Source organism: Massilia terrae (genome assembly GCF_024753145.1).
Classification (GTDB): domain Bacteria; phylum Pseudomonadota; class Gammaproteobacteria; order Burkholderiales; family Burkholderiaceae_D; genus Telluria; species Telluria terrae.
Genome location: NZ_JANUGU010000007.1, coordinates 57672 through 112739 on the forward strand (window position 1 = coordinate 57672; position 55068 = coordinate 112739).

The following is a 55068-nucleotide window of genomic DNA, read 5'->3' on the forward strand; positions in this document are numbered from 1 at the left end:
CGCGCAGTTCAGCGCGGTCTGGCCGCCCATGGTCGGCAGGATCGCGTCGGGACGCTCCTTGTCGATGATCTTCTCGACCACCTTCCACGTGATCGGCTCGATGTAGGTCACATCGGCCATCTCCGGGTCGGTCATGATGGTCGCCGGGTTCGAGTTCACCAGGATGACCTTGTAGCCCTCTTCGCGCAGCGCCTTGCAGGCTTGCGCGCCGGAGTAATCGAATTCGCAGGCCTGGCCGATGATGATCGGGCCGGCGCCGATGATCAGGATGCTTTTGATATCACTACGTTTTGGCATTACTTTTTCTCCGCGGCGGCTTGCATCAGGTTGATGAAGCGGTCAAACAGGTAGGCGACGTCGGTCGGACCGGGCGAGGCTTCCGGGTGGCCCTGGAAGCAGAACGCCGGCTTGTCGGTGCGGGCGAAGCCCTGCAGCGAACCGTCGAACAGCGACACGTGGGTCACGCGGCAGTTGGCCGGCAGCGTGGCCGGGTCCACCGCGAAGCCGTGGTTCTGCGAGGTGATCATCACCTGCTTGCTGTCGAGGTCCTGCACCGGGTGGTTGGCGCCGTGGTGGCCGAACTTCATCTTGACGGTCTTGGCGCCGGCGGCGAGGCCCATCAGCTGGTGGCCCAGGCAGATGCCGAATACCGGGATGCCCGATTCGACCAGTTCGCGGGTCGATTCGATCGCGTAGTCGCAGGCGGCCGGGTCGCCCGGGCCGTTGGCCAGGAAGATGCCGTCCGGGTTGTACGCCATCGCGTCGGCGGCGGTGCTCTGCGCCGGCAGCACGGTGATGCGGCAGCCGCGTTCGGCCAGCATGCGCAGGATGTTGTACTTCACGCCGTAGTCGAAGGCGACCACGTGGAACTTCGGCTTGTCCTGCTTGCCGTAGCCCTGGCCGAGCTTCCACTCGGTCTGGGTGAATTCATAAGGCGCCTTGGTCGAGACGACCTTGGCCAGGTCCATGCCGTCCAGGCCCGGGAACGAGCGCGCCAGTTCCAGCGCCAGTGCCGGCTGCGGCTCGGCGCCCTGGGTGCCGACCAGGATCGCGCCGCTCTGGGCGCCTTTTTCACGCAGGATGCGGGTCAGCTTGCGGGTGTCGATGCCGGCGATGGCGACCACGTTCTCGGCCTTCAGGTAGTCCGACAGCGATTGCGTGGAGCGGAAATTGGAGGCCAGCAGCGGCAGGTCGCGGATGATCAGGCCGGCGGCGTGGACCTTGGCGGCCTCGACGTCTTCCGGATTGACACCGGTGTTGCCGATGTGGGGATAGGTCAGGGTGACGATCTGGCGCGTGTAGCTGGGATCGGTCAGGATTTCCTGATAGCCGGTCATGGCGGTGTTGAACACCACTTCACCGGTCGTGTGGCCGGCGGCGCCAATGGAATAACCTTTGAAGATCGTACCGTCGGCGAGGGCCAGGATGGCGGGAACGGCTGAGCCAGAGAAAAACGGCGGCAAGGGTAACTCCCGTTAAAGTTACCGCAGCGGCGCCAGAGACCGACATTCGCAGAGATATCCGCTTTTCTTATCGCGGCTCGGAATGTCATTCAGATTTAGGCAGTGATGTCGTCGCTACGGCAGGTGGTTTGTAATGGCTAAACCCCCAAATTATAGCGTAACGGCACATGCCCGGCAATTGGGTCGCGTATAAATCACGCGGCGCGACCTATCAAAACATATAACTCTTAAGTTATCGATTCATAAAATAAATAACTGTTGAGTGATCACCTTCAAAAACGTCGTCCCGGCGAAGGTCGGGACCCATGCTGAGGATCCGAAGCCGCAAACGCAAGCTTGACGCAAACTCAGTATGGGTCCCGGCCTGCGCCGGGACGACGGGTATAAGGTAGCTAAATTTGGACGCAGCGTGGAATCAGGCAGCCAGCCCCAGTGCCGCGATACCCGCCTTGGCAATCTGCGCATCCTCCGCCGACTTCACGCCCGACACGCCCACCGCGCCCACGACATGGCCATCGGCCACGATCGGCACGCCGCCTTCCAGCATGCCATCCAGCTCCGGCGCGCGCATGAAGGACACGCGGCCGTTGTTGATCATGTCTTCATAGATCTTCGACTCGCGCTTGCCCAGCGCCGCGGTGCGGGCCTTGGCCGGCGCGATGTAGGACGAGACCGGCGCCACGCCATCCAGGCGCTGCAGCCACAACAGGTGGCCGCCGTCGTCCACGATCGAGATCACGACCTTCCAGTTATTGCGGTTCGCTTCGGCCTCGGCCGCGGCGGCGATCTTCTTGGCGTCTTCCAGCGTCAGTACAGGTTTCATTTGCATGATGTTGTCCTCTTCGAGTGATTATGCTTGTTGTTTGGCCTTGAGCTTGGCCTTTATCTGCGGCATCGCCGCCGCGGCCGCCTGCTCGCCGGCGAGGATCGCCAGGTTGCGGCCGTTGAAATCGCTGCTGCCCATCGTTCCCAGCGGCGGCGTGATGACCACGTCCGCGTCCTTCAGTTCGAACTGGTTCAGGCGCTGCCCCATGATCGTGAAGGTCTGCATCAACACATCCAGCGAGCTGGCCACCTTCTGCCCCTCGGTCGCGCTGGAGATATTGACCGCGATGATGAAGTCCGCCCCCATTTCCTTGGCAAAGCGCACCGGCACCGGGGCCACCAGGCCGCCGTCCACGTAGGTGTGGCCGTTGATGGTCACCGGCTGGAACACGCTCGGCACCGAGGACGAGGCGCGCACCGCCAGGCCCGTGTTGCCGCGCCTGAACAGGATCGGCTCGCCGTTCTTGAGGTCGGTTGCGACGCAGCCGAACGGGATCTTCAGCTTTTCCAGCGGCGTATTGTGGACCGCCTTGTTCACGTAGCTCTGCAGCGCCTCGCCCTTGAGCACGCCGGTCGACTTGCCGAAGAAGGGCATCGCCCAGTCGGAAATCGTCGCCTCGTCCATGTCCAGCGCAATCTTCTGCAGCTGGAAGCCATTGTAGCCATAGGCATACAGCGAGCCCACCACCGAGCCTGCGCTGGTGCCGACCACGATGTCCGGCACGATACCCTGCGCCTCCAGCGCCTTGATCACCCCGATATGGGCGAAGCCGCGCGCCGCACCGCCGCCCAGCGCGAGCGCGATGCGCAGCTTGCGCGGTGGTAGGACAGGAGCAGGAGTGGGAGCGGCAGCAATAACCGGCGGGACTTTCGGTTCGCTGCCGCAGCCGGCCAGCACCAGGCCGGACAGGGCAACAAGGGCTTTACGTCGTGAGAACATAACTGTGGGAATTAAGTGCAAGCGGGCATTGTACTCCGTTCACACCGCTGGATTATTTCCCGGAACTTAAAGGTGCTGGGACTCAAGCATACCTAATTGAACGCTGCGCCGCCGAGCAACCGCTCTTGGGTCCCGGCCTGCGCCGGGACGACGGTTTCAAAGATAACAATACAATTAACACGTCGTCCCGGCGGAGGCCGGGGCCATGCCGAGTTTGAAGGCCGGCGGCTTAACCCGGCAGCGAGGTATTCGGCAAGCTGGCGATGAAAGTGCTGCCCTTGCCCGGCTCCGACTCGATCTTGAGCCGGCCGCCGTGCCGCGCCAGCACGTGCTTGACGATCGCCAGCCCCAGGCCGGTGCCCTGGGTCTCGCGCGAGCGGCTCTTGTCGACCCGGTAGAAGCGCTCGGTCAGGCGCGCAAGGTGCTGGGGGTCGATGCCGATGCCGCTGTCCTTCACCGAGAAGCGCAGGTCGTCCGGCCCGCGCTCCCATGACAGCACGATGCTGCCGCCGTTCGGCGAATAGCGCACCGCGTTCGAGGCCAGGTTGGCGAAGGCGCTGCGCAATTCCTCGGGGCTGCCCATCACGTCCGGTCCATCCACATGCACGCTGATCTGGTGGCGGCCGCCGGACAGCGCCCTCGCCTCCTGCGCCACCGATTCCATCATCCGCGCCACGTCCACGTGCTCGCGCTTGAGCGGGTACTCGTCCGACTCCAGCCGCGACAGGGTCAGCATGTCCTCGATCAGGCGCTGCATGCGCGTCGCCTGCTCGGTCATCAGGTTCAGGTGGGCGGTCCGGGTGGCCGCGTCCAGGTCCGGATCGGCCAGCGCGATTTCGAGGAAGCCGACGATCACCGTCAGCGGCGTGCGCAGCTCGTGCGAGGCATTGGCGATGAAGTCGCGGCGCATCGCTTCGACTCGCTCGCCTTCGGTGGCGTCGTGCGAGACCAGGATCTGGCGCCGGTTCTCGAAGGGGATGATCTGCACCTGCAGCTTGCGGCCACGGAAGTGCAGCGTCAGCGGCTGGTCGAAGCGGCCGAGGATGATGTAGTCGATGAATTCGGGCTGGCGCACCAGGTTGGTGACGCGGCGGCCCTGGTCGCGTTCCAGCGTCAGGCCGAGGTGCTTGCCGGCGGCCGGATTGCACCATTCGAGCTGCAGCACGTCGTCCATGATGGCGACGCCTTCCGGCAGCATCTGCATCGCCTGGCGGAAGCGCGCCAGCCATTCGGCCAGGTCGGCCTGGTTGCGCTCGTCGTCGCGGCGGATGCGGTACAGGCGGGCGAAGACCTCGGTCCACGAGCCCCAGCCATCGGGCAGCTTGCCGCTCTGCGGATCGGCCAGCCATTCGTCGAGCTTGGACAGGTAGAACAGCTGGGCCACCAGCATGCCCAGCACGATCAGCAGCGCCAGCAGCAGCGCCTGGATCGGACCGGCCATCCACCAGACCACGCTGGCCGCAAGGAACACCAGGACCAGGCGCAGGAGCGCTGGAACCCAGAACAGCAGTTTTGGATTCATCGAGATTATTGTTATCGTCCCCCGTCGTCCCCGCGCAGGCGGGGACGACGGCTTATAGGCTAGTTTCGTTTTTCCGACAGCATATACCCAACGCTGCGCACCGTCCGGATCAGCCGGTCCGCCGGCCCCAGCGCCTTGCGCAGGCGGCCGACGTGCACGTCCACCGTGCGCTCTTCGATGACGGCGTGGTCGCCCCACACCTTGTCGAGCAGCTGGGCGCGCGAGAACACGCGCTCCTGGTGCGCCATCAGGTACTTGAGCAGCTTGTACTCGGCATTGCCGATGTCGATCTCCTTGCCGTCCACTTGCACCGTGCAGCTGCCCGGATCGAGCACGATCGGCCCGGCCTGCAGCGGCGCGTCGCCCACGTGCGGGCTCTTGCGGCGCAGCAGCGCACGCGAGCGCGCCAGCAGCTCGCGCGGCGAGAACGGTTTGGTGACGTAGTCGTCGGCGCCGGTCTCCAGCCCCGCGACCTTGTCTTCTTCCATGCTCTTCGCCGTCAGCATGATGACCGGGATGTCCTTGAAGTCGCGGTCGGCGCGGATCTTGCCCAGCAGGCGCAGGCCGCTCTGGTCCGGCAGCATCCAGTCGAGCAGCAGCAGGTCCGGGCGGCCGCGCGTGATCGTGTCCCAGGCGCTGGCGACGTCGCCCGCGTGGACCACTTCCCAGCCGGCTTCACGCAGCGAATACTTCACCAGCTCGACGATGGCCGGCTCGTCTTCGACGATCAGGACCCGGGTCGGGTTAGCCATTTGCGGTCTCGCTGCCGGCGCCCGGCTTGGCCATGTGGCGGATGTCCCTGCCCTCGACCACGTAGATCACGTACTCGGCGATGTTCTTGGCGTGGTCGCCGATGCGCTCGATGGCCTTGGCCACCCACAGCGTGTCCAGCGCCGACGAGATCGTGCGCGGGTCTTCCATCATGAAGGTGATCAGGTTGCGCAGCACCGAGCGGAACTCGTGGTCCACCACTTCGTCGGCCGCGATCAGTTGCAGCGCCTGGGCGCCGTCGAGGCGGGCGAAGGCGTCGAGCGCGTCGTGCAGCTGGTCCGAGGCGGCGCGCGCGATGGTGCGCACCATGTCGTAGTGGGCGAAGCCGATGCTGCCGCGCGCGTGCAGGCTCTTGGAGGTGCGCGCGATCTTGGTCGCCTCGTCGCCGATGCGTTCGAGGTCGGTGATCACCTTGATGGTCGCCATCACGGTGCGCAGGTCGTTGGCGGCCGGCTGGCGGCGCACGATCAGGTGGCTGCAGGCGTCGTCCAGCTGCACTTCCAGCTGGTTGACCGCGTGGTCGTCGGCCATCACCTTGTCGGCCTTGGCCGCATCGCCCACCTTGAAGCAGTTGATCGCTTCCTCGTACTGGGTCTCGACCATGCCGCCCATCAGCAGGACCTTGGAGCGGATCGCTTCCAGCTCCTGGTCGTACTGTTTGGATGAGTGGTGCTCGCCTATCATCTCTTTCTCCGTTCTGTTCTTATTCAGCCGAAACGGCCGGTAATGTAGTCCTGCGTCTGCTTGCGGGCCGGGTTCATGAACAGCTGGTCGGTCTCGCCGAATTCCACCAGTTCGCCCAGGTACATGTAGGCAGTGTAGTCCGAACACCGCGCCGCCTGTTGCATATTGTGGGTGACGATGGTGATCGTGTAGTCCTGTTTCAGCTCGCTGATCAGTTCCTCGATCTTGGCCGTGGAGATCGGGTCCAGCGCCGAGGTCGGCTCGTCGAGCAGCAGCACGTCCGGCTTGACCGCCACGCCGCGCGCGATGCACAGGCGCTGCTGCTGGCCACCCGACAGCGACAGGCCGCTCTTGTTCAGCTTGTCCTTGGCCTCTTCCCACAGCGCCGCCTTCTTCAAGGCCCATTCGACGCGCTCGTCCATCTCGCCCTTGGACAGGTTCTCGTACAGGCGCACGCCGAACGCGATATTGTCGTAGATCGACATCGGGAACGGGGTCGGCTTCTGGAACACCATGCCGACCTTGGCGCGCAGCATGTTCACGTCCAGGCCCGGGTCGAGGATGTTGCGGCCGCGGTAGATGATGCTGCCCTCGGCGCGCTGGCCCGGGTACAGGTCGTACATGCGGTTCAGGGTGCGCAGCAGGGTCGACTTGCCGCAGCCGGACGGGCCGATGAAGGCCGTCACCTGCTTGTCGTGGATGTCGAGGCTGACGTTCTTCAGGCTCTGCGTCTTCCCGTAGAAGAAGTTCAGGCCGGAGATCTCGATCGTCTTCATCTTCTCTTCCGCGAGGATCGGGGGGGACATGGTCTGGTTCATCAAATCGTTCTTCATGGTTTAGCGCGGCGCCTTCTGGCTGAAGACGGTGCGGGAGAGGATATTCAGCAGCAGCACGCTGAAGGTCAGCAGCAAGGCGCCGCCCCAGGCCAGCGCGCGCCAGTCGTCGTACGGGCTCATCGCGAAGTGGTAGATCACGTCCGGCAGGCTCGACATCGGCGCATTCATATTGGTGCTGTAGAACTGGTTGCCCAGCGCGGTGAACAGCAGCGGCGCGGTTTCGCCGGACACCCGGGCCACCGCCAGCAGCACGCCGGTGATCACGCCCGCCTTCACGGCGCGCAGGCGCACCAGCATCGCCACCTTCCAGCGCGGGGCGCCGAGGGCGAAGGCGGCTTCCAGCAGGCTGCTCGGCACCAGGCGCAGCATATTGTCGGTGGTGCGCACCACCACCGGGATCGCGATCAGCGACAGCGCGATCGAGCCCGCATAGCCGGCGTAGTGCTTGACGTTGGCGACATAGATCGCGTACACGAACAGGCCGATCACGATCGAAGGCGCCGACAGCATGATGTCGGTCACGAAGCGGGTCACCTGGCCGAATTTGTTGCGGTCGCCATACTCGGCGAGATAGATGCCGGCCAGCACGCCGATCGGGGTGCTGACCAGGGTCGACAGGCCGACCATCAGCAGCGTGCCGACGATCGCGTTGCGCAGGCCGCCCGCCTCGCCCGGCGGCGGGATGTCGTGGGTGAACAGCGCCGGGCTCAGGGCTGACACGCCATTGATCAGCAGCGTGGCCAGGATCCACAGCAGGAAGCCGAGGCCGACCGCCATCGCCAGCACCGACAGGCCGATGCCGATGCGGTGCGCCAGCAGGCGGCGCCGGTAGACGGGGTTCTTGGCGGCGTCGATCATTTCACGCCTTCCTTGCGGGACATGCCCAGCAACATCAGTTTTGCGGCAGACAGCACGATGAAGGTAATTGCGAACAGGATAAGGGCCAGCGCGAACAGCGAGGCCGTGTGCAGGCCGACCGCTTCGCCGAATTCATTGGCCAGGGTCGAGGAAATCGACGAGCCCGGGCCCAGCAGCGACCACGACAGCTCGTTGGCGTTGCCGATCACGAAGGTCACGGCCATGGTCTCGCCCAGGGCGCGGCCCAGGCCCAGCATCACGCCGCCGACCACGCCGTTGCGGGTGTAGGGCAGCACGATCTTGCGCACCACTTCCCAGCGGGTGCAGCCGAGGCCGTAGGCCGATTCCTTGAGCACGGCCGGCACGATCTCGAACACGTCCCGCATCACCGAGGAGATGAAGGGGATGATCATCACGGCCAGGATCACGCCGGCGGTGAGGATGCCGACGCCCATGATCGGGCCCTGGAACAGCGGCCCGACGAAGGGCAGCTGGCCCAGCGTGCCCTTGAGGACGGGCTCGATGTGGTCGGCGAACAGGGGCGCGAACACGAACAGGCCCCACATGCCGTAGATGATCGACGGCACGCCGGCCAGCAGTTCGACCGCGGTCCCCAGCGGGCGGCGCAGCCACACCGGGCAGATCTCGGTCAGGAACAGGGCGATGCCGAAGCTGACCGGGAAGGCGATCAGCAAGGCGATGACCGAGGTCGACAGCGTGCCCCAGATCGCGATGCGGGCGCCGAACAGCTCGTTGGTCGGGTCCCACTCGCTGGAGGTGATGAAGCCGGGGCCGAACTGCTTGAAGGCCGGCCAGGCATCCATCGCCAGCGAGACGATGATGCCGACCAGCGCCGCCAGCACGACGGCGGCGAACAGCAGGGTCAGCTTGTGGAACAGGAAATCCTGGATGCGCTGCTTGCGCATGGTATTGCGGAGTGCGGCCTCTTCGGCGTGGGCGAGCCCGGAGGCGGCCTGCTGGGACATCGCGACTGGCGGTCGTGCGCTCATATTGTATGGTGACTCGTTACTAGTGAAGCGCGGTCGGCACGAAGCCCGCCACGCGCCGTGAGGCCGCATGGCGGGCACACCTGCTGCCCGCGCCCGTGCGCCATTACCAGATGGCCTTGCCCGATGCGTCCTTCAGGTTGGCCTTCCAGCCGTCCTCGACCAGCTTGGTGACGTTGGCCGGCATCGGCACATAGTCCAGCTCGCCGGCGGAAGCGCCGCCGTTCTTGTAGGCCCAGTCAAAGAATTTCAGCACTTCCTTGGTGCGGGCGGCGTCGCCCACCTTGTGCAGCAGGATATACGATGCGCCGGTGATCGGCCAGGCGGCCTTGCCCGGCTGGTCGGTCAGCACCACGGCCATGCCGGGGGCCTTGGCCCAGTCGGCGTTGGCGGCGGCGGCCTTGAAGGCGTCGTCGCCCGGCTGCAGGAACACGCCGTCCTTGTTCTTCAGCTGGGTGTGGGTCATGCGGTTTTTCTTGGCGTAGGCCCATTCGACGTAGCCGATGCCGCCCTTGATGCGCTGCACGTTGGCGGCCACGCCCTCGTTGCCCTTGCCGCCCACGCCGGTGGCCCACTTGACCGCGGTGCCGGCGCCGATCTTGCTCTTGAACTCGGGGCTTTCCTTGGACAGGTAGTCGGTGAACAGGAAGGAGGTGCCCGAGCCGTCCGCGCGGTGCACGACGGTGATGTCCTCGGCCGGCAGCTTGACGCCCGGGTTCAGGGCGGCGATTTCCTGCGCGTTCCACTTGGTGATCTTGCCGAGGAAGATGTCGGCCAGCACCGGGCCGGACAGCTTGAGCTGGCCGGCGGCCACGCCCGGCAGGTTGACGATCGTGACCACGCCGCCCATGATGGCCGGGAACTGGTACAGGCCTTCCTTGGCCAGCTCATCGGCCGGCAGCGGCATGTCGGAAGCGCCGAAATCGACGGTCTTGGCCTTGATCTGCTTGATGCCGGCGCCGGAGCCGACCGAAGCGTAATTCAGGCCGGTGCCGGTGGCTTTCTTGTACAGCTCGGCCCATTTGGCGTAGATCGGGTACGGGAAGGTCGCGCCGGCCCCAGTGATGTCGGCGGCAAGGACGTTGGCGGCGGCCATGGTGGTGGCGGCGGCGGCGATCGAAACGAACAGCTGCTTCATGCGCATGGAATTCCCCTTATGTGGCACGATTTTGATGGCTGGAAGTCTACTGGCGAAATATGACAGGTTTATGACACGAACCCGGCGATGCGTCATCTTGGACCTGTCCAGCCACGCTTGCCGCACGTTTGCCCCAACGCAGGAGAACAATATGGAACTGATCTTGTGGCGCCACGCCGATGCCGAGGAAGGATCGCCGGACCGCCTGCGCGAACTGACCGCGCTCGGTCACAAACAGGCCGGGCAGCTGGCGGACTGGCTGAACGTGCGGCTGCCCGAGCATTGCCGCATCCTGGCCAGCCCGGCGACCCGGGCCCAGCAGACGGTGGACAAGCTGGAGCGCGATTATGACGTGCTGGAAACGATCGGCCCCGCCGCCGATCCGTTGGCGGTCCTGAAGGCGGCCGCTTGGCCCGACGCCGGCCAGGCCGTTTTGGTGGTCGGGCACCAGCCGACCCTGGGGCGGCTGGCCTCGCTTTTACTGCTGGGCCGCCAGGTGGACCTGGACTTCGCGCGCGGCGCGGTCTGGTGGTTCGAACAGCGCGATCCAGCTGATGCATACACCCTGCGTCTCAAGGCGGTCATGACGCCGGAAATGACCCTCAAATAAGTTGCACGGCAGGGCTTGCAAAACCGTAATTTTCGTCCTAGTCTGTAACTGTAAGGCGGACGGAAGAAAGGAGCGGTTCATTCATCCACCCAACAAGCGAGGGAATGCTGAAGAGCGTTTTATTGTTATGAACGTAGTCGGACTAGCAATGCTTGGCGGCATGGTCGCCATGCTATTTTATGAGCTGTACAGGGACTATCGGGAACGCGCCGAAGGTCTCCATGATCACTACCACGAGTAGTGACTTCTTCCGGGTCGCCCGGGATACACGAAAAACGGCGGGGTCCTCGCTAGACACTCGCCGTTTTCGCATCTGCAGCGTCCGTCAGCGCAGGTAGCGCGAAATCACCACCGAGGCGGACTGGTCGAGGTCCATGAACTGCAGGCCGACCTTGAATTCACCCTGGCTGAAGATGCAGTACTGTGTCTTGACGCGCGCCGTCACCACGCTCGGCTGGCCTTCCATCAGCACGGTGAAGCGGACGTAGCCGGGGCGGCCGGCGTCGACTGGATCGGGGAAGTTAATGCCCAGGCCGTCCATGCCAACGTCGGTGGTACGGCCGGAATCGGTGCCCCTGCCATCAAGGGCCAGCAGGGCCTTGGTCTTGATGACCCTGCGAAGCGAATTCCGTTGCTCTACTGTCACGATGTGTTACTCTTCTTACAACAACCATCAAACCGCTAATTATATTGCCCTGTGCGATATTTTTGAAGTCGACGTGGGTTGGGTGTTCAGTCCAGCTCGCGCAGCCGGTTGAAGGCTTCGTCGATTCGCTCGACCGGCACGATCCGCATCCCCTCCACCGCCTGCTTGGGCGCGTTCGCCTTCGGTATCACCGCAATCGAGAACCCCAGCTTGGCCGCTTCCCGCAAACGCTCCTGCCCGCGCGGCGCCGGCCGGATCTCGCCGGCCAGGCCGACTTCCCCGAACACCACCAGCCCGCGCGGCAGTGGCTTGTTGCGCATCGAGGACTGGATCGCCAGCAGCACCGCCAGGTCGGCGGCCGGTTCGGCAATCTTGACCCCGCCGACCGCGTTGATGAACACATCCTGGTCGAACGCCGCCACCCCGGCATGCCGGTGCAGCACCGCCAGCAGCATCGCCAGCCGGTTCTGCTCCAGCCCCACCGACAGCCTGCGCGCATTCGGCAAATGGCTGGCGTCGACCAGCGCCTGGATCTCGACCAGCAGCGGCCGCGTGCCCTCCTGCGTCACCATCACGCACGATCCCGGCACCTGGTTGTCATGCTGCGACAGGAACAGCGCCGACGGATTCGACACGCCCTTCAGGCCTTTTTCGGTCATGGCGAACACGCCCAACTCATTCACCGCGCCGAAGCGGTTCTTGATCGCGCGGACCAGCCGGAAGCTGGATTGCGTGTCGCCTTCAAAATAGAGCACCGTGTCGACGATGTGTTCGAGCACGCGCGGCCCCGCCAGCGCGCCCTCCTTCGTCACGTGGCCGACCAGGATGATCGTGATGCCGCTCTGCTTCGCGACCCGGGTCAGCTGGGCCGCGCACTCGCGCACCTGCGCCACCGAGCCGGGCGCGGAGCTGAGCGCGTCCGAATACAGGGTCTGGATCGAGTCGATCACCGCCACTTCCGGCTTGTGCTCGGCCAGCGTGCCGAGGATTTTCTCGAGCTGGATCTCGGCCTGCAGCTTCAGTTCGCGCGCATCCACCGCCAGCCGCTTGGCGCGCAGCGCGATCTGGGCGCCGGATTCCTCGCCGCTGACGTACAGCGTCTTGCGCACCTGCGAAATGCTCGATAGCGCCTGCAGCAGCAGGGTCGATTTGCCGATCCCCGGGTCGCCGCCGATCAGCACCACGCCGCCGGCCACCAGGCCGCCGCCCAGCACGCGGTCGAATTCCTCGATGCCGGTGCCAAAGCGCGGCACGTCGATCGCCTCGATGTCGGCCAGCGACAGCACCGGCGCGGTCTGCGCCAGGCTCTTGAACTGCGACTGCGACATGCGGTTGGCGCCGGGCGCCTCGACCACCGTCTCGGCCATCGTGTTCCAGGCCTTGCAGTCGCCGCATTGGCCGGTCCAGCGCGTGGCGGTCCCGCCGCACTCGCTGCAGACGAAGCTGGTGCGCGCCTTAGCCATGCGTCCCCACCCGGCCTTCGCGCACGCGCACCCGCGGCGCCAGCGCGCACATCAGCTCATAGCCGATGGTGCCGGCCGCATGCGCCACTTCGTCGATCGGCAGGCCGTCGCCCCACAGCGTGACCTTGCTGCCCACGCGCGCATTGGCCACCGGGGTCAGGTCGACCGCCATCATGTCCATCGACACCCGGCCCACCAGTGCGGTGCGCACGCCGTCCACCACCACCGGGGTGCCGTGCGGCGCGTGGCGGGGGTAGCCGTCGGCATAACCGCAGGCCACCACGCCGACCGTCATCGGGCCGGTGGCCTCGAAACGGCTACCGTAGCCGACCGTGTCGCCGGCATCGATGTGCTGGATGCCGATGATCGCGGAAGTCAGCGTCATGGTCGGCAGCAGGCCGAATGCGGCCGCGCTCTTGCCGCCCGGGGTGCCGCCATACAGCATGATGCCGGGACGGACCCAGTCCGACTGCAGTTCGAGGTCGGAAGAATGCAGCACGCCGCCGGAATTGGACAGGCTGCGCTGCCCGGCCAGCCCTTCAGATCCCGACTTGAAGCGCCGCACCTGCTCGTGCATCGGCAGGCGCGGGTGCTCCAGTTCATCGGCGTTGGCGAAGTGGGTCATCATCGTGATCGAGCGGATGCCGGGGATCGCGGCCAGGCGCTGGTGCGCGGCAGCGTATTCGGCGGGCATGAAGCCCAGGCGGTTCATCCCGGTATTCATCTTCAGGTGGACATCGATCGGTCGATACAGCTTGGTATATTCAAGCATCTTGATCTGCTCGATGCAGTGGATGGCCGGGTTCAGCGCATGTTCGGCCAGCAGCGGGATGTCCGAGTCGTCAAAAAAGCCCTCCAGCAGCAGGATCGGCTTGGTCCAGCCCAGTTCGCGCAAGCGGACCGCGTATTCCGTTTCGACCAGCGCCAGCCCGTCGGCCTGGGCAAAGCCGCGCATCCCGCGCTCCAGTCCGTGGCCATATGCATTAGCCTTGACCACGGCCCACACCTTCGACTGAGGGGAACAGGCGCGGGCGACGGACAGGTTGTGCTGCATGGCATCCAGGTGGATCGTGGCGCAAAGCGGGCGAGGCATGACGGACTTTTTGAAGAGATAACGAGAATGTATATTTTACCGGACGCAGCACTTTCGGATGCCCGAATTCTTTGGGCATGGGGCCTTTCATGGTATAAAGCAACCCAGTCCAGTTTTTAGAACCTCCCGAATGAACCGTGGTTTTTATACCATCATGGCGGCGCAGTTTTTTTCGTCGCTGGCAGATAACGCGCTTTTATTTGTTGCGATCGATCTGCTAACGTCGATGAAAGCCCCGGCTTCGCTGACTCCGCTCCTGAAGCTGTCCTTCGTGTTGTTCTACGTGCTGTTCGCCGCATTCCTGGGCGCCTTCGCCGACTCGCTGCCCAAGGGGCGCGTCATGTTCATCGCGAACCTGATCAAGGTCGTCGGTTGCTCGATGATCTTCCTGCACGTCCATCCCCTGGTCGCCAACGCGGTGGTCGGTTTTGGCGCAGCCGTGTACTCGCCCGCCAAGTACGGCATCCTGACCGAGCTGCTGCCGGCCGAAAAACTGGTGCTTGCCAATGGCTGGATCGAGGGCCTGACCGTGATGTCGATCATTCTCGGCACCGTAATGGGCGGCGTGCTGGTCGGCCCCGACGGCGGCACCTGGCTGGTCAACAACGTCGACGTGCCGATGATCGACACCGGCATCACTTCGCCGTACGAAGCCTCGCTGCTGGTGATCGTGGCCGTGTACGCGCTGGCGGCACTATTCAACCTGCGCATCCCGGACACCGGCGCGCGCTACCCGCACCAGGAAAAGAACCCGGCGCGCCTGATCGTCGATTTCGCCAACTGCTCGGCCACCCTGTGGAAGGACAAGCTGGGCCAGATCTCGCTGGCCGTGACTACCCTGTTCTGGGGCGCCGGCGCGACCCTGCAGTTCATCGTGCTGAAATGGGCCGAGCGCTCGCTGCACATGAAGCTCGACAAAGCCAGTGGCCTGATCGGCGTGGTCGCCATCGGCGTGGCAGTCGGCGCGGCGATGTCGGCCAAGATGATCCCGCTGAAGAAATCGCTGTCGGTGATCCCGCTCGGGATCATCATGGGCCTGGTGGTCGCCAGCATGGCCCTGGTGCACTCGGTCGGCGTGGCCTACGTGCTGCTGTCGATCATCGGCTTCCTGTCGGGCTTCTTCGTGGTGCCGATGAATGCGATGCTGCAGCACCGTGGCTACGTGCTGATGAGCGCCGGTCACTCGATCGCGGTGCAGAACTTCAACGAGAACCTGTCGGTGCTGACCATGCTGGCGCTATACGCGATCATGATCACGCTGAATCTGAACCTCGACTTCATCATTGTGCTGTTCGGGCTCTCGCTGGCCGGCACCATGTACTTCATCATGCGCCGCCACAATGCGAACCAGGCGCAGCATGATTCGCTGGCCTTGATTGGCGAGCATAAGCACTAGGCCCGCCACCTCGCGTTAGATTCCGTCATTCCCGCGAACGCGGGAATCCCATTTCCCCAGCGGGTGGCTACGTCAACCGTGGTTGTCACGCAAGCAAAATGGGGTTCCCGCTTTCGCGGGAACAACGGTTTTAATTGAGCTTCGGAGCATGCCCGCGCTTCGTCAGCTCCTCCATGATCAGGTCGCAGTGGTCGCCCTGCACTTCCAGCACGCCATCCTTAACCGTTCCGCCGGACCCGCACGCCGTGCGCAATTGCTTGCCCAGCAAAGCCAGAGCAAGTGGATCGAGCGCCAATCCCTTCACCAGCGTCACCGTCTTGCCGCCCCGGCCCTTCGTCTGGCGCGACACCTTGACGATGCCGTCCCCCACGGGCACCGTCCTGGCCTGGCACGCACACGCCGCAATGGGACGCCGGCATGCGGGACACATACGCCCGCCATCAGTGGAATACACAAGGCCGCTACTGCTATTTTTCATGCTCACATCCAATAAGGCGAACGCCTGACGCAAAAATCGCCCAGCTTTAAGTTCCAGAAATTTGCGGCGCCCTGCGTGCCGCCGCCCTGTCCCGCCAATCGTTCGGCACGATAAACCCACGTTCCATTTCCTCGAACAGCCCTGGCTCCTCGCGCACCATCGACACCAGCACCGGCGAGGGATTGGTGTCGAACTGCGCTTCGAGTTCGGCGTGCAGCTCAGCGCGATTGAGGATCCAGCTCGCCGAGCGCGCGCGGAACGGCGGCAGCCATTGCAGCTTCGGCAGCATCAGGAAGGCATCCCCGCTGAGCTGCTCGATCTCGTCCAGCGAACACCAGAAGCCGCGGCAGTGCTGCGCCGAGATGCCTGAAATCGACGGCCACGTCCCCAGCGGATAGAAGAGCCAGCCCTTGACCAGCGCGTGCGCGGCTGTCACCGGCCGTGGCAGCACCGCCTGCGCCGCGGGATGCGATCCCAGCGCCAGCTGCTGCTCGACGATCTTGCGCATCTTCTTGCCAAGGCTGTCGGCCAGGTTCGGCCCGACCAGCTCATCGAAGCGGTTCGCCGCCTGGCCTTCCAGCAGATAGAACTTGGTCGCGAACTCGATGTGTTCGAGGCCGCCGTCGCCCGTATCGAGCAGGAAGTCGAACTCGCCGACCGTGTCGTTGCGCGCGGCGCGCACCTGCAGGCCATGCGCAACCAGCTGGCCGCGCTCCTGAAAATAGAAGGCCATCAGCTTTTCCGCATACAGCCCAAGCCGCGTGTACATGCGGTTGCCCAGCGCCGCATCGAGCGCCGTCGGATCGTAGTCGACGTCGGCCAGCCATTGCGCCACTGCGGGCGTCATGGGCCCCAGCGTGCCGACCTTGCCGTGCCAACCGGGGTCGTTCGGATCGAGCAGGTCCGGTGCATCGAGCAGCCAGGCCAGCGCACGCACCCGCGCGCGCCGCAGATGGCCCCAGCGGCGATGGAATTGCGCCTGGTAGGTGTCAGCCGGATCGCGCACGGGCCGCCCTCGCCCTGCACAGATCGGCCCAGGCCAGCGCCTTGTCGGCGCCGCGGCGCAGCAGTTCGCCGGGGTGCAGCGTGGCGACCAGCGGCACGCCCGCGAACTCGTGGACGCTGCCGCGGCTGCCCGCCAGCGGCTCGGACAGCGGCTGCCCGAGCAGGCCGTTGGCCGCGATCTGTCCCAGCGTGAGCACGGTGCCCGCACCACTCAGAACCAGTTCGCGTTCGAGATACGGACGGCAGGCCGCCGCTTCTTCCGCGGTGGGCGCGCGGTCGCCGCCCTTGGCGCTCAGCGGGCGGCACTTGACCAGGTTGGCGACGTAGACGTCGGCCGCGCGCGAGGCGCCGATCGCGGCGAGCATATTGTCGAGCAGCTTGCCGTTGTCACCGGCCAGCGGGGCGCCGGCTTCCTCGTCGGCTGCCGTGCTGGCGCCGGCGGCGACGAACCAGACCGCACGCTGCGCGCCCGCGCCGAACACCGGCTTGCGGCCATCCTTGGAGCAGGCGCCGCAGCGGGTGCAGCTGGCGACAGCGGCGCGCAGCTGATCCCAGTCCATGCTGGCGACGTCGGCGGCTTCCGGTTCGGCGGGTGCCGCTTCCGCCCGCGGCGCCGGCGCGGCCAATGCCGATGCGGACTGCGCCACGCGCGATTCCAAGCGCGCCGCCGGCTCGGCGATTGGGGCATCGGCCGGCGCCGCCTCCGTCGCCTCCACCGGCACCTCCCGCAAGGTCCACAGCGGCCCGATGCCCATCTCGGCCAGGAAGGCCGCGTCGCGCGCGTTCATAGTTCCAGCCTCATCACGATGGCATCCTCGCGCTGGCCTTCATGCGCGGGATAGTAGCCCTTGCGGCGCCCGATTTCGATGAATCCGTACTGCCGGTAGACCTGCAGCGCGCGCTCATTGGTGGGGCGCACTTCGAGCAGGATCGAACGCATGCCGTGCTCGCGCGCGCGCAGCGACGCCTTGTCGAGCAGCCAGCGGCCCAGGCCCTCGCCCTGCCGCTCGCCCGCCACCGCCACGTCCAGCAAATGCGCCTCGTCGATCGCGTACAGCAGCAGGAAGTAGCCGGCCAGGTCGCCCAGCGGGTCGCGCACGACCCAGGCGTCGTAGCCGCTGGCGATCGAGTCCATGAAGTTCGCGCGCGACCACGGGTGGGGGAACACGCTGTCTTCGAGCGCGCTCACCTCGTCGACGTCGGCGAGCGTCATCGGCGCGAAATCGAGGAGGTCGTGGACGCTGCTCATCACGCTTCGCCCTTGGCCGCGTTGATGGCCTGCCGCTCGGCGTAGGTGTAGGCCACCTTGTTCCGCAAGTACAGCGGCTGCGCCTGGTCCGCCGGCACGGCCTGCCCGGCCGCGAGCGCGGCCACGGCCAGCACGGCGAGTTCGCGCGCGTGCGGCACGATGCCGGCGTCGGCGCCAGCCGCGAAAGCCTTCCCTGCGAACTGTTCGGCGTAGGCCGCGAAGCCGTTGCCACAGGCCGCCAGGCCGTCAACCAGCTGCGGCGCGACGGCGTCCGGGCTGCCCAGCGCCGGCGGGCACACCACCTGCCAGCCATCGTCGAACCGGTACTGCGCCCAGTAGACCTCGCCCATGCGCGCGTCCAGCACGGCCAGCACGTCGGATGCGCCGGTGCGCTCGCGACAGGCTTGGGCCATCGCTTCCAGCGTCACCAGCGGCAGCACGGGAAGGTCGGCCCCGAAAGCCAGACCCTGCGCCACGCCGCAGGCGGTGCGCACGCCGGTGAACGAACCCGGCCCGGCGCCGAACGCGACGGCGTCGCAGTCGGCCAGTGCGATGCCGGCTTCCTTCAGTAATTCCTGCACCATCGGCAGCACGGATTGCGAATGGGTGCGCACGCCGGAGGACTCGCGAAAAGCCAGGCGCGCGCCGGCCAGTAGCGCGCAGGACGCCAACTCGGACGACGTTTCGATAGCAAGAATGATAGGCATCCCTTATTTTAACCCGGCGCCGGGCCGACGATCCATGCTCGGCCGTGCCGGCAAATGCGCGCCGATGTAGAATGCGGCCCATGCACAGCATCACTCTCGAGCTTGATAACCGCGACAAGGTCGCCGCCGCCCTGGCTGGCGAGCGGCTGATCGTGGCCTGCCTGTGTGCCGCCTGGTGCGGCACCTGCGGCTCCTACCGCGCCGCCTTCGAAGCGCTGGCCGCGCGCCATCCGGAACATGCCTTCGTCTGGATCGACATCGAGGACCAGGCCGATGTGGTGGGCGACCTCGATGTCGAGAACTTCCCCACCCTGCTGCTGCAGCGCGGCGAGACCGTGGCCTTTTTCGGCACCGTGCTGCCCGATCCGCACGTGGCCGAGCGCATGATCCAGGCCCAGGCCGACCACAGCGAAGCCGAACTGGCGCGGCTGGCGCAGTCGAGCGAGGAGCGGCGCCAATGGCAACGCGAGGCCAACCTGCGCGCGCTGCTGCGCGACGCCGGCTGAAGCTGCCGCAAAGGCGTGCAATTCCGGTATCATCCGGCAGGTCAGCCTACCCAACAATAACGTGACAAACTCCACCGAGACCGACTCGCCACTGGCGTCGCGCGCCCTGAACCTCCTCGACTGCGGGGTCATCGTGGTGGACGCGAACCACGAGATCATGGTCTGGAACGCCTGGCTGGCGCCGCGTTCCGGCCGCTCCGCGGCGCGCGTGCGCAAGCAATCGCTGTTCGATGTCTTCCCCACGCTGCGCGGTTCGCGGGTCGAGGCCGCGGTGCTGGCGGCGCTGGCCGACAATACCGCCACCGCCATCCCGCTGTCCGACAACCGTACGCCCTTCCCGCTGCGCCAGGCCGGCAGCTTCGACGGCGCGCCAATCGACCAGTCGGTCGCGGTCACGCCCTTCGACGAGGACGGCGAACGTTACTGCCTGATCGAGATCCGCGACATCAGCGGCGCCATGGACCGCGAGCGCCGCCTGCTGGACCATGCGGAATCGCTGCGCGCCCGCTCCTACGTGGATGGCCTGACCGGTATCGCCAACCGCCGCTATTTCGACGTCGCCATCGACCGCGAGCTGCGGCGCGCCCAGCGCCACGACCGCGAGCTGTCGCTGCTCCTCATCGATATCGATTCCTTCAAGGCCTACAACGACCACTTCGGCCACCAGCAGGGCGACACCTGCCTGACCGCGGTGGCGCAGGCACTGGCCGGGCAGCTCAAGCGCCCGGCGGACGTGGCGGCGCGCTATGGCGGCGAGGAGTTCGCGGCGATCCTGCCCGACACCACCGCGGAACAGGCGCGCGGCGTGGCCAACGCCATCCGCGAACATGTCGCCTCACTCGGCATTCCCCACGCCCCGGCTGCCGGCCGGCCATGCGTCACGCTCAGCATCGGCGTGGCCAGCTTCAGCAAGGAGCGGCTGAACGAGACGGCGGTATTGATCGAAGCGGCGGACAAGGCGCTGTACGCAGCCAAGCACAATGGCCGCAACCTGGTGGTGGTCGACGGCGAGGGCTAGCAGGCTACAAGCGCGCAGTCCACAGTCAGGCGCAGCCGCTGCATCGTCAGGGCCGAGCTTGCAGGGCTGAGCTTGCTTCCGATGTCGCTTGGCGATCCGGCCTAGCGGCGTGTAGATGGGCCAGGTCTTCGACATCCCTGCCGTATTTCGTCTCAAATCCCTGCGCGCACTGTCTAATCCTGTCGATTTCTGTCGATTCCTGCGATCTACCATGTGCTCGTTCGAAAATAGACAGGAACCGACAAAAACAGACAAGATGCGCCACCGAGTGCAAGCAAGGCGCTGCATCGGAGTTTTTGAGAAGGTCATGCATACCGCCCCGCGCCGGGGATGAATTGACGGCATGTAGCAAGCGGCCCGCAAGACGGCAGGCGATGTCGCCGCCCTCAATGTCGCCGCCCTCAATGTCGCCGCCCTCGATGTCGCCGCCCTCAACTAGAAGCGGGCCGTCGCGCGCTGCAGCAGCACGGCCAGGCCGTAGCAGATGGCCAGCACCGGCAGGTAGATCGCGAACGTCCAGGTTTGCAGCGTCCCGAACGCGGCGCGGTACAGGGCGACCGCCGCCAGCACGATGAACATGTGCGACAGGTACAGTTCGTAGCTGAGGGCGCCCGCGCGCGCCAGCCAGCCAAGCCCGCGCCGCGCGACCGTCGGACGCGCTGGCGCGCCAAGCAGGACCAGGCTGGCGCCGAAGCACAAGCAGTACAGCCCGGACTTGTGCAGGTAGCGATGCGCGAGATCGCCCCAGCCCAGCACCAGCAGGATGCAGAACACACCGAACAGGGTCAGCGCCCGCGCGTCGCGCGCCGACGGTCTCCAGCGCCGCGCCAGCAGCGCCGTGAGCACGCCCCAGGCGATCGCCGACATGCCCGGCAGGTAGGCCTTCTCCCACCACACCTCATCGGCCGAAGGCACCAGGTCGCGCAGTGGGACCAGGCTCGCGGCAAGCAGCACCAGCGCGCCAATCAGCAGCCGGCGCGGCAGCCACAGGCACAGCAAGGGAAAGCCGAGGTAGAACACCTCTTCGATCGACAGTGACCACAGCACGTCCCAACCCGCCGGCGCCCAGCCGGTGCGGCCCTCGTACCAGTTGAAAGTGAAGCTCAGCGCGGACCCGAGGAGTCCCGACAGCGACTGGCGCGCGCCGTCCGGAGCGAAGCCCTTCACACCGAACCATGCCAGCCCGGAGAGCGCCGCCAGCGTCGCCAGCAGCAGCGGCACGATGCGCCGTGCGCGGGCACGGTAGAAGCGTGCGAGGTCGACCCGTTCGAGGGCGCCGTGGCGATCGAGGATGCGGGTGGTGATCAGGCAGCCGGAGATGACGAAGAAAATGAATACGGCTTCGTAGCCGTTGAAACTGACCGCATCGAGCAGGCGCCTGGGCAGCCACGCGCCGAGCAGGCTGGGTCTGAGCGGCGCGCGGAACGGCAGCGCCAGGTGGTGCACGACCACCAGCAGGATCGCGCAGCCGCGCAGGCAGTCGATGCCGAAGTTACGGGCCGGCGCGGCGACGGTCGCCTTGGCGGCCAGCGGCGCCGCAACCGGTGCCTGTGCGAGCTGCGCCGTCATCAGGCCAGCCGCAGCGGCAGCTTGCGCAGGCGCTGGCCGGTCAGCCTGAACACGGCGGCGGCGACGGCCGGAGCGACCGGCGGCAGGCCCACCTCGCCTACGCCGGTCGGCAGTTCGGCGCTCGGCATCACGAAGGTCTCGACCACCGGCGCCTGGTGCATGCGCAGCACCGGGTAGTCGCCGAAATTGGACTGCTGCACGCGCCCGTCCTTGATCGTGATCTCGCCCATCAGCGCCGCCGACAGGCCGAACACCACCGCCGACTCCATCTGCTGGGCGACGATGTTCGGGTTGACCACCATGCCGCAGTCGACCACGCAGACCACGCGATGCACGCGGATCTCCTTGCCCTCGACCGACACTTCGGCCACCTGCGCGACCGTGCTGCCGAAGGACTGGTGCAGGGCCACGCCATGCGCCCTGCCCGCGGCCGGCTGGCCGGCCAGCGCCAGCGCCTTGTCGAGCAGCGCCAGATGGCGCGGATGCCGCGCCAGCAGCGCCCGCCGCAGCGCGACCGGATCCTTGCCGGCGGCGTGCGCGACCTCGTCGAAGAAGGCCTCTTTGAAGAAGGCGTTGTGCGAATGCCCGACCGCGCGCCAGTACCCGACCGGCACGCCGGCATCCACGATCACGTGCGCCACGCGCTGGTTCGGTATCTCATACTGCATGTCGAACTCGCCCTCGGCCGTGGTCTTGTCCGGCCCCACGCCCGGCAGGCCGAGGTTGCGCGGATAGTACTGGTGACCGATCGAGGCGCTGGCGGACTTGCTTTCCCACGCCAGCACATTGCCGGCCGCGTCCAGCCTGGCCTTGAAGCGCGCCAGCGCGGCCGGGCGATAGACGTCGTGCGTGACGTCTTCCTCGCGGGTCCAGATCACCTGCACCGGCTTGCCGCCGGCCTGCATGGCCACCGCCACTGCCTGCGCGACCATGTCGGCCTCCAGCCGCCGGCCGAAGCCGCCGCCGATGAAGGGCAGCTCGATCGCCACGTCCTCGCGCGCGACGCCGGCCACGCGCGCCGCCACGTCGACCGCGATGCTCGGCACCTGGGTGCCGACCCACAGCCGGACCTTGCCGCCCGCGACTTGCGCGGTGCAGTTCACCGGTTCCATCGTGGCATGCGCGAGGTAGGGCGCGCGGTATTCGGCGGTCACGGTTTTGGCCGCGGCCACGTCGATGCTGCCGATGTTGTGATAGGCGAAGCCGGATTCCTCGTCCAGCGCCTGCGCGAACTGGGCGAACACCGCCTCGCTCGACAGCTGCTGGTGCTTGCCCTCGTTCCAGTTCACCTGCAGCGCGGCCACGGCCTGCTTCGCGCGCCACCAGTGCGAGGCGATCACGGCGAGACCCGCGCCGGCGCCCGTCAGCGGCTCCAGCGCGGCCGAGATATCCACCACCTTGACCACGCCCGGCATCGCCTCGGCCTTGCCGGCGTCATACGACGCGAGCGTGCCGCCTGCGACCGGCGACATGCGCACCGCCGCGTACAGCATGCCGGGAATCCGCGCGTCGATGCCGAAGGCGGCGCTGCCATCGGCCTTGGCCGCCGAGTCTCGGCGCGGCGCAGGACGGCCGATCAGCTTGAAGTCGCGCGGCTGCTTGAGCGTAACGTCGCCGGCGTCGATGTCCGCGCCCAGCTCCGCCGCGCGCGCCGCCAGCGCCGTGTAGGCCAACTTGCGGCCATCCTTGTGGACCACGTGGCCGCCCTCGGTGCGGCAGTCGGCCGGATTGGCCTGCCACTCCGCGGCCGCGGCCTTGAGCAGCATCGCGCGCGCAACCGCGCCGGCCTCGCGCATCGGCTGCCATGCATCGCGCACGCTGGTCGAGCCGCCCGTGAACATGATGCCCAGCTCGCGCCCGACCTTGGCCAGCAGCCACTGCGCGCCTTGTTTGGCCGAGCCGCGATCGTCAGGATGAAAGGGCAGGTTGTCTTCGATGACGGCGAGGTTGGCGTAGATCTTGTCGATCGGCGGCTGCATCACGCGCACCCGGTCGAGCGGCACGTCGAGCTCCTCGGCCACCAGCATCGGCAGCGCGCTGTGCACGCCCTGCCCCATTTCGCTGCGCGGCACCACCACCGACACGCTGCCGTCCGGGTTCAGCACCACCCAGCCGTTGAGGGCGACCGCGCCATCCCGCACCGGCAGCGGCAGGCGGGAACGCAGGCGCTGGCGCGGCGGCGCCACGCCCCAGCCGACCACCAGCGCGCCGCCCAGCGCCAGCCCCGCCAGCAGGAAGCGGCGCCGCTTGCGGCGCGCCGGCGCCTCAGCCTTCAATGATTGCAACGTCTCGCTCATGGCGGCGTCCCCAGTGCGCCAGCAGCTCGTCGGCGCCGACCGGCTGGCTGTAGTAGAAGCCCTGCGCCCGGTTGCAGCCGTGGCGCAGCAGGAAGGCCGCCTGCTCGGCGGTCTCGACGCCCTCGGCGATCACCGACAGGTTCAGGCTCTTGCCAAGCTGGATGATGGCGACCGTGATCGCCTCGTCGTTGGCGTCCGAGGAGATGTCCTTGATGAAGCTGCGGTCGATCTTCAGGGTCTGCACCGGCAGCTGCTTGAGATAGGCCAGCGAGGAATAGCCGGTGCCGAAGTCGTCGATCGCCAGGCCCACGCCCACCGCGCGCAGGTCGTTGATGCAGGCCAGCGTGTCGCCGGTATTCATGATGACCGATTCGGTCACTTCCAGTTGCAGGCGCTGCGGTTCCAGCCCGGTCTCGCGCAGCACCTGGTCGACCATCAGCGTCACGCTGCCGCGCTCGAACTGGCGCACCGACAGGTTGACCGCCAGCTTGGGCACCTGCAGGCCGTCCTCCTGCCAGCTCACCATCTGGCGGCAGGCCTCGGCCAGCACCCACTTGCCCAGCTGGCTGATGAAGCCGATGTCCTCGGCCAGCGGGATGAAGCGCGCCGGCGGCACCAGTCCCAGCTCGGGATTCTGCCAGCGCACCAGCGCCTCCACGCCGATCAGGCGGCCGGTGTCGATTTCCACCTGTGGCTGGTACTGCAGGTAGATCTCGTTCTTCTCGATCGAGCGGCGCAGCATGGCTTCGATGAGCAGGCGCTCGACGCCTTCGCCGGTCATCGACGGTGCATAGAACTGGAAGTTGTTGCGGCCGCGCGCCTTGGCCTGGTACATGGCCACGTCGGCGTTCCGGATCAGCATGTGCACGTCGGTGGCGTCGTGCGGATACATGCTCACGCCGACGCTGCAGGTCACGAACAGTTCGTAGTCCGAGACGGTGAAGGGCTGGTCGAACATCGCCACCAGCTTGTTGGCCACGTGGCTGGCGCTGCGCTCGCCGTCGACGTTCTCCAGCAGGACGATGAACTCGTCGCCGCCGAGTCGCGCCAGCGTGTCGCCTTCGCGCAGCTGGCCGGACAGGGCCTGCGCGACCTGCTTGAGCAGCTCGTCGCCGACCTGGTGGCCGAGCGTGTCGTTGACGTTCTTGAAGCGGTCCAGGTCGATGAACAGCACCGCCAGCTGGCTCTTGTTGCGGGCCGCCTGTGCCAGCGCGTGCTGCAGGCGGTCGTGGAACAGCAGCCGGTTCGGCAGCGCGGTCAGGGCGTCGTGGTGGGCCAGGTGATCGAGCTTGGCCTGCGCTTCCTTGGCGCGCGTGATGTCGCTGAACACCGCCACGTAGTGCGCCACCTCGCCCTCGTCGTCGCGCACCGCGGACACCGTCAGCCACTCGAGGTAGATCTCGCCGTTCTTGCGGGTGTTCCAGATTTCGCCGCGCCAGAAGCCGGTCTCCGCCAGGTCGCGCCACAGCGCCTCGTAGAAGCCCGGTTCGTGCAGCTTGGAGCGCGTCAGGCTCGAATGCTGGCCGACCGCCTCGGCCTGGGTGTAGCCGGTGATCTGGGTGAAGGCCGGGTTGATGGCGATGATCTTGCCGGTCAGGTCGATCACCATCACGCCGTCGGCGATGTGTTCGAGCGCGGTGGCCCACAGCCGCAGCTCCTCGTCGGCCTGCTTGCGGTCGGTGATGTCGGCGTACACCCAGATGCTGCCTTCGTGCGGATGCAGCGGGTCGAGCGCGCGGCCGGTCACCTGGCACCAGACCAGCGAACCGTCGCGCCGGCGCAGCTGCAGCTCTTCCTCGACCTTGCCGCCTTCGCCGAGGATGCGATAGGAGCGCCGGACCGCCCCTTCATAGGCTTCGTTCGAGGTGAACAGCTGCGCGGTGGGCACGCCCACCATCTGCCCGTTGGCGTAGCCGAACAGCTCCTCGAAATGGCGGTTGGCGGCGGCCACCCGGCGCTCGCGCACGAACAGCACGCCCAGCATCACGTTGTCGAGGATGATGCCCTGCTCGGTCAGCAGTTCCTCGATCTGCACCTCGTGGTGCTTGCGCTCGCTGATGTCGTAGATGATGCCGTCGATGTGGAAGTCGGGGCTGCCCGGGCTGCCGTGCGGCTGGCCGCTTTCCAGCACCCAGCGCTCGATGCCCCAGGCGTCGATCAGGCGGTATTCGACCTCGTAGGCGCGGCCGGCCTGCACCGCTTCCTTCACGGTGCGCAGCTGCATGCGGCGGTCTTCCGGGCAGATGATGTCGGACCAGCAGGCGGCCGGGGCGCCGATGAAGTGGCGTGCCGGGAAGCCGGTGATCTCTTCGGCGGCGTCGCTGACGAATTCGATGGCGCCGCCGGGGCGCGCGCGGAACACCACGCCGGGGATCTGCGACACGATCGAGCGGAAGCGCGCCTCGCGCTTGCCGATGTCCTCGAACAGGCCGCGGATGGCGATCCGCATGCGGTCCATCTGGGCGCCCAGCCGGCCCAGTTCATCGTGGCCGGCCAGCGCCAGCGGGGTATCGAACTCGCCGCGCGACAGGCGGTCGGAAAAACTGGTCAGGGTGCGCAGCGGCAGCAGCAGCCGGTGCTTGAGGAACAGGACGATCAGCAGCAGCGACACGCCCAGCTGCCCGGCCAGCACCAGCGCGTAGTTGGACTGCTTGGCGCGCAGGTCCTGCAGGCTGCGCTCGTCGTCCATGTCGACCGTGATCGAGCCGATCGGCTGGCCGCGCACGAACACCAGCCGGTGCGCGTGGTAGACCTGGCCGCCCGCCACCCGCGCCGAGCGCAGGTCGACGAAATCGCTGTCGGCCTGGCCGCGCACGCGCACGCGCAGCACGGCCGGGTCGCGCATCACGGATTCGGCCAGCAGGCGCGCCGGCTCCGCATTCATGTTCCACAGCGACTCCTGCACGCCGAGCGCGAGGATGTCGGCATTCCGCTGCAGCGACTCGTTGAGCGCGGTGGCGGCGGCATGGCGCTCCTGCACGCCGACCAGCAGGTAGCTTCCCACGAGCGCCGGAATCGCCAGGCCGCCGATCACGACCAGCAGCAGCGCGCCATAGATCGACCTTCCGTAGAGCTTGCGCAGCCGGGTCGGGAATCGCAGGAAAGTCCTCGCCATCGAAATGCCGGAATCGTGTCAATGATCGGGCGATTATGCCCCAGAATGTCGATTCGAAGTCATTACGATTGCGCGGAAGCAACAATTTTTTCCGTGGAGCCAAGCAAGCAAGCTGCGCGGGGAATTGTTATGATTTGCACCACTTTCAAGGAGGAGCCCATGAGTATTTCGATGTACGAAGCCGCGGTGCCGGTGTTCCGGCAAATGCTGGAGAGCCTGTCGGCGGTGCTGGACAAGGCCGAGGCGCACGCCGCCGCCCGCAAGATCGACACCGCCGCCCTGCTGCAGGCGCGCCTGTACCCGGACATGTTCCCGCTGACGCGCCAGGTCCAGATCGCGGCCGACTTTGCCAAAGGCGCGAGCGCGCGCCTGGCCGGCGTGGAAGTGCCGCGCTATGACGACACCGAGCAGACCTTTGGCGAGCTGAAGCAGCGGATCGCGAAAACCCTGGCCTTCATCGACACCCTGCCGCGCGAGGCGATCGAGCACAGCGAGGAACGCGAGATCAACCTGACCGTGGGCGGGAACCCGATGCAGTTCAAGGGGCAGCAATACCTGCTGCGTTATGCGCTGCCTAATTTCTACTTCCACACGACCACGGCGTACGCGATCCTGCGGCACAACGGCGTCGAGATCGGCAAGCGGGACTTCATCGGGAAGTTCTAATTAGTACTAACCCGTACTAATCGCCAATACAATACCGTCGTTCCCGCGTGCGCGGGAACGACGTTCTCTATTTATCTAGCTCTCGCTTGCGCCGCGCTCAGGCATTGCGCTTCGGATACCCTTGCGCCAGGATTCGCTCCCACACGCTTTCCTTCTGCTGCGCGCTCATCGACACCCAGTGCGCGACCTCGACCACCGTCCGGCCGCAGCCGCGGCAGACATCGTCGAAGGTCGTCGAGCAGACCGCGACACAGGGCGTGTCCGGCCGCGGCGGCAGCTTGGGATCAGCGGGCTGGTCCGACATCGAGCTTGTCCCAGCCTTCGTGGCCGAGCTGTTCCATGGTGTCGATATTCTTCTCGAAAATCGCCGCGGCGTCCGGGAAGGCCGCGGTCGCGCGTGCGATGCTGTCCTCGCGCAGCAGGTGCAGCGTCGGGTACGGCGCGCGATTGGTGTAGTTCGAGATGTCGTTCTGGTCGGTATCGGCGAACTGGTAATCCGGGTGGAAACTGGCCACCTGCAACTCCCCCTCCAGCTCCATGTCTTCCAGCGCGGCATCGGCCACGTCCAGGAAGTCATTGAAATCCAGGAAATCCGTCAGCACGCCCGGGTGGATCAGCAGCGTGGTGTCGACCTGTTCCGGGTCGGTGTCCGACAACAGCTGCAGCTCGTTCATCAGCTCTTCCAGCAGCGCTTCCGGCGTGGTCGCGTGCGACACGACATAGCGCACCTGCTCCTTCACGTACACGGCCTTGGCAAACGGACACAGGTTCAGGCCGATGACGGCGCGGTCCAGCCAGCGGCGGGTGGCCTCGACAATGGCGTCGTCGGCGGGCAGCGAATCGGGAGTGCTCATGGTGATGCTTTCAAAAACGTGCAGCGAAACCGCGATTGTACCGACTCTTTGCGTGCGCTCAAAGGTTGACGGGAGGCAGCCTGTACCTTTTGAAACGGCCCGGAAAGGCTTATTTTGGTTGTAATTTTACTTACCCATCCTATACTTCAGCCCAGTTAGCCCGACTAATCTCTTGGGTAAATTGCCTAGTAGAATCAAGCACTTACTTAATGATATCGAACCGCAGAAAATTGTAACGTGGCCGACATATTTCTTGACTGCCCTGCGGCCTGATCCTTACACTCCCAGACTTCGCCGGTCCAAGTTGTTCCTGGACGCAACACTGGATAGCTATGCTGAAAACGACCCGAATTTCCCAGTCAGTGGCCGCTTTGGCGTTCCTGCTCCCGCCCGTGCTGGGCCATGCCGAATCTGCCGCCGCCCCGGCGCCGCAGGCTGCCGTCCCGCTCATGCGCCCGGCGCCGGCCCAGCCCGCCACGACCGGCAAGGCCGACGATTTCAAGGAAGCCGACCTGTGGGGCCGCATCCGCAGCGGCTACGCCATCCCCGACCTCGACAACTCGCTGGTCGGCAAGAACACCCAGTGGTACGTGGCCCGTCCGGACTACCTCGCGCGCACCGCCAGCCGCGCCTCGCTCTACCTGTACCACGTCGTATCCGAGCTGGAGAAGCGCGGCATGCCGACCGAACTGGCCCTGCTGCCCGTCATCGAATCGGCGTTCAACCCGCAAGCCCTGTCCACCGCCAACGCGGCCGGCATCTGGCAATTTGTCCCCGGCACCGGCAAGACCTTCAACCTGCAGCAGAACATGTTCAAGGACGAGCGCCGCGGCGTGCTGGCCTCGACCGACGCCGCCCTCACCTACCTGCAGCAGCTGTACACCATGTTCGGCGACTGGCAGCTCGCGCTGGCGGCCTACAACTGGGGCGAAGGCAACGTTCAGAAAGCAATCAAGCGCAACCAGGCGCTGGGCAAGCCGACCGATTTCGAGAGCCTGTCCGAGCAGATGCCCACCGAGACCCGCAACTACGTGCCCAAGCTGCAGGCGGTCAAGAACATCATCGCCAACCCGGCCCAGTACGGCGTCACCCTGCCGCCGATCGACAACACGCCCTATTTCACCCAGGTCGACAAGACCAGCGACATCGACGTCACCATCGCCGCCCAGCTGGCCGAAATGTCGGTCGACGAGTTCAAGGCGCTCAACCCGCAGTTCAAGAAGCCGGTCATCACCGGCGACGACACCAAGATCCTGCTGCCGAAAGAGAACGCGGAAAAGTTCCACATCAACCTCGCGCAGTGGGGCCGCGCCCTGTCCACCTGGACCACGCACAAGATCACGGGCGCCAAGGAATCGCTGGCCACGCTGGCCTCCAAGTTCCACACCACGCCCGAGGTGATCCGCCAGGCCAACAACATCCCGGCCCAGAGCCGCCTCAAGTCCGGCTCCACCATCCTGGTGCCCAAGGTCTCCACCAGCACCGGCGACATCGCCGAAAATGTGATCGAGACCGCGCAGCTGTCGTTCGAGGCCGACCACCGCAGCCGCGCCCATACCACCCAGCGCTACAAGCCCCGCGCCAGCCGCCACAAACGCTGAGCAGCGCCGCAAAAAAACCGGAACGGACTATGCAGGCAGTGCGAAACTGCGGTATAGTGCGATTTGTGCGCTGCAAAACGTATCGCGAATTCCATCGCGGCGACAGTTCTTCACAGTAGTATCACTAGCAGCTTCGCAAGCCCGAGGTATCCACGGGATACCCTTCCAAAAAGCCCTCCGCCCTGTGTGCCGTCCCTTGGCACCGTCCCGGCGCAAAGCTTTTGTGCCGAAATTTCTTTCCGTTTTAAGTCATTTCGTTGTTGGTTCGCGTCGCTATTTTGCGCCCGTTGCAATGCCGGGTGCCCATATCAAGGAAACGAGAAAAGTACACAATGAGTTTTGAAGCACTAGGCTTACACGCCGCTATCGTCAAAGCAGTTGCCGAAGCCGGCTACGAAAACCCGACCCCGGTCCAGGCGCAGGCAATCCCGGCCGGCATCGCCGGGCGCGACTTGCTGGTCTCGTCGCAGACCGGCTCGGGCAAGACCGCGGCCTTCATGCTGCCGGCCCTGCACCAGCTGGCCAGCGCCGAACAGGCGCCGCTGGGCCGCTCCCCCGCGCAAGAAGCGCAGTCGGCCCGTGCCCGCGGCGAGCGCGTGCGCTTCCGCCCGGCCCAGCCGAAGATGCTGGTGCTGACCCCGACGCGCGAACTGGCGCTGCAAGTCACCACCGCCACCGAACAATATGGCAAGCACATGCGCCGCATCCGCGCCGTGTCGATCCTGGGCGGCATGCCCTACCCTAAACAGATGCAGCTGCTGGCGAAGAATCCGGAAATCCTGGTTGCCACGCCGGGCCGCCTGATCGACCATATGGATTCCGGCAAGATCGACTTCTCCCAGCTCGAGATGCTGGTGCTGGACGAAGCCGACCGCATGCTGGACATGGGCTTCATCGAAGACATCGAGAAGATCGTCGCCGCCACCCCTGCGTCGCGCCAGACCATGCTGTTCTCGGCGACCCTGGACGGCGTGGTCGGCAACATGGCGCGCCGCATCACCAAGGATCCGCTGGTGATCCAGATCGCCAGCGCCACCAACCGTCACGAGAACATCGAGCAGCGCGTGCACTACGCCGACGACCTGTCGCACAAGAACCGCCTGCTGGACCACGTGCTGCGCGACGAAGGGCTGGACCAGGCCGTGGTGTTCACCGCCACCAAGCGCGACGCCGACATGATCGCCGACCGCCTGAACATCGCCGGCTTCTCGGCCGCCGCGCTGCACGGCGACATGCACCAGGGCGCGCGCAACCGCACCCTGAACGGCCTGCGCCGCGGCCAGGTGAAGGTGCTGGTCGCCACCGACGTCGCCGCGCGCGGCATCGACGTGCCGAACATCACCCACGTGGTGAATTACGACCTGCCGAAGTTCCCGGAAGACTACGTGCACCGCATCGGCCGCACCGGCCGCGCCGGCCGCAACGGCTTGGCGATTTCGCTGGTGAACCACGCCGAGAGCATGAACGTGCGCCGTATCGAGCGCTTCACCAAGCAATCGATTCCGGTCGACGTGGTCGCCGGCCTGGAGCCGAAGCGCGCCCCGGCGCCGCGTTCGAACACCCGTCCGGGCTGGAAGCCGGGCGAAGGCCGCTTCAACAAGAAGCCGGGCCAGCGTTCCTTCGGTGACGGCCAGCGCAGCTACGGCAATGGCGAAGGCCAGCGTAGCTACGGCAACAACGAAGGCCAGCGCAGCTATGGCAATCGCGACAGCCAGCGCTCGTTCGGCCAGGGTGGCGAAGGCCAGCGCTCCGGCGAAGGCTACCGCGGCGGCGACCGGCCGCAGCGCGAAGGCGTCAACAACCGCTCCGGCGGCGGCTACAAGGGCAATAATGCCTCGCACCCGCGTTCGACCGACAGCGCGCGCCGCAACTTCCGCGATTTCTGATCGCGGTCTGGCGCAATGAAAAACGGCTGCTTCGGCAGCCTTTTTTTTCACCTTTCACCGCCAGCTTGTGCTTTCAAAAAAATGAACAATAATGCCAGCTAGATCCTTTTGCGGGTCCAACATTCGACAAGCAGACCGACCCGAAGAGGACATGCCGCCCGAGTTCGAAAAGCTGAAGCGAAGAATCGAGGCCCGGCCGGAAAAATACGATATCGAGCGCCTGCAAAAGGAGGCCGACCGGCTGCCCTGAAGCGCTCAGGCGCGAGTTCGGCGATAATCATGCGTTGCGAAACCTGATACACGGATCCAGACCATGAGCACCGAACAAGCGATCAAACTCACCTCCTTCTCGCACGGCGGCGGCTGCGGCTGCAAGATCGCGCCCGGCGTGCTGTCGGAGATCCTGAAAAAGTCGAGCGGCTTCCCGGTGCCGCCGCAACTCATGGTCGGCATCGAGACCGCCGACGATGCCGCCGTCTACAAGCTCAACGACGAGCAGGCGCTGATCGCCACTACCGACTTCTTCATGCCGATCGTCGACGATCCCTTCGATTTCGGCCGCATCGCCGCCACCAATGCCATCTCCGACGTGTACGCGATGGGCGGCACGCCGATCATGGCGCTCGCGCTGGTAGGCATGCCGATCAACAAGCTGCCGCTGGACACCATCGGCCAGATCATCCGCGGCGGCGAGTCCGTGTGCGCCGAGGCCGGCATCCCGATCGCGGGCGGCCACACCATCGACTCGGTCGAGCCGATCTACGGCCTGGTGGTGATGGGCCTGGTGCACCCATCCAAGGTCAAGCGCAATGCCGACGCGCGCGCGGGCGACGTGCTGGTGCTGGGCAAGCCGCTCGGCGTGGGCGTCCTGTCGGCGGCGCTGAAGAAGGACGCGCTGGGCGCGGACGGCTATGCGGCGATGATCGCCAACACCACCAAGCTGAACAAGCCGGGCAAGGCGCTGGCCGACATGGCCGGCGTGCATGCGCTGACCGACGTCACCGGCTTCGGCCTGCTCGGCCACCTGCTGGAGCTGGCGCGCGGCGCCGGGCTGTCGGCGCGGCTGGACATGACGAATATCCCCCTGCTGCCTGGCGTCGAGCAGCTGGCGCATGATGGTTTCTTCACCGGCGCATCGGGCCGCAACTGGGATGCGTACGGGCATGAGGTGGCGCTGGCCACCGCAATCACCCCGGCCCAGCGCGCCCTGCTGACCGATCCGCAGACTTCCGGCGGCCTGCTGGTGTCCTGCGATCCGGGCAGCGTGGACGAGGTGCTGGCGCTGTTCGCGCGCGAAGGCTTTGGCGAGGCGGCCGTGATCGGCCGCATGGAAGACGGCAAGCCCGGCGTGACCGTCAGCGCCTGAGCTGCGACGGTCCGTGACAAGCAAGGCTGCCGCGCGCAGCCTTTTTGTTGTCAGGCGCGGCGCGTGTCGCTGGCGTGGATGGTGCCGGAGCGCAGCCGGCCCGCGGGGAAATCCTCGAAACGCACCACCCCGCCTTCCGGGGCGCAGGCATCCAGGAAAGTCAGTTGCAGCCCTGATTCGCCGACGGCGATGCGCCGGCCCGGGCGCACCAGCCAGAAGCGGCGCAGCGCCAGCAGCACCAGCGCGGAAACCACCAGCACGGCCAGCACCAGCGGCCAGATTCCTGCAAATTCCGGGTTCATCATTCCCTCCGTCAAATCCTCGTGAGACATTGATCTGTCGAAGGCTACTGTGCCAGTTGAGGATGACAGGAATTTGACAAGGCGCAAATCGGATCGGGCTGTGGCGCTGGCGCGACGAACTTTTTAGAATCAGGGACGGGTGGTGAGCGGCTTCGCCTTGCGATCCCCATCCGGCCGCCCGACGCGCTCGTATTCGGCGATCACCTGCGCGCCGAACAGCAGCAGCGTGGCGCCAATTTCCAGGCTGAACATGACCACGATCGCGGTCGTCATCGAGCCATACACGACGTTCACCTGCGACAGCGTCGAGAAATACCAGACCAGCAGGTGCCGCGCGACTTCCCACAGCAGCGCCGCGGTCACGCCGCCCACCAGCGCATGCGATGTCGACAGCCGCCCGACCGGCATCACGAGGTAGATCGAGGTCAGCACGAGAATCTCGCCGCCCAGCCCGAGCAGGTACAGCAGCGCCCCCGAGACGCCATGCAGCGACCACAGGTGGCCGAACAGGCTCACGCTCTCCTGCCCCATCACCTGCAGCGCGCCCGCGACCAGGGTCACCAGAGTCACCCCGATGCCGAGCGCCAGCACGTAGCAGTACGGCAGCACTGCCGACACCAGGAAATGCCGCCGCCGGATCGCGACCCGGTGCACGAAGATCACGCTCATCGCGTTCTCCAGCACGGTGAAGGCGAGCGAGCTGAAGAACACCATGGTCACGGCCAGCACCCAGGTGATCAGGTCGCGGTTGTCGAGGAAATGCGCGACCTCGGCCACGAAGGGCCGCGACTGGCCCGGCACCACCAGTTCGAGGTAGCGGCGCAGCGTCTCCAGCAGTTCGGCCTGCTCGAAGAAGTGCGACAGCACCACCACCGCCAGCATCACGAAGGGCACGATCGACAGCAAGGCGTAGTAAGCGACGGCGCCGGCCAGCAGCAGGCCCTGGTTGGCGCGGAAGCACCTGATCACCCGCAGCGTAAATTCGAGCGGGTGCGACATGATGTAGGCGTTGGCGCGCCGGTTGAGGATGCGGACCCTCCGCCGTCCGATGCCGGTCATCGCGCCAGCCGGATCCCGGTGAATTGCCAGCGCGCGCCGGCCGGGAAGAAGTTGCGGTAGCTGGCGCGGGCGTGGCCGGGCGGCGTGGCGCAGGAGGAGCCGCGCAGCACGTACTGGTTGATCATGAACTTGCCGTTGTATTCGCCGATCGCGCCGGGCGCGGGGGCGAAGCCGGGATAAGGGCTGTAGCTGCTGCTGGTCCATTGCCAGCAATCGCCGAAGAGCTGGCACAGGCCGCCGGATGCGGCCGCGTCCGGATGCAGCGCGCCGGCCGGGACGGGCTGGCCGCGCGCGGCGACTTCCCATTCGGCCTCGGTCGGCAGGCGCGTGCCGCACCAGCGCGCGTAGGCGTCCGCTTCGTACAGCGAGACATGGGTGAGCGGCCGTGCCGGATCGAGCGGGGCCAGGCCATGCAGCGTGAACTCCTGCCAGCCGCCCTTGTCATCGCGCTGCCAATACAGCGGATGGGCCAGCTCGCCAGACATCACCCGGTCCCAGCCGTCGGACAGCCACAGCGCCGGGTCGCGGTAGCCACCCGCCTCGATGAAGCGCAGGAATTCGCCGTTGCTGACCAGCCGGGTGGCCAGCTCGAATGGTTCCAGATGGACCCGATGGCGCGGCAACTCGTTGTCGAAGCAAAAGCCATCGCCCCGATAGCCGATCTCGGCCGCTCCGCCATCGAAGCGCTGCCAGGCCAGGGGCGCGGGCGCGGCGGCGGCAGGCAGCGGCTGGTCGAGATAGGCCGGCGCGCTGCTGTTCTGGGCCAGCAGGTGCTTGACGTCGGTGAGGATCAGTTCCTGGTGCTGCTGCTCGTGCTGCACGCCGAGCGTGACCAGCGACGCCAGCGCCGCATCGCCGGCGCGGGACGCGAGGAGCCGCGCCAGCCGGGCGTCGACGTTGCGCCGCCACACCAGCACGCGTTCCAGCGCGGGACGCGTCAGCAGGCCGCGCTGCGGGCGCGGGTGGCGTGCGCCGATGCCGTTGTAGTAGGAGTTGAACAGGTAGCGGAACGACGGATCGAAGGGCGCGAAGCCCGGCTCGTGCGGTTCCAGCACGAAGGTCTCGAAGAACCAGGTGGTATGCGCGAGATGCCACTTGACCGGGCTGGAGTCCGGCATCGACTGCGCGCAGCAGTCCTCGGCCGACAGGGGCTCGGCCAGCCGCAGCGAGCGCTGGCGGGTGGCGTCCAGGTCGCGCTGCAGCTTCATCAGTGGATCGCCTGTGCGTGGATCACCGCGAACCAGCGCTCCGGATCGGTCCAGATGCGGGTCGCCTCGAAGCCGCCCCGTTCCAGCAGCGCGATGGCGCCGGCCGGCCGGTACTTGTAGCTGTTCTCGGTGTGGATGTCTTCGCCATCGCCGAATGCGCGGCCGCCGCCGGGCCAGTGCACCTGCTGCTCGCCGCACGCCGCCAGGTGCATCTCGACCCGGCCGGCGTCGGCATTGTAGAAGCCCTGGTGGCGCCAGCGGCGGATGTCGAAATCGGCGCCCAGCAGCTGGTTGGCGTGGCGCAGCACGTTGCGGTTGAAGGCGGCGGTGACGCCGAGCGCGTCGTCATAGGCGGCGTCCAGCACCGCCTTGTCCTTTTCCAGGTCGATGCCGATCAGCAGGCCGCCATCGTCGCCGCATTGGGCGCGCACGCGGCGCAAAAATTCCACCGCCTCGCCCGGGGTGAAATTGCCGATCGACGAGCCCGGGTAGAAATATAGGCGGCGTTCCTCGCGCACCTCGGGAGGCAAGGTGAACGGCCGCGAAAAATCGAGCCCGCAGGCGCGCATATCGATCTGGCCGAAACGCTGGCGCAGGCTGTCGATGGCCCCGGTGACAAATTCGGTGGAGATGTCGACCGCCACGTACTGGCGCGGCCGCAGCAGCGGGAACAGGCTGGCCGCCTTGGCGCAGTTGCCGGCGCCGAGGTCGATCAGCGTGGCGCCGGCCCCGACCGCGCGGGCGATGTCGGCGCCGTTGCGTTCGAAGATGGCGGCCTCGGTGCGGGTCGGGTAATACTCGGGCAGCTCGCAGATCGCCTCGAACAGGCGCGAGCCCAGTTCATCGTAGAGGAATTTGGGGCTGATCCAGGCGTGCTCCGCCATCAGCCCAGCCTGCAGTTCGGCAGGTTCGTGGGCACTGGCGCTGGTCTGGCGAGTTTCGGTCGTGCATGACGTCAGCATAAGGTTTATCATTCGTGCCGCCACACCGCACCATGCGAAATGGCTAGGGTTGTGTTGCTGTGCAGGCATCATAGCCGATCCGCTCCTTCACCGCCGCAAACTTGGATGCAAGCGTGCGTCCGACATTGGAAATGCACTGAAAGAATACATGACGATCCACCACCGCCGCAGCGCCGCCTGACCCGACATGCTGGAACTGGTCAAGCTCAGCAAATCCTATGGCGGCCGGCAAGTGCTCGGTGGCCTGTCGTATCGCTTCGAGCCGGGCGAATTCGTCGCCATCATGGGGGAATCGGGCGTCGGCAAGTCGACGCTATTGAATATCATCGCCGGACTGGATGCCCCCGACAGCGGCCAGGTGCTGGTGGACGGCACGCCGATGTCGGCGCTCGACGACGATGCCGCCACCCGCCTGCGCCGCTCGCGCATGGGCTTTATCTTCCAGGCCTTCCACGTGCTGCCGCACCTGACGCTGCTGCAGAACGTGGCGCTGCCGCTGCTGCTGAACGGCGGTTCGCCGGAGCGCGCCAGCGACATGCTCGCTGCCGTCGGCCTGGGCGGGCGCGACCACGATTTCCCGCGCCAGCTGTCCGGCGGCGAGCTGCAGCGGGTCGCGATCGCCCGCGCACTGGTGCACCGCCCAGCCCTGCTGCTGGCGGACGAGCCCACCGGCAACCTCGACCCCGACACCGCCGACGCCATCCTGCGCCTGCTGCGCGAGGAAACCCGCGCCAGCGGCGCCGGCGCCATCATGGTCACCCATTCCCACGCGGCCGCCGCCATGGCGGACCGTATCCTCGTGCTCACCCGCGCCGGCCTCCAGCAAGCCTGAGTTCACGCGGCAGGGCATGCCGAACTGTCATCTACAGTGCGTCGAGTTCGGGGCCACCGTAGTAATATCACCACAACACTAGCAATCACAACAACACTCAGCCGCGCGGCGCTTCCAGAACTGACGATCTGTCCTTAACCAGAGTTTCAGAACAATGGAGAAGTACATGAGCGTAAGGCAAAAGAAACAGGAAATGCTGGAGGCGATGCACCGAGCGCGCGCGATGGAACCGTCGAGCTTCGTGCCCAACAAACTGCTCGACACGCTGATCGAGCGCATGCACCTGAAGAATGATGCCGAGCTGTGCCGGGTACTGGAGGTGCAGCCGCCGATCATCAGCAAGATCCGTCACCGCAAGCTGAACGTCGGCCCGACGATCCTGTTGCGGATGCACGAAAAATCCAATATTCCGATCGGCGAGCTGAAGGAGCTGACGAGCGCGTCGATGAGCATGCACTGAGGCATTCATTTGAACGTCAGCTAAAAAAAGAACGTCGTTCCAGCGGAAGCCGAAACGACGTGCGTAGTGAGGGCGGCGCAGCGCTCGGTTCGGCTACGTCCGCTGGATCGCCACTCAGCGGCTACGCGGACGCCCGGTCTTGAGCTGCGGCAGGCTCTCGAGCACGCTTTGCAGCGTCGCCAGGTCGATCTGGCTGATCAGCGCGACGCCGATGCGTAGCAGTTCGCTCTTCTTGATTTCGAATCCGGCCTTCAGGCAAGCCTGCTTGACCTCGGCGAGCACGGCGTACTCGCGCTCCGGCATCGTGAAACTGTCGCGCACCAGGCGCGGCTTGTCGTCGCCGTCCGCATGCGCTCCGGCGAGACGCCCTGCCTTGCCGCCACGGGCCGGCTTGCCGCCCGCACGCGCCGCAGTTTTGCCGGCGGCCTTGACCGCGGCGCTGACTGCCTTGGCGGCCGGGCCGCCCTTGGCGTCCTTGTTTTTGCCCTGCTTGGCTGCCGTGTCGGATTTGCCCGCAGGCTTGGCGTCCTTCGCGGCCGCCTTGCCAGCCGCCTTCGCAGTCTTGGCGCCGGCCGCTGCGACCGGCTTGGCGCTGGCCTCCCTGGACGGCGCGGATTTGGTGGATGCCGCCTTGGTGGCCGCAGCTTTGCCCACTGCGCCTGTGGCGGCAGATTTGCTCGCTTCGACTTTGGCCGCTGCCGCTTTGCTCGCTGCGCCCGTGGCTGCTGCACCCTTGCTGCTTGCCTTGGCGGCCGGCTTGGCAGCCGCCTTCTTTGCCGCCGGTTTTGCCGCCGGTTTTGCCGCTGCCGCCGGCGTCGCTGCCACTGCCTTTACGTTCGTGCTGTCCGCAGCGCGCTTTGCGCCCGCGGTGCCTGCTGCCTTTGCGCGTTTGGCCGGCGCTTTTGCGAGCGCCTCGTCCGCCGTTGCAACTTTTGCCGTGGATTTCTTGACCGCGGCCTTGGCGGTTGCTGATTTGGCCATGTAGTACTCCATCGTTTAACAATTTAAACAATATATACTATTTGGCCATTCTCCGGAAGGCTCGCGCGCCCTGCGTTCGCGCTGGATCAATGCAAGATCACGCGCCGAGTCCGGCTGCGGCGCGGCGCGCGAGCAGCTGGCGCGCCTCCTCGAATTCATAGCGCGATAAATACGCCTGCAGCCTGGCCATCGACGCCGCGTCGAGCACGGTGGCCAGCTGCGCGCGCACGCTGTCGAAATAATCGGTGGCCTCGCCCGAGAACTCTTCCAGCAGCGCGGCCAGCCGCGCCAGCGCTTCCTGCGCGCTGTCCTGTGCGGCGGACGGCGGCGCCGGCGTGTCGGGCGCGTTGTCGAAATAGCGGTCAAGGTGCCGTACCAGGTCGGCCACCGCCGCGTCCAGCGCGACAACACCGCGCGCCAGCACGCGCTGGTCGGCGCCGGCCAGCGCCATGCCCTCCTCCACCGCCTGCGCCAGCGTCTGCAGTTCGCGCGCGCCGACCGCGCCGGCCACGCCGCGCAGCGTGTGCGCGCGCCGCCCGGCCTCCTCGCGGTCGCCGGCCTCATAAGCGGAGCGGATCGCGCCCCCCGCATCGCGCTGGGTTTCGCGCAGACGCTGCAGCAGCTGCAGGTACAGGGTGCGGTTGCCACCGACCGTGCGCAGTCCGGCGGCCGAATCGAGCCCGCCCAGCCCCGGCAGCGGCGCCGGCGCGGGCGACGGTTGCACCTGGACCGGCGCCAGCGCGCGGCCCAGCCAGCGCGCCAGCGTGGCGTACAGTTTCTCCGGCTCCGCCGGCTTGGTGATGTAGTCCTGCATGCCCTCGGCCAGGCAGCGCTCGCGGATCTCGGCCAGCGCATGCGCCGTCATCGCGATCACCGGCACGCGGTCGAAGCGCGGGTCGCGGCGCAAGGCGGCGGTGGCGGCATGGCCGTCCAGCTGCGGCATCTCCAGGTCCATCAGCACCAGGTCGAAGCCGTCCGGGCCGGCGCGCTCCAGCATGTCGAGCGCCTGCTGGCCGGTGGCCGCGATCGCGACCTCGATGCCTTGCGCGCGCATCAACTCGGCCGCGATCTGCTGGTTGACCAGGTTGTCCTCGACCAGCAACACGCGCGCGGTCTTGCACGCCGCCAGCGGCTGCGCGGATTCCGCGCGCCGCGCCACCGGCGCCGGCAGCGGCGCAATCGCGAACGCCAGTTCGAACGAGAAGATCGAACCCTTGCCGGGACTGCTGTCGACCGCGATCGCGCCGCCCATCAGGCCGACCAGCTGCTGCGAAATCGACAGCCCCAGTCCGGTGCCGCCGTATTCGCGCGTGGTCGATCCGTTGGCCTGGCTGAAGGCGCGGAACAGCTTGGCCTGCTGCTGCGCGCTCATGCCGATGCCCGAATCGCGCACCGCGAAGCGCAGCCGCGCATGCCCGGCCGCGGCGCCCGCCAACAGCGCGCACGACAGCTCGATCTGGCCGCCGGGCGTGAACTTGACGGCGTTGTTGACGAGGTTGATCAGCACCTGGCCCAGGCGCAGCGGATCGCCCACCAGTCCGCGCGGCACCTGGTCCGGCACCTGCACCAGGTAGGCGAGCTGCTTTTCGGCCGCCTTCTGGCTGGTCACGCTGGTCACGTTGGCCAGCACTTCATCGAGCGAGAACGGGATCTCCTCGACATCCAGCTTGCCCGCCTCGATCTTGGAAAAATCGAGGATGTCGTTGATGATCCCCAGCAGCGACAGCGCCGCGCGATGGATCTTGCTGACGTAATCGTGCTGCTTGGGATTGAGGTCGGTGCGCAGTGCCAGGTAGGCCATGCCGAGGATCGCGCTCATCGGGGTGCGGATCTCGTGGCTCATATTGGCCAGGAACTCGCCCTTGGCCACGTTGGCCGCCTCGGCGCGCACGTTGGCCGCCGTCAGTTCGGCGGTGCGGGCGGCGATGCGCTGCTCCAGGTCTTCGTTCAGTTCGCGCAGCTGCTGTTCGATCAGGCTCTTCTCGCGCAGCAGCCCGTTGGTCACCTGCTCGGCGCGGCGCAGGCGGTTTAGCGTATCGCGAAAACTCTGCACCGCCGACGACAGCTGGCCGACCTGGTCGCGCCGGCCGATGCCCGACAGCTCGATGTCGGTGTCGCCGCGCGCCAGCTTCTCGAGCGCGACCTGGATGTCGACGAAGGGCTGGGTCATGCGCCGTCCGACCAGCAGCACCGACAGCGCGATCGCCAGCGTCAGCAGCACGTTGGCGGTGATGGTCTGGACGATCTGGCGGCGCAGGTCCAGCAGCACCGGCTGCGCCGAGAATGCCAGCTCCACCGAGCCGACCGGATAGGTGCGGTTGCCGTCGTTGTAGGTGATGGTGCGCGCGACCCGGATGCCCGGTCCTTCTGCGGTCCCGGACAGCGAAGCGAGCACCGCGCCGGTGGGCGACAGCACGCGCAGGGTCATCACCTCGGGCGTCGCGCCGACCGAATCGACCACCGACGACACCGCCGCGCTGTTGATGTCGAACAGCGGCTGCGCCAGCGCCTGCGACAGCACCTGGGCCTGGCGCTCGACGCGCTCCTGCAGCTGCTCGTGGGCCTCGGCGCGCAGCGTGTGCGTGACGTAGCTGGTATAGACACCGGTGGTCAGCGCCACCGCCAGCACGATGCCGGCACCGAGGCGGAACACCACGTTCTGGCGCCAGCTGTCGAGCAGCGCGCCGACCAGGAAGGAGCTATGCGGGCGCAGGCTCATTTAACGGCGCTCGCTTTGCACCGCGCTGCGTTCGCGCCTGGCGTGGGCCGGGCTGGCGCGGGCGGCGCCGATGGCATCCCAGATCCGTTCCGCCAGCTTCGGATTGGCGGCGGCGAAACCGTGCGACAGCATCAGGTAGTAAGCCTGCTCGACCAGCGGCTCGGGCAGCACTTCGAGCTGCTGTCCCAGCGGGCCGCGCAGCAGGCGCACGGCATCGCCGCCGCCGAATGCCGCCGCCTCCAGCCGCCCGGCCAGCAGCTTCTGCGCCAGCTCGTCGGCCTTCTGGCTGCCCTCGTCCACCGGCAGCTGGCGCGCGCGCAGGAAGGCGGCCACCGAGTAGCCGAGCTGCACGCCGATGCGGCCTTCCACGTGCCTGAATTCGTGGCCGTCCCAGTCGATCGCGCTGCCCTTGCGCCGCACCAGCACGTAGCGATCCATGTGCAGGCGGCGCGCCGGGTCGGCCTTGTCGCCGCCCGGATAGGCGCCCAGCGCGGTCCGCTCCTGGCTGAAGCTGGCGGCGAACGCGCCATCGACCTCGTTGGCGGCCAGCTGCGCCAGGCAGCGCTTCCACGGCATCGCGCGGTACTCGAAACGCACGCCGGTGCGGCGCGCGGCCTCGCCCAGCAACTCGAAATCGAGGCCGTGGCCATCGAGCGTACGCCACGGCAGGACCTCCTGGCGCTCGAAGCACAGGGTGACGGTGGGGTCGGCCAGTGCCGGCACGCCCAGGAGGCAGCCGGCGGCCAGCAGCAGGGAGGCAAGTGGTCGCATGTCGCGGCGCGCAATGAGGATATTTACGGACACCGCGAGTATGCCAATTCTGGTGACCAAAAAAAAGCTACAAAAGGTAAAGGGGCTATAACGTAGGCTTCTCCCCGGCCGTCGTCCCGGCGGGGTTCAAGCCTCTTCCAGCGTCGTCACCAGCGCCGCCTGCTCCACCCGGTTGCGACCGTTCCGCTTGGCCTCCTGCAGCGCCGCGTCGGCGCGCTGGAACAGGGTCACGGTGCTGTCGTCGGGGCGGATGGTGGTGACGCCGAAGCTGGCCGTCATGGCGATCAGCGCCCGCTCGGTCTTGCACGGGCTGCCTTCGATCGCCGCGCGCATGCGTTCGGCCACCAGGCTGGCTTCCTCCAGCCCGGTACGCGGCAACAGGATCGCGAAGGCGCCGCCGACCAGGCGCCCGAGCTGGTCGCTGTCGCGCAGCTGGCGCTTGCAGACCTCGGCCACGTGGCGCAGCACGGCGTCGCCGGCCAGATGGCCGTAGCCGTCGTTGACGCGCTTGAACTGGTCGAGGTCGAGCGTGACCAGCGCGGTCGCCTGGCCGGGCCGGCGCGCCAGCGACATCCACGGCGCCAGCAGATTGAAGAAGCCGCGCCGGTTCGGCACGTCGGTGACCGGGTCGACGACCTGCAGCCGCGCCAGGTCCTGCTGCAGCTTTTCGCGCCCGAGCAGCAGCTTGCCGAAGGCGTACAGCAGCATCAAGCCATACAGCGCGAAGATGTAGCACTCGCGCAGCAGCCCGTTCGAGAGCCATCCCCAGCCCTGCGGCATGGCCAGTACCAGCACACCGCGCGCCGCCACCACCAGCGCCAGCAGCGCGCCGCTCACCGACAGGAAGCGCCGCAGCATCGAGGCATCACGCCAGCCGCGCGCCAGCGCCAGCGCGGCCGACAAATAGAAGACACCGAGGATCAGCGAGGCGGCCACCGCCCGCAGGCCATTCTCGTCGACCCGGTAGCAGGCCAGGAACAGGCCGATGGCGATCGCCAGCGCGGCCATGGTCGGACGGCGCCAGCGCGGCCGGCCCGCCGCTTCCCAGAACGCGCCCGCTTCCCAGGCCACGCCGCCGAACAGCAGCGCATACCCGGCCGGCAGCGCCAGCGCTTCCGGGAACACGCCGCTGCCGCCCAGCGCCAGCAGCAGCCACGCGCCGGCCTGGAACTGCCGCCCCAGCGACCACGCCACGGTGGCGCCGTCGCGCGGGCTGCCGTAGTCGAAGAAGAACAGGGTGGCGCACAGAACCAGGTTGCCCAGCGCGAGAACCAGTGCGGTCGAATCCATCGGTCGCAGCCTTATCAGTATTCGTGTTCGACGTTGCCGCTGCCGTCGCCGACCTTGCTGGCCCAGGCCCGCGCCCAGTAGGTCTTCTCGGCCTCCGACGGCGCCTCGTGCCAGAACACGATCAGCGTGCCCTTGTGGTCGTGCAGCTGGGTGAGCTTGTCGACGAAGGAGCCGCAGCCGTCGCCATCGGCCAGCGACATCGCGTAGCCGTACACGCGGTTCAGCCGCTCGATGCGGTCGGGCTCGGTCTGGCTGTTGGTGGCGCTGATGGCGGGATGATCCAGGAACATGCAGGTTCTCCGAATGGCGGCGCGGCCAGCTTATCAGAAACTCATGCTGCGTAACAAGCTGACAAGCACGGCCGGCGCTGGCATATACTTGGCCGATGCCGTCCTCCACGCAACCGTCCCTGCCCGACCCTGCCGCGGCGCCGCTGGTGCGCACCGCGCGCGGCCGCCGCACGCTCGAATTCGCCGAGGGCGACATCCAGAGCGAAATGCTGCTGGCGCGTCCGGACAAGCTGGTGCTGGCCTACGCCAAGGCCATGATGGGCTTCGCGCTGTTCGTGCCGCGCCCGCGCCACATCGTGATGGTCGGCCTGGGCGGCGGCTCGCTGGCCAAGTTCTGCTACCGCCACTTTCCGCGCGCCCGCATCACCGTGGTCGAATTGCGCGGCGACGTGATCGCCTTGCGCGAGGCGTTCCAGGTGCCGCCGGACGATGCCCGCTTGCGCGTGGTGCACGCCGATGCCACCGCCTGGCTCGCGCGCCATCCCGGCAGCGCCGACGTGCTGCTGATCGACGGCTTCGACGCCGACGGCCTGCCGCCGGCACTGGGCAGCGCGCGCTTCTACGCGGACTGCCATGCGCTGCTGGCCGACGGCGGGGTCGCGGTGGCCAACATCTTCAGTTACGACAAGGCGCGCGGCGCGATGCTGGCGCGGCTGCGGCACGCCTTCGGCAACCGTGTCTGCTGGCTGAATGGCGTGGCCGGCAACAACCACATCTTCTTCGCCCTCAAGGGCGGCACGCGCCGCGCGGACCGCCTGTGCGCCCGGTTCGGCGACGGCCGCGGACTCGGCGCGCGCTGGCTCAACTGGCTGTTCGCGCGCCTGCTGGTGGCCTGGCTGGCGCACCGTGTCACCGCCTGACCACTGTCGCGCCGCCAGCGCGCACGATTCGATTGCCCAATCCGGCCAGTTATGACACACTGGCGCGCTGATGCTCACCGGCAATTTTTAAACATTTTTTAACAAGCTTCCGACCGCCATGCTCCGTCTCCGGCCCTTCAACCTGAGCTTTGCAGCGACTTTGACGCTGGGCAGCGGCCTCGCGGCGTCGGCAGCGCTGTTCGTGGCCGCCAGCCACCTGGAGTACGACAACCAGACCCTCGCTTTCGAGCAGCGCGCGGCGCAGCGGGTGGCGATGGTGCGCCAGGGGCTGAACGAGGCGGTCGAGGTGGCGGCGGTGGCCAACCAGCTGTTCGCGACCGCCGGCCCGGTGACGCGCGCACAGTTCCACGATTTCACCGCGCCCCTGCTCAAGCGCCATCCCTTCATCAAGGCCTTCAACTATCACCGTGTGGTGGCGGGCGGCGAGCGCGCCGCGGCCGAAGCGGAGCTGCAGGGCCTGCGCGCCGGCACCGTGATCACCGAAAAGCATGGCGGCACCCAGGCCCCGGCGCCGCAGCGCGCCAGCTACAGCGTGGTCTGGTATCTGGAGCCGATGGCCGGCAACGAGCCGGCGCTGGGCCTGAACGCCAGCGCCCACGCCGAAGTGACCGAAGCGCTCGCGCGCGCGCAGGCCAGCGGCCAGGTAGCCGCCAGCGACCTGCTCGACCTGGCCCAGGACAGCACCCCGCAAGCCAGCTTCGAACTGATCATGCCGGTGTACGGCGCCGGCGGCAAACTGGTGGGCGATACGGCCGCCGTGATCCGCGGCCGCGAACTGGTGCGCACGATCTTCGATGGCACCGGCCTGCTGGAAGACCAGGGGATTCACCTCGCGGTGTATGCCGGCTCCGAACCGCAAGCGTCACGCCTGATGTTCGCGACCGCCGGCGCCGGCGCCAACGCGCCGCGCGACCGCGTCGCCGCCTGGGTCGCGCCCGACTATACCGGCCGCCTCGAACGCAGCTTCAGCGTGGCTGGCCGCACCTGGCTGGTGCAGGTGGCCGCGGCCCCGCGCGCCTTCCTGCCCGACCACCTCGGTTCGCTGACGATGCTGGTCGGCGGCATCCTGTTCACGCTGCTGGTGACGGCCTTCGTGCAGACCACCGCCGCGCGCGCGCGCCGCGTGCAGCAGCTGGTGCGCGAGCGCACCGCGGACCTCAAGCGCAGCAACCTGCGCCTGGTCGAGGACGTGATCGCGCGCCGCCGCACCGAGAAGGCGCTGCAGGAAAGCGAACAGCGCTTCCGCCAGCTGGTGGCGATGTCCTCCGACTGGTACTGGGAGCAGGACAAGGACTTCCGCTTCACCAGCATCACCGGCGACTTCGCCGGCAAGGCCGGCATCGCGGCCGAGCGCCTGTTCGGCAAGACCCGCTGGGAATGCGTGCCCGATCTTGAGGATTTGCCGGGCGGCCGCGAGCACATCGCCTGCCTGCACGCGCACCAGCCGTTCCAGGAATTCGAATACCAGGCCGAGGACGACCAGGGCGCCACCCGCTGGTTCAGCATCAACGGCACCCCGCTGTTCGACGACACCGGCGCCTTCATCGGCTACCGCGGCACCGGCAGCGACATCACCGCGCGCAAGCTCACCGAGCAGCGCGTGTACCACGTGGCCCAGCACGACGTGCTGACCGGCCTGCCCAACCGTTCGCTGCTGCAGGACCGCCTCGGCCAGGCCGTGGCCTACGCCACCCGCAGCGGCTTCCCGGTGTGGGTGATGATGATCGACCTGGACCGCTTCAAGTACGTCAACGACAGCATGGGCCACAAGGCCGGCGACGTGCTGCTGGTGACGGTGGCGGCGCGCCTGCGCTCCTCGCTGCGCGATTCCGACACGGTGGCGCGCCTGTCCGGCGACGAATTCGTGGTGATCCTGTCCGAGCACGCCAACGAACCGCTCACGCGCGATATCGTGCAGCGCGTGATGGACGCGGTGGCGCGCCCGGTCATGCTGGGCACCAAGGAGTTCATGGTCACCTGCAGCATCGGGGTGGCGGTGTATCCGAGCGAAGGCACGTCGGCCGACAGCCTGATCGAGCATGCCGACATCGCCATGTACAGCGCCAAGAAGCAGGGCCGCAACAACTTCCAGTTCTACACCCCGGCGATGAACGAGGAATCGCTGGAGCGCGTGCGCATCGAATCGGCGCTGCGCAATGCGCTGGAGCGCGACGAGTTCGTGCTGTTCTACCAGCCCCAGGTGGACCTGGCGACCGGCCACATCGTCGGCATGGAGGCGCTGATCCGCTGGAACCATCCGGAACTGGGCATGGTGCCGCCGAACCGCTTCGTGCCGGTGGCCGAGGAGACCGGCATGATCGTGCCGATCGGCGCCTGGGTGATGCGCACCGCGGCGGCCCAGGCCAAGGCCTGGCAGGACGCGGGCCTGGGCCAGGTGCGGGTCGCGGTCAACCTGTCGGCGCGCCAGTTCGGCGACCCCGACCTGATCTCCGGGATCGAAGCGGTGCTGGCCGACACCCGCCTGCCGGCCGACAGCTTCGAGCTGGAGCTGACCGAGAGCCTGTTCATGAGCGACGTGACGCCGGCGGTCGACCTGCTGCACCGGATGAAGGCGCTGGGCGTGAACCTGTCGATCGACGATTTCGGCACCGGCTACTCGAGCCTGTCCTATCTGTCGCGCTTCCCGATCGACGTGCTGAAGATCGACCGCAGCTTCGTCAACGACATCACCGACGACGCCAACGACGCCGCCATCGTCAGCTCGATCATCGCGCTGGCCCACAACCTGAAGCTGTCGGTGATCGCGGAAGGGGTGGAAACGGCGGAGCAGCTGGACTACCTGCGCAGCCAGGGCTGCGACGAAATGCAGGGCTACTACTTCAGCCGTCCCCTGCCCGCCGCCGACTTCGAGAAGCTGCTGCGCGAGCGGCGCTGCCTGCCGGTGCTGCAACTGGACGAGCCGCTGGCCATCTGAGTTTCCTGGAGAGTAGGCAATCCGACAAGATTGCCCTACAATTGCAATATCTTTTGTGCAATCAGGAGACGGGCATGATCATCGAACAAGAACGCCAGGACAAGGCCGCCGGGCAAGCACTCAAGCGCACCGACCTGCGCACGCGCGACCTCGTCAACCAGGCCATCGCCTCGCTGCCGACGCTGGGCGTGCAACGCTCCGCCGCCTTCCTCGCGGCGATGAACGTGCCGCCGGAGATCGCGGTGCGCTGCCTGGTCTATCCGCACCGCCGCCGCGCCGCGGCCTGAAACCGCTCAGCCGCCGATATCGGCCAGCGAGTCGCGGCCCTTGTCGGTGAGCGCGAAGCCGCCTTCCGCGCGAGCGGCGATATGGGATTTGCGGGACAGGAAGTGCACCACTTCCGCATCCGCCGCGGCCAGCGGATCAGCCGCCAGCTGGCGCAGCGCCTCGATGCAGCGGCGCAGGAACAATAGCTCCGTGCCCTTGTCGGTCAGCGCCACGCTGCCGTCGCGGCCATACTGGATCAGCTTCAGCCCGGACAGCTTCTTGGCGTTGCGCCCGACGCAGGCATTGAAGCGGTCGGTGCGGGCGCCGCGCCGGATGAATTCCAGCGCGTCGTATTCATCGGTAGTGAGTTTCTGGTCCTTCATTGCCGCCTTTCAAGTCAGGGGCGCATGGTACCGCCCATCGCCCCGCGCGGCAACCCGCCAGGATCAGCGCAAGGTGCGCAGCAGCGCCCAGCTCAGGCCAATCCCCGCCAGCACCCCGAACCCCAGCGCCAGCTGGAAGCCGCGCGAATCCATCAGCGAAGTACGGCCGAGATAGATTTTGTTGTGCAGGGTTTTGCCCATGATGTGTCTCCCGAGGTTACTGACTACTGAGTCAATGCTACTCGTGAAACGTTCGCGCGCGTGTGACGGTTGACACCAAGCACCGAAATCTATGGCGAGAAAGCAACAACATTCCTAATGCGCGCCCATACGCTTGCCGGGCTGTTACGATGAATTCGACCGTAATCGCTTTGGAGTGCACCATGAATCACCCGCAACGCAGGACCGACCCCGGCGCCCAAGGCCGCCCTTACCTCGAAGAAGCCGACATCGGCAGTGGCGAGAAAACGCCGGCGCAACTGGAAACGGAAGAGATGATCCGCCAGATCCCGCCGCTGCCCCATCCCCAGCAGGCCGACAACAATTCGTCGAAACAAGACGGAGGGCACGGCAACAGCTGACATCCGCGGCATGGCCGCCGGCCGCCGGATTGGGCCTCAGGCCCGGATCGGCGGCTCCGGCATCCTGGGTTCCTGCACCGGCGCATTGGTCGGCGCGGGATACTCGTCCGGCGCCTTCGGCGGGCTCTGCGTTGGCGGCGGGTTTTCCGGATCGGGCGTCTGGTGGCCGCGGCGCACCGGTTCCTGCTGGTCGTGGTGGATGTTCATGTCGTCCTCCCTGCTGATTGCCGCACCGCTGTGCGGCGGCGTCGGGAAAGGCGCCGCTCCTGCCGGGCCGCGGCGCCGGGCGGCGCGTCATGCGCCGCCACATGCCAACTCAATGGCCGCTCTTCTGCTTGCTGCCGCCGCCCGCGCCCTTGCCGGTTTCGGCTTTCTGGCGCGACATCTGGTTGTGACTGCTCTTTCCCGACTTGCCGGCGCGCTTGTTGGCGAGATCTTCCTCGCTTTGATTGGCCGACTGCTTATTCTGGGTGCCGCTCGATTTCGACTGGCTCATGCTGCTCCTCCTGGTTGAAAAAGCCGATGCTTGGCGCAGCCTAGCATGGAAGAAGCAGTGCGGTTTTCAATCGTGCGCGCCGCTGCGCCGCGCCAGCGGGGCGCGCAGCACGAGGTCCGATTGCGCCACCGCGACGCAGGGCAGCACGTCGCCCTCGCGCTTCTCGTCGAAGGACAGGCCGGGCCACTCGACCAGGTAGCGCACCGCGCCCTGCTCCATCCGGCACAGGCAGGTGCGGCAGGTGCCGTTGCGGCAGGAACTGGGCAGCTCGATGCCGGCCGCCTCGGCGGCTTTCAAGAGCGGCATGCCATCGGGCGCATCGAAGCGCCAGCCGCTCGGCAGCAGGGTGACGGTGTAGGCTTTCATCGGGCCCGATTGTAGCCGCTCGCGGCCGCCTCGTGCCTGAGTTCGTTCGCGCACAGACCCGACAGCAGCGGCCGAACTACGCTGGCCCTTCCTTCGTCAGCCCAAGGTGGATGCATTGAAATACCCGATTTCCGCACTGGCCGCCGGGCTGTTCGCCGCCGCGCCGGTGCTCGCACAGCAGACGCTTCCAACACCGGCGCCGATGCCGGCGCAGACAGCACCGGTTGCGCTGCCGCAGGATCCGGCGCAAGCGCCGCCAGCCGCCGCGCCCCGGCTCAGCGCCAGCGTCCAGCGCGTGCTGCGCGCCCAGGTCCTGCTCGACCGCGCGCACTTCTCGCCGGGCGAAATCGATGGCGCTTACGGCGGCAATATGCGGCAGGCGCTGGCCGGCTTCCAGCAGTCGCACCAGCTGCCGGCCAGCGGCAAGCTCGATGACGCCACCTACAAGGCGCTCGACAGCGACGGTGCGCCGACGCTGACCGCCTACACCGTCACCGCGGCCGACGCGGCCGGCCCCTTCGTGCCGGTCCCGGACGACATGATGGCCAAGGCCGAGCTGCCCGCGCTCGGTTTCAGCAGCCCGGACGAGGCGCTGGGCGAACGCTTCCACGCCAGCCCGGCGCTGCTCAAGCGGCTCAATCCGGGCAAGGACCTGGGCCGCGTCGGCGAGCAGCTGGTGGTGCCCAATGTACTCGGCGCCGCGGCGCTGCCGAAAGCCGCGAAGATCGTGGTGTCCAGGGAGCAGCGCGTACTGCGCCTGCTGGACGCCGACGGCAGGCAGATCGCCCAGTACCCGGCATCGACCGGCAGCGAGCACGATCCGCTGCCGATCGGCGTGTGGAAGGTGAAGGGCGTGCTGCCAAACCCGACCTACCACTACAACCCCAAGCTGTTCTGGGACGCGTCGCCGGGCGACCGCAAGGCGACGATCCAGGCCGGCCCGAACAACCCGGTGGGCGTGGCGTGGATCGACCTGTCCAAGCCGCACTACGGCATCCACGGGACACCGCTGCCGTCGACCATCGGCAAGACCGAGTCGCACGGCTGCATCCGCCTGACCAACTGGAGCGCGGCCGAAGTGGCCGCGCTGGTCGGCGCCGGCACCGAGGTCGACCTGCAGGAAAACTAAACTCGCGAGGAGGCGCGCATGAGATGGCTTCTGACGTTTTTGCTGGGTGTCCTGGTGGGCGCCGGCGGGTTGTTCGCCTGGCTGCACAGCCTGCCGCCGCGGACGCCGCCTGAACCGGTGCTGACCCAGAGCGGCCACGCCCTGCCCGCCCCGCCGCCGCCCGCGGCCGCGAACCCCATCGAGGGGCAATTGCCGCCGGCGCCCAAGGTGCAGCCCGACCTGACCGAAGTCGACCTGCCGATCAAGCCGGATCCGGCGACCGCGGGCGCGGTGGCAGCGGTGCCGCCGGTGGCCACCGACAAGCCGCAGGGCCTGCTGTTGCCGGTGCAGGGCATCAAGTTCGGCCAGCTCAGCGATACCTTCAACCAGCCGCGCGGCAAAGAGCGCCAGCACCCGGCGCTCGACATCATGGCCGCGCGCGGCACGCCGGTGCTGGCGGCGGCGGACGGCAAGGTGGTCAAGCTCGTCAACAGCAAGCCGGGCGGGCTGACGGTGTACGAGTTCGATCCAACTAGTACGTATGCGTACTATTATGCGCACCTGGACCGGTATGCGGACGGGCTGAAGGAAGGGATGGCGGTCAAGCGCGGCGACGTGCTGGGCTACGTCGGCAGCACCGGCAACGCCAGCAAGGAGGCGCCGCACCTGCACTTCGCTGTAGTGGAGCTGACGTCGGAGAAGCAGTGGTGGACGGGGACGCCGATTGATCCGTATCCCTTGCTGGAACACTGAACAGAGCCACCAGCTGCAACACCGTCGTCCCCGCGCAGCGGGGACGACGGTTTTTCGGCTAGAGCTTAAAGCGGCCTTTATTGGACTTCGTCGACATCCGCGCCAACGTTGATCGCCGCATACGCCCGCTGCACCGCGACCGACTCCTTGCTACCCTTCCCGTACAACTCCTCCGCCGCCTCCACCATCTTGCTCCGCGCATCGGCATAGTTGGTGCTCGACGTGAACTTGCTCGTGTTCGCGTTGAACCAGATCCGGTACGCCTTGTCCGTCCCGATCCCGCTCATCGCCGCCGGCTTCTTCACCAGGTACTTGCTGTAGTAATCGCTGCCCGCATCCGCATTCGATCCCTGCGCCAGGAAGTAGAACATGCGGTTGTTCGGCCCGCTGCTGTAGTGCACATCCAGCCGCTTGAGCGACGTGCTCCACGCGTCCGGGCTGCTGCCGTCCTTGCTCGGCTTGTACATCCAGCGCAGCGGCGTGCCGGTCTTGCTGATCTCCTTGCCCATCACCCAGTCGTTGCCGGACAGCGGAATCGTATCGCCCTTGCCGCCGCCCCGCGCATACGCCTCGACCGCCTCGCCGTTGATGTCCGAGCTAGACTCGTTCAGCCCGCCGGATTCGCCCGAATAGGTCAGGTTCGAGGTGGCCGCCGTCACGCCGTGTCCCATCTCGTGGCCGATCACATCGTTCGAGCCCAGGCTGTAGAACGAAGACCCGTCGCCGATGAACATGCAGCGGCAGGTATCGCTGTAGTAGGCATTGTCGTAGGCCGTGTTGACGTGCGCCGCGATGTAGGTGGCGGTGTCGTGCCCGTCCAGCGACAGCCAGCCCATCGCATACTTGAGCGTGTCGTAGGTGTTCATCAGGCCCCACATCGCATTCACCGCCGCGGTCTGGCCGTTGGCGTTGGTGGTGCTGCCGCCGTTGATGTACTGCTTGCCGTCGCCCCAGGTATTGCTGGTGTTGGTGTACAGCTGCCCGGCCGAGCTGCTGTGGTTGGCATTGGTGATCGCCATCGCGCCGTATGCGCCGCCCTTGCCGCGCGAATCGTCGCGCATCTGGTAGACGCCGTTCACCAGCGTGGTATTGACCGGCACCTGGCCGTTGTACTGGCTGTTCCCCACGCCGACCACGCTCTGCAGCATGTCCCACTGGTCGATCACATGGCCGTCCACCGCGCTCACCACGGTGTCGCGGTACAGCGGCTTCTTCCCCGCGACCATGCGCGTGTGCACCAGCCAGGCCAGCTCGTAACGGTCGACCACGTCCTGCACGTCGAGCGCATTGAGCTCCGCTTCCGGCTTGCCGGCCGCCGCCGGCAGGCGCTCGGTCTTCATCAGCGGATAGATGATCAGCTGCGCGCTCGGCACCGCGATGCTGGTCGCGCCCTTGCCCAGCGCCGCCAGCACGGCGTCGATCGCGGCGCGCGCCGACACTGCCGGTGTGACATCGAGCGCGGCGCCGCCGCTCCGGTTGGCCAGCTTGCCAAGGCTCTCGCGGCGCGGCGACGCCGATTCGCGGAGCACGCGCCCGGCGGCGTCCAGCACCACCACCGACTCCGAACCGAACACCGGCACGCCCTTCCAGGTGTGCTGCAGGCGCAGCACCTGCGTCCCCTGCACGCCCGGATGCTGCGACAATGGCGCGAAGCCATGGTCGCCATCCAGCCCGCGCGCCGCCAGCTGGGCCGACAGCTGCGCCACCAGCGCGGCGGTGTCCTGCGGCGATTGCACCCGTGGCGCGCTCATCATTGGCGCGGCCGCCGCTTCGCACAGGGACAGGGTGAGCGCGCCAAGCGCCGATGCCAGCAGGGTAAGTCGCATATTCATGGTGACTCCTCGTTGAAGCGGCGGGTTGGGCCGCCGCACCGCCCGTTGATAGGAAAGCCCCAGCACGGCAAGGCGGGCTGGGCGCCAGTCACCAATATCGGTCGAGCTTCACCGGAAGAGTTTGCTTAAGCGCAAAAAGCCCCGCGATCGGTGGAACCGATGGCGGGGCTCTTAAGTCGTCACCTGGAAGGATTACAGCGGGTCGGCCTTGAAGGTATTGCACTGCTCGATGTCGCCGCTGTCCATGCCGCGCTTGAACCAGCGCACGCGCTGCGCCGACGTGCCGTGGGTAAAGGAATCCGGCACGACCACGCCCTGCGACTGGCGCTGCAGGGTATCGTCGCCGATCGCGGTGGCCGCGTGCAGCGCGGACTCCACATCGCCCTGCTCCAGGATATTGCGCGCGGCATTGGTGCGCTTGCCCCACACGCCGGCGAAGCAGTCGGCCTGCAGCTCGACCCGCACCGACAGCGCATTGGCCTGCCGCTCGTCCATGCGGCTGCGCGCGCGGTCGACCTTGTCCATGATGCCCATCAGCGTCTGCACGTGGTGCCCGACCTCGTGCGCGATGACGTAGGCCTGCGCGAATTCGCCCGATTCGTGAAAGCGCTCGCGCATCAGCCGGTAAAAGCTGAGGTCGATGTAGACCTTGTGATCGCCCGGGCAGTAGAACGGCCCGGCCGCCGTCTTGCCGACGCCGCAGGCGGTTTGCGTGGCGCCGCTAAACAGCACTAGGGTCGGGTTCTGATACGTGGCGTTGTGCTCGCGGAAGATCTGGGCCCAGGTATCCTCGGTGTAGCGCAGCACGGTCTTGACGAAGCGGGTCTGCTGGTCTTCCGGCCCGGCCTGCCGGCGCGGCGCCTCCTGCTGCTGGACCGTGGGCGCGCCGCCCCCGCTGAGCAGGCTCAGGATGGTGGACGGCGACACGCCGAACAGCCACGAACCGATCAGCGCGATGACGATGGTGCCGATGCCGATCGAGCGGCCGCCGAAGCCGAATCCTCCACCGCCCCCGCCGCTGCC

Annotated in this window: 56 protein-coding genes (2 of these 56 running past the window's edge); 16 read left to right on the forward strand and 40 right to left on the reverse strand. The window is 66.9% G+C overall.

Annotation, left to right across the window (positions count from 1 at the left end; all coding sequences use genetic code 11):
- From carB to pstS, 11 genes are all read right to left on the reverse strand, one after another.
- On the reverse strand, positions 1 to 297 hold the beginning of the coding sequence (carB, locus tag NX778_RS18405) for a carbamoyl-phosphate synthase large subunit (protein WP_258813241.1). It extends 2934 nt beyond the left edge of the window; only the first 297 of its 3231 coding nucleotides appear in the window; it begins with the start codon at positions 295 to 297; its stop codon lies beyond the left edge, outside the window.
- Positions 297 to 1463, reverse strand: coding sequence for a glutamine-hydrolyzing carbamoyl-phosphate synthase small subunit (carA, locus tag NX778_RS18410; RefSeq protein ID WP_258813242.1), 1167 nt, complete (start codon positions 1461 to 1463; stop codon positions 297 to 299). Before carA ends, carB begins: the two co-directional genes overlap by 1 nt.
- 415 nt (positions 1464 to 1878) lie before the next feature.
- On the reverse strand, positions 1879 to 2292 hold the full coding sequence (locus NX778_RS18415) for a heme-binding protein (protein ID WP_258813243.1): 414 nt from the start codon (positions 2290 to 2292) through the stop codon (positions 1879 to 1881).
- Between the two features lie 21 nt (positions 2293 to 2313).
- On the reverse strand, positions 2314 to 3228 hold the full coding sequence (locus NX778_RS18420; protein WP_258813244.1) for a patatin-like phospholipase family protein: 915 nt from the start codon (positions 3226 to 3228) through the stop codon (positions 2314 to 2316).
- A gap of 229 nt (positions 3229 to 3457) precedes the next feature.
- A complete protein-coding gene (gene phoR / locus NX778_RS18425) occupies positions 3458 to 4750 on the reverse strand; it encodes a phosphate regulon sensor histidine kinase PhoR (protein ID WP_258813245.1) in 1293 nt (430 codons plus the stop codon).
- A 59-nt stretch (positions 4751 to 4809) separates the two neighbouring features.
- On the reverse strand, positions 4810 to 5502 hold the full coding sequence (gene phoB, locus NX778_RS18430; RefSeq protein ID WP_258813246.1) for a phosphate regulon transcriptional regulator PhoB: 693 nt from the start codon (positions 5500 to 5502) through the stop codon (positions 4810 to 4812).
- A complete protein-coding gene (phoU, locus tag NX778_RS18435) occupies positions 5495 to 6205 on the reverse strand; it encodes a phosphate signaling complex protein PhoU (RefSeq protein ID WP_258813247.1) in 711 nt (236 codons plus the stop codon). Before phoU ends, phoB begins: the two co-directional genes overlap by 8 nt.
- A 23-nt stretch (positions 6206 to 6228) precedes the next feature.
- Positions 6229 to 7038 carry a phosphate ABC transporter ATP-binding protein PstB gene (pstB, locus tag NX778_RS18440; protein WP_370661348.1) on the reverse strand — a complete coding sequence of 270 codons (810 nt, stop codon included), beginning with the start codon at positions 7036 to 7038 and terminating at the stop codon, positions 6229 to 6231.
- Between the two features lie 3 nt (positions 7039 to 7041).
- Positions 7042 to 7899 carry a phosphate ABC transporter permease PstA gene (gene pstA / locus NX778_RS18445; RefSeq protein ID WP_258813248.1) on the reverse strand — a complete coding sequence of 286 codons (858 nt, stop codon included), beginning with the start codon at positions 7897 to 7899 and terminating at the stop codon, positions 7042 to 7044.
- Positions 7896 to 8885, reverse strand: coding sequence for a phosphate ABC transporter permease subunit PstC (gene pstC, locus NX778_RS18450; protein WP_258813461.1), 990 nt, complete (start codon positions 8883 to 8885; stop codon positions 7896 to 7898). Before pstC ends, pstA begins: the two co-directional genes overlap by 4 nt.
- Positions 8886 to 9012: 127 nt before the next feature.
- Positions 9013 to 10050 carry a phosphate ABC transporter substrate-binding protein PstS gene (pstS, locus tag NX778_RS18455; protein ID WP_258813249.1) on the reverse strand — a complete coding sequence of 346 codons (1038 nt, stop codon included), beginning with the start codon at positions 10048 to 10050 and terminating at the stop codon, positions 9013 to 9015.
- Between the two features lie 145 nt (positions 10051 to 10195).
- Between pstS and NX778_RS18460 the strand changes: the two genes are divergently transcribed.
- The gene (locus NX778_RS18460; RefSeq protein WP_258813250.1) at positions 10196 to 10654 is read left to right on the forward strand and encodes a SixA phosphatase family protein; all 459 of its coding nucleotides are present in this window, start codon (positions 10196 to 10198) and stop codon (positions 10652 to 10654) included.
- Positions 10655 to 10979: 325 nt separating this feature from the next.
- Here the strand turns inward: NX778_RS18460 and NX778_RS18465 are convergent, their stop codons facing one another.
- The 3 genes from NX778_RS18465 to alr all read right to left on the reverse strand — a co-directional run bounded on the left by NX778_RS18465 (position 10980) and on the right by alr (position 13856).
- Positions 10980 to 11300 (reverse strand): PilZ domain-containing protein, encoded by a 321-nt coding sequence (locus NX778_RS18465; RefSeq protein WP_258813251.1) that lies wholly within the window; start codon positions 11298 to 11300, stop codon positions 10980 to 10982.
- Between the two features lie 86 nt (positions 11301 to 11386).
- Positions 11387 to 12763 carry a DNA repair protein RadA gene (gene radA / locus NX778_RS18470; protein ID WP_258813252.1) on the reverse strand — a complete coding sequence of 459 codons (1377 nt, stop codon included), beginning with the start codon at positions 12761 to 12763 and terminating at the stop codon, positions 11387 to 11389.
- Complete coding sequence (gene alr / locus NX778_RS18475; protein WP_258813253.1) at positions 12756 to 13856, reverse strand: alanine racemase; 1101 nt, start codon at positions 13854 to 13856, stop codon at positions 12756 to 12758. Before alr ends, radA begins: the two co-directional genes overlap by 8 nt.
- Positions 13857 to 13986: 130 nt before the next feature.
- Here alr and lplT point away from each other — a divergent pair, with 130 nt between their 5' ends.
- Positions 13987 to 15252, forward strand: a complete 1266-nt coding sequence (gene lplT / locus NX778_RS18480; protein WP_258813254.1) for a lysophospholipid transporter LplT — start codon at positions 13987 to 13989, stop codon at positions 15250 to 15252.
- A 130-nt stretch (positions 15253 to 15382) separates the two neighbouring features.
- Here lplT and NX778_RS18485 read toward each other — a convergent pair whose 3' ends face one another.
- The 5 genes from NX778_RS18485 to tsaB are packed head-to-tail and all read right to left on the reverse strand — an operon-like array spanning position 15383 to position 18691.
- Complete coding sequence (locus tag NX778_RS18485) at positions 15383 to 15730, reverse strand: translation initiation factor Sui1 (RefSeq protein WP_258813255.1); 348 nt, start codon at positions 15728 to 15730, stop codon at positions 15383 to 15385.
- A 46-nt stretch (positions 15731 to 15776) separates the two neighbouring features.
- Positions 15777 to 16736 carry a DUF1853 family protein gene (locus NX778_RS18490; protein WP_258813256.1) on the reverse strand — a complete coding sequence of 320 codons (960 nt, stop codon included), beginning with the start codon at positions 16734 to 16736 and terminating at the stop codon, positions 15777 to 15779.
- Entirely contained in the window at positions 16720 to 17523 is an 804-nt protein-coding gene (locus NX778_RS18495; RefSeq protein WP_258813257.1) for a uracil-DNA glycosylase, read from the reverse strand. The genes NX778_RS18490 and NX778_RS18495 overlap by 17 nt, the downstream gene beginning before the upstream one ends.
- A complete protein-coding gene (gene rimI / locus NX778_RS18500) occupies positions 17520 to 17984 on the reverse strand; it encodes a ribosomal protein S18-alanine N-acetyltransferase (RefSeq protein ID WP_258813258.1) in 465 nt (154 codons plus the stop codon). Before rimI ends, NX778_RS18495 begins: the two co-directional genes overlap by 4 nt.
- A complete protein-coding gene (tsaB, locus tag NX778_RS18505; RefSeq protein WP_258813259.1) occupies positions 17984 to 18691 on the reverse strand; it encodes a tRNA (adenosine(37)-N6)-threonylcarbamoyltransferase complex dimerization subunit type 1 TsaB in 708 nt (235 codons plus the stop codon). Before tsaB ends, rimI begins: the two co-directional genes overlap by 1 nt.
- Before the next feature lie 80 nt (positions 18692 to 18771).
- On the opposite strand from tsaB, the gene NX778_RS18510 reads away from it, so the two are divergent.
- Both NX778_RS18510 and NX778_RS18515 read left to right on the forward strand, forming a co-directional pair.
- A complete protein-coding gene (locus NX778_RS18510) occupies positions 18772 to 19197 on the forward strand; it encodes a thioredoxin family protein (RefSeq protein ID WP_258813260.1) in 426 nt (141 codons plus the stop codon).
- Positions 19198 to 19258: 61 nt separating this feature from the next.
- Entirely contained in the window at positions 19259 to 20215 is a 957-nt protein-coding gene (locus NX778_RS18515; protein WP_258813261.1) for a sensor domain-containing diguanylate cyclase, read from the forward strand.
- 435 nt (positions 20216 to 20650) lie between these two features.
- Here the strand turns inward: NX778_RS18515 and NX778_RS18520 are convergent, their stop codons facing one another.
- Genes NX778_RS18520 through NX778_RS18530 form a run of 3 tightly spaced genes read right to left on the reverse strand, consistent with a single transcriptional unit; the run spans position 20651 to position 27196 of the window.
- Positions 20651 to 21784: an acyltransferase family protein gene (locus tag NX778_RS18520; RefSeq protein WP_258813262.1), complete on the reverse strand. Its 1134-nt coding sequence runs from the start codon at positions 21782 to 21784 to the stop codon at positions 20651 to 20653.
- A complete protein-coding gene (locus tag NX778_RS18525) occupies positions 21784 to 24081 on the reverse strand; it encodes a xanthine dehydrogenase family protein molybdopterin-binding subunit (protein WP_258813263.1) in 2298 nt (765 codons plus the stop codon). Before NX778_RS18525 ends, NX778_RS18520 begins: the two co-directional genes overlap by 1 nt.
- Complete coding sequence (locus tag NX778_RS18530) at positions 24050 to 27196, reverse strand: EAL domain-containing protein (RefSeq protein WP_258813264.1); 3147 nt, start codon at positions 27194 to 27196, stop codon at positions 24050 to 24052. Before NX778_RS18530 ends, NX778_RS18525 begins: the two co-directional genes overlap by 32 nt.
- A gap of 159 nt (positions 27197 to 27355) precedes the next feature.
- On the opposite strand from NX778_RS18530, the gene NX778_RS18535 reads away from it, so the two are divergent.
- A complete protein-coding gene (locus NX778_RS18535; protein WP_258813265.1) occupies positions 27356 to 27862 on the forward strand; it encodes a DUF1993 domain-containing protein in 507 nt (168 codons plus the stop codon).
- Between the two features lie 97 nt (positions 27863 to 27959).
- On the opposite strand, the gene NX778_RS18540 is transcribed toward NX778_RS18535, so the two are convergent.
- Together NX778_RS18540 and NX778_RS18545 are read right to left on the reverse strand one after the other, a co-directional pair.
- Positions 27960 to 28166 (reverse strand): DUF1289 domain-containing protein, encoded by a 207-nt coding sequence (locus NX778_RS18540; protein ID WP_258813266.1) that lies wholly within the window; start codon positions 28164 to 28166, stop codon positions 27960 to 27962.
- Positions 28147 to 28716 carry a DUF1415 domain-containing protein gene (locus NX778_RS18545; protein ID WP_258813267.1) on the reverse strand — a complete coding sequence of 190 codons (570 nt, stop codon included), beginning with the start codon at positions 28714 to 28716 and terminating at the stop codon, positions 28147 to 28149. The genes NX778_RS18540 and NX778_RS18545 overlap by 20 nt, the downstream gene beginning before the upstream one ends.
- A gap of 335 nt (positions 28717 to 29051) precedes the next feature.
- Between NX778_RS18545 and NX778_RS18550 the strand changes: the two genes are divergently transcribed.
- The 3 genes from NX778_RS18550 to selD all read left to right on the forward strand — a co-directional run bounded on the left by NX778_RS18550 (position 29052) and on the right by selD (position 33569).
- Positions 29052 to 30317, forward strand: coding sequence for a transglycosylase SLT domain-containing protein (locus tag NX778_RS18550; RefSeq protein WP_370661351.1), 1266 nt, complete (start codon positions 29052 to 29054; stop codon positions 30315 to 30317).
- Between the two features lie 332 nt (positions 30318 to 30649).
- Positions 30650 to 32203 (forward strand): DEAD/DEAH box helicase, encoded by a 1554-nt coding sequence (locus tag NX778_RS18555; protein ID WP_258813268.1) that lies wholly within the window; start codon positions 30650 to 30652, stop codon positions 32201 to 32203.
- A gap of 313 nt (positions 32204 to 32516) precedes the next feature.
- The gene (gene selD, locus NX778_RS18560) at positions 32517 to 33569 is read left to right on the forward strand and encodes a selenide, water dikinase SelD (protein WP_258813269.1); all 1053 of its coding nucleotides are present in this window, start codon (positions 32517 to 32519) and stop codon (positions 33567 to 33569) included.
- 50 nt (positions 33570 to 33619) lie between these two features.
- Here selD and NX778_RS18565 read toward each other — a convergent pair whose 3' ends face one another.
- The 4 genes from NX778_RS18565 to egtD all read right to left on the reverse strand — a co-directional run bounded on the left by NX778_RS18565 (position 33620) and on the right by egtD (position 37100).
- On the reverse strand, positions 33620 to 33871 hold the full coding sequence (locus NX778_RS18565) for a hypothetical protein (protein ID WP_258813270.1): 252 nt from the start codon (positions 33869 to 33871) through the stop codon (positions 33620 to 33622).
- 129 nt (positions 33872 to 34000) lie between these two features.
- Positions 34001 to 34930, reverse strand: a complete 930-nt coding sequence (locus tag NX778_RS18570) for a YihY/virulence factor BrkB family protein (RefSeq protein WP_258813271.1) — start codon at positions 34928 to 34930, stop codon at positions 34001 to 34003.
- On the reverse strand, positions 34927 to 36138 hold the full coding sequence (gene egtB, locus NX778_RS18575; RefSeq protein ID WP_258813272.1) for an ergothioneine biosynthesis protein EgtB: 1212 nt from the start codon (positions 36136 to 36138) through the stop codon (positions 34927 to 34929). The genes NX778_RS18570 and egtB overlap by 4 nt, the downstream gene beginning before the upstream one ends.
- The gene (egtD, locus tag NX778_RS18580) at positions 36138 to 37100 is read right to left on the reverse strand and encodes an L-histidine N(alpha)-methyltransferase (protein WP_258813273.1); all 963 of its coding nucleotides are present in this window, start codon (positions 37098 to 37100) and stop codon (positions 36138 to 36140) included. Before egtD ends, egtB begins: the two co-directional genes overlap by 1 nt.
- Positions 37101 to 37287: 187 nt before the next feature.
- On the opposite strand from egtD, the gene NX778_RS18585 reads away from it, so the two are divergent.
- Complete coding sequence (locus NX778_RS18585) at positions 37288 to 37932, forward strand: ABC transporter ATP-binding protein (RefSeq protein WP_258813274.1); 645 nt, start codon at positions 37288 to 37290, stop codon at positions 37930 to 37932.
- Positions 37933 to 38098: 166 nt separating this feature from the next.
- On the forward strand, positions 38099 to 38392 hold the full coding sequence (locus NX778_RS18590) for a hypothetical protein (RefSeq protein ID WP_258813275.1): 294 nt from the start codon (positions 38099 to 38101) through the stop codon (positions 38390 to 38392).
- Between the two features lie 114 nt (positions 38393 to 38506).
- On the opposite strand, the gene NX778_RS18595 is transcribed toward NX778_RS18590, so the two are convergent.
- From NX778_RS18595 to NX778_RS18615, 5 genes are all read right to left on the reverse strand, one after another.
- Entirely contained in the window at positions 38507 to 39385 is an 879-nt protein-coding gene (locus NX778_RS18595) for a hypothetical protein (protein ID WP_258813276.1), read from the reverse strand.
- A gap of 85 nt (positions 39386 to 39470) precedes the next feature.
- Positions 39471 to 42092 (reverse strand): ATP-binding protein, encoded by a 2622-nt coding sequence (locus NX778_RS18600; protein WP_258813277.1) that lies wholly within the window; start codon positions 42090 to 42092, stop codon positions 39471 to 39473.
- Entirely contained in the window at positions 42093 to 42863 is a 771-nt protein-coding gene (locus NX778_RS18605; RefSeq protein WP_258813278.1) for a substrate-binding periplasmic protein, read from the reverse strand.
- 126 nt (positions 42864 to 42989) lie between these two features.
- Positions 42990 to 44153, reverse strand: coding sequence for a GGDEF domain-containing protein (locus NX778_RS18610; protein WP_258813279.1), 1164 nt, complete (start codon positions 44151 to 44153; stop codon positions 42990 to 42992).
- A 14-nt stretch (positions 44154 to 44167) separates the two neighbouring features.
- On the reverse strand, positions 44168 to 44443 hold the full coding sequence (locus tag NX778_RS18615; RefSeq protein WP_258813280.1) for a hypothetical protein: 276 nt from the start codon (positions 44441 to 44443) through the stop codon (positions 44168 to 44170).
- Positions 44444 to 44538: 95 nt separating this feature from the next.
- On the opposite strand from NX778_RS18615, the gene NX778_RS18620 reads away from it, so the two are divergent.
- From NX778_RS18620 to NX778_RS18630, 3 genes are all read left to right on the forward strand, one after another.
- A complete protein-coding gene (locus NX778_RS18620; protein ID WP_258813281.1) occupies positions 44539 to 45303 on the forward strand; it encodes a spermine/spermidine synthase domain-containing protein in 765 nt (254 codons plus the stop codon).
- A 118-nt stretch (positions 45304 to 45421) separates the two neighbouring features.
- Positions 45422 to 48259 (forward strand): bifunctional diguanylate cyclase/phosphodiesterase, encoded by a 2838-nt coding sequence (locus NX778_RS18625; RefSeq protein ID WP_258813282.1) that lies wholly within the window; start codon positions 45422 to 45424, stop codon positions 48257 to 48259.
- A gap of 74 nt (positions 48260 to 48333) precedes the next feature.
- Complete coding sequence (locus tag NX778_RS18630) at positions 48334 to 48546, forward strand: hypothetical protein (protein WP_258813283.1); 213 nt, start codon at positions 48334 to 48336, stop codon at positions 48544 to 48546.
- Positions 48547 to 48552: 6 nt separating this feature from the next.
- Here NX778_RS18630 and NX778_RS18635 read toward each other — a convergent pair whose 3' ends face one another.
- Both NX778_RS18635 and NX778_RS18640 read right to left on the reverse strand, forming a co-directional pair.
- Positions 48553 to 48909 (reverse strand): hypothetical protein, encoded by a 357-nt coding sequence (locus tag NX778_RS18635; protein WP_258813284.1) that lies wholly within the window; start codon positions 48907 to 48909, stop codon positions 48553 to 48555.
- Positions 48910 to 48972: 63 nt separating this feature from the next.
- On the reverse strand, positions 48973 to 49110 hold the full coding sequence (locus NX778_RS18640) for a hypothetical protein (protein ID WP_258813285.1): 138 nt from the start codon (positions 49108 to 49110) through the stop codon (positions 48973 to 48975).
- 182 nt (positions 49111 to 49292) lie between these two features.
- Between NX778_RS18640 and NX778_RS18645 the strand changes: the two genes are divergently transcribed.
- Entirely contained in the window at positions 49293 to 49490 is a 198-nt protein-coding gene (locus tag NX778_RS18645) for a hypothetical protein (RefSeq protein ID WP_258813286.1), read from the forward strand.
- 36 nt (positions 49491 to 49526) lie between these two features.
- On the opposite strand, the gene NX778_RS18650 is transcribed toward NX778_RS18645, so the two are convergent.
- From NX778_RS18650 to NX778_RS18660, 3 genes are all read right to left on the reverse strand, one after another.
- Positions 49527 to 49697, reverse strand: a complete 171-nt coding sequence (locus NX778_RS18650; RefSeq protein WP_258813287.1) for a hypothetical protein — start codon at positions 49695 to 49697, stop codon at positions 49527 to 49529.
- 109 nt (positions 49698 to 49806) lie between these two features.
- Positions 49807 to 49986: a hypothetical protein gene (locus NX778_RS18655; RefSeq protein WP_258813288.1), complete on the reverse strand. Its 180-nt coding sequence runs from the start codon at positions 49984 to 49986 to the stop codon at positions 49807 to 49809.
- A 66-nt stretch (positions 49987 to 50052) separates the two neighbouring features.
- The gene (locus NX778_RS18660) at positions 50053 to 50352 is read right to left on the reverse strand and encodes a 2Fe-2S iron-sulfur cluster-binding protein (RefSeq protein WP_258813289.1); all 300 of its coding nucleotides are present in this window, start codon (positions 50350 to 50352) and stop codon (positions 50053 to 50055) included.
- Between the two features lie 115 nt (positions 50353 to 50467).
- On the opposite strand from NX778_RS18660, the gene NX778_RS18665 reads away from it, so the two are divergent.
- Both NX778_RS18665 and NX778_RS18670 read left to right on the forward strand, forming a co-directional pair.
- The gene (locus tag NX778_RS18665) at positions 50468 to 51481 is read left to right on the forward strand and encodes a L,D-transpeptidase family protein (RefSeq protein ID WP_258813290.1); all 1014 of its coding nucleotides are present in this window, start codon (positions 50468 to 50470) and stop codon (positions 51479 to 51481) included.
- A gap of 18 nt (positions 51482 to 51499) precedes the next feature.
- Positions 51500 to 52213, forward strand: a complete 714-nt coding sequence (locus tag NX778_RS18670; RefSeq protein ID WP_258813291.1) for a M23 family metallopeptidase — start codon at positions 51500 to 51502, stop codon at positions 52211 to 52213.
- Between the two features lie 77 nt (positions 52214 to 52290).
- On the opposite strand, the gene NX778_RS18675 is transcribed toward NX778_RS18670, so the two are convergent.
- Both NX778_RS18675 and ypfJ read right to left on the reverse strand, forming a co-directional pair.
- Complete coding sequence (locus NX778_RS18675) at positions 52291 to 54045, reverse strand: M4 family metallopeptidase (RefSeq protein WP_258813292.1); 1755 nt, start codon at positions 54043 to 54045, stop codon at positions 52291 to 52293.
- 192 nt (positions 54046 to 54237) lie between these two features.
- Positions 54238 to 55068, reverse strand: partial view of a KPN_02809 family neutral zinc metallopeptidase gene (gene ypfJ / locus NX778_RS18680; RefSeq protein ID WP_258813293.1) — the 3' portion only. Its footprint extends 48 nt past the window's final position; only the last 831 of its 879 coding nucleotides appear in the window; its start codon lies off the right edge, out of view; the stop codon is at positions 54238 to 54240.

Bases quoted from the DNA above. Each gene is read 5' to 3' on its own strand.
- NX778_RS18555 (WP_258813268.1), top strand. From the start codon at position 30,650: ATGAGTTTTGAAGCACTAGGCTTACACGCCGCTATCGTCAAAGCAGTT.
- egtB (WP_258813272.1), bottom strand. From the start codon at position 36,138: ATGAAGCTGCAGCGCGACCTGGACGCCACCCGCCAGCGCTCGCTGCGG.
- tsaB (WP_258813259.1), bottom strand. From the start codon at position 18,691: ATGCCTATCATTCTTGCTATCGAAACGTCGTCCGAGTTGGCGTCCTGC.
- NX778_RS18595 (WP_258813276.1), bottom strand. From the start codon at position 39,385: ATGGAGTACTACATGGCCAAATCAGCAACCGCCAAGGCCGCGGTCAAG.
- pstA (WP_258813248.1), bottom strand. From the start codon at position 7,899: ATGATCGACGCCGCCAAGAACCCCGTCTACCGGCGCCGCCTGCTGGCG.
- NX778_RS18675 (WP_258813292.1), bottom strand. From the start codon at position 54,045: ATGAATATGCGACTTACCCTGCTGGCATCGGCGCTTGGCGCGCTCACC.
- radA (WP_258813252.1), bottom strand. From the start codon at position 12,763: ATGGCTAAGGCGCGCACCAGCTTCGTCTGCAGCGAGTGCGGCGGGACC.
- phoR (WP_258813245.1), bottom strand. From the start codon at position 4,750: ATGAATCCAAAACTGCTGTTCTGGGTTCCAGCGCTCCTGCGCCTGGTC.
- NX778_RS18655 (WP_258813288.1), bottom strand. From the start codon at position 49,986: ATGAGCCAGTCGAAATCGAGCGGCACCCAGAATAAGCAGTCGGCCAAT.
- NX778_RS18485 (WP_258813255.1), bottom strand. From the start codon at position 15,730: ATGAAAAATAGCAGTAGCGGCCTTGTGTATTCCACTGATGGCGGGCGT.
- NX778_RS18645 (WP_258813286.1), top strand. From the start codon at position 49,293: ATGAATCACCCGCAACGCAGGACCGACCCCGGCGCCCAAGGCCGCCCT.
- NX778_RS18570 (WP_258813271.1), bottom strand. From the start codon at position 34,930: ATGACCGGCATCGGACGGCGGAGGGTCCGCATCCTCAACCGGCGCGCC.
- NX778_RS18495 (WP_258813257.1), bottom strand. From the start codon at position 17,523: ATGAACGCGCGCGACGCGGCCTTCCTGGCCGAGATGGGCATCGGGCCG.
- NX778_RS18565 (WP_258813270.1), bottom strand. From the start codon at position 33,871: ATGAACCCGGAATTTGCAGGAATCTGGCCGCTGGTGCTGGCCGTGCTG.
- NX778_RS18420 (WP_258813244.1), bottom strand. From the start codon at position 3,228: ATGTTCTCACGACGTAAAGCCCTTGTTGCCCTGTCCGGCCTGGTGCTG.
- NX778_RS18610 (WP_258813279.1), bottom strand. From the start codon at position 44,153: ATGGATTCGACCGCACTGGTTCTCGCGCTGGGCAACCTGGTTCTGTGC.
- NX778_RS18525 (WP_258813263.1), bottom strand. From the start codon at position 24,081: ATGAGCGAGACGTTGCAATCATTGAAGGCTGAGGCGCCGGCGCGCCGC.
- phoB (WP_258813246.1), bottom strand. From the start codon at position 5,502: ATGGCTAACCCGACCCGGGTCCTGATCGTCGAAGACGAGCCGGCCATC.
- NX778_RS18520 (WP_258813262.1), bottom strand. From the start codon at position 21,784: ATGACGGCGCAGCTCGCACAGGCACCGGTTGCGGCGCCGCTGGCCGCC.
- NX778_RS18630 (WP_258813283.1), top strand. From the start codon at position 48,334: ATGATCATCGAACAAGAACGCCAGGACAAGGCCGCCGGGCAAGCACTC.
- NX778_RS18460 (WP_258813250.1), top strand. From the start codon at position 10,196: ATGGAACTGATCTTGTGGCGCCACGCCGATGCCGAGGAAGGATCGCCG.
- NX778_RS18640 (WP_258813285.1), bottom strand. From the start codon at position 49,110: ATGGGCAAAACCCTGCACAACAAAATCTATCTCGGCCGTACTTCGCTG.
- egtD (WP_258813273.1), bottom strand. From the start codon at position 37,100: ATGCTGACGTCATGCACGACCGAAACTCGCCAGACCAGCGCCAGTGCC.
- NX778_RS18590 (WP_258813275.1), top strand. From the start codon at position 38,099: ATGAGCGTAAGGCAAAAGAAACAGGAAATGCTGGAGGCGATGCACCGA.
- NX778_RS18660 (WP_258813289.1), bottom strand. From the start codon at position 50,352: ATGAAAGCCTACACCGTCACCCTGCTGCCGAGCGGCTGGCGCTTCGAT.
- NX778_RS18545 (WP_258813267.1), bottom strand. From the start codon at position 28,716: ATGAGCACTCCCGATTCGCTGCCCGCCGACGACGCCATTGTCGAGGCC.
- NX778_RS18585 (WP_258813274.1), top strand. From the start codon at position 37,288: ATGCTGGAACTGGTCAAGCTCAGCAAATCCTATGGCGGCCGGCAAGTG.
- NX778_RS18530 (WP_258813264.1), bottom strand. From the start codon at position 27,196: ATGGCGAGGACTTTCCTGCGATTCCCGACCCGGCTGCGCAAGCTCTAC.
- alr (WP_258813253.1), bottom strand. From the start codon at position 13,856: ATGCCTCGCCCGCTTTGCGCCACGATCCACCTGGATGCCATGCAGCAC.
- pstS (WP_258813249.1), bottom strand. From the start codon at position 10,050: ATGCGCATGAAGCAGCTGTTCGTTTCGATCGCCGCCGCCGCCACCACC.
- NX778_RS18635 (WP_258813284.1), bottom strand. From the start codon at position 48,909: ATGAAGGACCAGAAACTCACTACCGATGAATACGACGCGCTGGAATTC.
- NX778_RS18670 (WP_258813291.1), top strand. From the start codon at position 51,500: ATGAGATGGCTTCTGACGTTTTTGCTGGGTGTCCTGGTGGGCGCCGGC.
- NX778_RS18540 (WP_258813266.1), bottom strand. From the start codon at position 28,166: ATGTCGGACCAGCCCGCTGATCCCAAGCTGCCGCCGCGGCCGGACACG.
- NX778_RS18605 (WP_258813278.1), bottom strand. From the start codon at position 42,863: ATGCGACCACTTGCCTCCCTGCTGCTGGCCGCCGGCTGCCTCCTGGGC.
- NX778_RS18535 (WP_258813265.1), top strand. From the start codon at position 27,356: ATGAGTATTTCGATGTACGAAGCCGCGGTGCCGGTGTTCCGGCAAATG.
- NX778_RS18510 (WP_258813260.1), top strand. From the start codon at position 18,772: ATGCACAGCATCACTCTCGAGCTTGATAACCGCGACAAGGTCGCCGCC.
- rimI (WP_258813258.1), bottom strand. From the start codon at position 17,984: ATGAGCAGCGTCCACGACCTCCTCGATTTCGCGCCGATGACGCTCGCC.
- phoU (WP_258813247.1), bottom strand. From the start codon at position 6,205: ATGATAGGCGAGCACCACTCATCCAAACAGTACGACCAGGAGCTGGAA.
- NX778_RS18650 (WP_258813287.1), bottom strand. From the start codon at position 49,697: ATGAACATCCACCACGACCAGCAGGAACCGGTGCGCCGCGGCCACCAG.
- NX778_RS18600 (WP_258813277.1), bottom strand. From the start codon at position 42,092: ATGAGCCTGCGCCCGCATAGCTCCTTCCTGGTCGGCGCGCTGCTCGAC.
- lplT (WP_258813254.1), top strand. From the start codon at position 13,987: ATGAACCGTGGTTTTTATACCATCATGGCGGCGCAGTTTTTTTCGTCG.
- pstB (WP_370661348.1), bottom strand. From the start codon at position 7,038: ATGAAGAACGATTTGATGAACCAGACCATGTCCCCCCCGATCCTCGCG.
- NX778_RS18620 (WP_258813281.1), top strand. From the start codon at position 44,539: ATGCCGTCCTCCACGCAACCGTCCCTGCCCGACCCTGCCGCGGCGCCG.
- pstC (WP_258813461.1), bottom strand. From the start codon at position 8,885: ATGTCCCAGCAGGCCGCCTCCGGGCTCGCCCACGCCGAAGAGGCCGCA.
- NX778_RS18415 (WP_258813243.1), bottom strand. From the start codon at position 2,292: ATGCAAATGAAACCTGTACTGACGCTGGAAGACGCCAAGAAGATCGCC.
- selD (WP_258813269.1), top strand. From the start codon at position 32,517: ATGAGCACCGAACAAGCGATCAAACTCACCTCCTTCTCGCACGGCGGC.
- NX778_RS18615 (WP_258813280.1), bottom strand. From the start codon at position 44,443: ATGTTCCTGGATCATCCCGCCATCAGCGCCACCAACAGCCAGACCGAG.
- NX778_RS18625 (WP_258813282.1), top strand. From the start codon at position 45,422: ATGCTCCGTCTCCGGCCCTTCAACCTGAGCTTTGCAGCGACTTTGACG.